Source organism: Pseudomonas sp. NFACC13-1, from assembly GCF_900104425.1.
GTDB lineage: Bacteria > Pseudomonadota > Gammaproteobacteria > Pseudomonadales > Pseudomonadaceae > Aquipseudomonas > Aquipseudomonas fluorescens_AA.
The window spans coordinates 280558-325422 of record NZ_FMXV01000006.1 but is presented as its reverse complement, the minus strand read 5'-3'; the positions used below and the strand labels follow the sequence as shown (position 1 = coordinate 325422).

Genomic DNA, 44865 nt, shown 5'->3' with positions numbered 1-44865 from the left:
CCAGTTTTATGCGAGGTGATTTTACCGACAGCGATGCGTTTATCGCTTTTTTAGGGATGGACTTGCGGGTCGATGATTCTGGAAAAAAGAATGGCGCCCGATACCTGTCCAAGAAGGGGGATCCAGAAATACGCCGACTAGCTCATATCGCCGCAATGACGGCGTGCCGCTCGCCTAGATGGAAACCATTTTACGAGTCGTACCTAGCGAGAGGCTTTTCAAAAACCCAGGCCTTGGTGGTGCTAGCCCGCAAGCTCTGCCGAGTGGCATTTGCCTTGATGAAAAATCAGAGCGAATACCAGCCAACGCCTATGTTGCAGGGTTGCCCTGCAACATAGAATCTCCCACAGGGATCTTGGGTGGTCGCAAGCTTTGTGAACACCAGGGATCCATTTGTGGGAGCGAGCTTGCTCGCGATAGCGGTGGACCTGTCACCACAAATGCTGGATATGCTCCGAAACATCTGGCTAAAGTCGCCGCTTCGTCATCAAGGAAGTGCCGGATGAATCTTCTGTCGTGGTTGGGCCAGTGGGCATTTGCGCCCCTGGAATGGCTGGTGATCGGCCTGGCCATCGCACTGGCCTACATCGTGTTCGGCATCGCCGGGTTCGGCACGGCGCTGGTGGCCGCGCCCATCTTGCTGCTGTTCATGCCCTTGTCGAAGATCATCCCGCTGCTGGTCCTGCTGGATTTTGTCGCGGCCTTCGGCAACCTGTTGCCATCGCGTCGGGATGTGTCCCGGCCGGAGCTGCTGCGGTTGCTGCCGTGCATGGCACTGGGCTGCACCCTGGGGGTGGTTTTCCTGCTCAACCTCAAGTCCGACCTGTTGTTGCTGTTGATGGGACTGTTCATCAGCAGCTATGCCGTTTATAGCCTGTCGATAAAAACCCGGCCGACGCAGCTGTCATCGCGGTGGGCGTTTCCGCTGGGCACGGTGGGCGGGATGTTCGGGGCGTTGTTTGGCAGTGGCGGCTTTTTATATGCCATTTACTTGAATAGCCGTCTGCCCAAGGACCCGGCCCGGGCCACGCAAAGTGCCTTGATCAGTTGCAGCACCGTGGTGCGCTTGAGCCTGTTTATCGTCGCGGGTGTGTATGCCGAGCTACCCTTGCTGGTACTGGCGCTGTGTTTGTTGCCGGCCATGGCGCTGGGGCTGTGGGTGGGGCGTCGCCTGACCATGAGGTTATCGCGCGAGGCGTTCGTGCGCTTGGTGACCTGGCTGGTGCTCGCCAGCGGCATTGCCTTGATCGGGCGTTACCTGAGTGCTTGACCTGGCTCGGCCAGGGATTAAGCTGCCGGCCTTTATTCGCCCCCATGGGAACCTCCAGGCCTCGTCATGAATTCGCAAAGCATCATCGTCCCGAAAATTTCCACCCTGCCGGTCCACGAGCCCCGGGCCCGGGCGATCGTGCGCTGGCTGGTGCGCAAAAATATTGTCGAAGAACAACTGACCACCTGCGGGCGCACCGGCAATCGCATGGCCCACGCCATCGCCCCTGGCGCACGGGCGGTGGTCCTGCATCCCGAAGCCTTGCCGTTCGGCGAAGCGATCAATGGCCTGGAGATCATCACCACGCGCTGCATCTATACACCGGCCAAGGGCTTTCTCGAAGAAGCCGGCTGTGCCGAGTGCCGCAAGGAAATCGGTGAAGCGTTGTTCGAAAGCCTGGAAGACTGGATGCCAGCGCGCACCGACAACTTCACCTGCCCCGAATGCGGCCATGAAGATGACATCAATGGTTTTTTGTTCCTGCAGCCGTGCGGCTTTTCCAACCTGGGGTTCATTTTCAACAACTGGCTGGAGGCGGGGTTCAAGCAGGACTTTCTCGATGAGTTCGCCGATTGGCTCGATCAGCCGGTGAGTTGGGTGCGGGTGGAGTTGTAAGGGCGCCGATGAGCCAATGTGGGAGCGAGCTTGCTCGCGATGGCGTCGGGGCAGTTGATACGGTGTTGACTGATACGCCGCTATCGCGAGCAAGCTCGCTCCCACAGGGAATATGGGTTGGCATGCAGTCAGTGATTTAGCCCGTCAATCAGCCCGCCAATAATAGACAGAGTTTTACATTGAGCCAGACAGGGTCCATGAGTATAATGGCGCGCTTCCATTTTCCCGCTCGGGAGCCCCCGCGATGCTGCGTATCAGCCAAGAAGCTCTGACCTTCGACGACATTCTCCTAGTGCCCGGTTATTCCGAAGTACTGCCTAACGAAGTCAGTCTCAAAACCCGTCTCACCCGTGGCATCGAACTGAATATCCCCCTGGTTTCCGCCGCCATGGACACCGTGACCGAAGCCCGTCTGGCCATTGCCATGGCCCAGGAAGGCGGTATCGGTATCATCCACAAGAACATGACCATCGAACAGCAGGCCGCCGAAGTGCGCAAGGTCAAGCGGTTCGAGGCTGGCGTGGTCAAGGATCCGATCACCATCGAGGCTGACGCCACGGTCCGGGATCTGTTCGAACTGACCCGCATGCACAACATCTCCGGCGTTCCGGTACTGCATGATGGCGACCTGGTCGGCATCGTCACCTCCCGCGACGTACGTTTCGAGAACCGTCTCGATGCTTCCGTCCGCCAAGTGATGACGCCTAAAGAGCGCCTGGTCACGGTCAAGGAAGGCACCAACAAGGACGAAGTCCGCGAGTTGCTGCACAAGCACCGTATCGAGCGCGTGCTGATCGTCGACGACAAATTCGCCCTCAAGGGCATGATGACCGTCAACGACATCGAAAAAGCCAAGGCCTACCCGCTGGCGAGCAAGGACGACCAGGGTCGTCTGCGCGTCGGCGCTGCGGTCGGCACTGGCAAGGACACCGGCGACCGCGTCGCCGCCCTGGTCAATGCCGGCGTTGACGTGGTGGTGGTCGACACCGCCCACGGTCACTCCAAAGGCGTGATCGACCGCGTTCGCTGGGTCAAGCAGAACTTCCCTGACGTGCAGGTGATCGGCGGCAACATCGCCACCGGCGAAGCCGCCAAGGCCCTGGCCGAAGCCGGCGCCGACGCGGTCAAGGTCGGTATCGGCCCAGGCTCGATCTGCACCACCCGCATCGTCGCCGGTGTCGGCGTGCCGCAGATCAGCGCCATCGCCAACGTCGCCGCCGCCCTTGAAGGCACGGGCGTGCCGTTGATCGCCGACGGCGGTATCCGCTTCTCCGGTGACCTGTCCAAGGCCATCGTCGCCGGTGCCTACTGCGTGATGATGGGTTCGATGTTCGCCGGCACCGAAGAAGCGCCGGGCGAGATCGAGCTGTTCCAGGGCCGTAGCTACAAGGCTTATCGCGGCATGGGTTCGCTGGGCGCCATGTCCCAGGCCCAGGGCTCTTCCGACCGTTACTTCCAGGACTCCTCCGCGGGTGCCGAGAAGCTGGTGCCGGAAGGCATTGAAGGTCGCGTGCCGTACAAAGGCACCCTGAGCGCCATCATCCATCAACTGATGGGCGGCCTGCGTTCCTCCATGGGCTACACCGGCAGCGCCGACATCGAAGAGATGCGTACCAAGCCGGAATTCGTGCGCATCACCGGCGCTGGCATGGCCGAGTCCCATGTCCACGACGTGCAGATCACCAAGGAAGCGCCGAACTACCGCGTAGGTTAAGGCTTCCAGCAAAACGTTAATCACCGGGGCTGTTCATTCAGCCCCGAGTTGTTTCTGATTCACTACATGAGAATGAGTCATGGCCCTCGACATTCACGCTCACCGCATCCTGATCCTCGACTTCGGTTCCCAGTACACCCAGCTGATCGCCCGCCGCGTGCGTGAAATCGGCGTGTACTGCGAACTGCATCCGTTCGACATGGATGACGAAGCGATTCGCGAATTCGCTCCGAAAGGCGTCATCCTCGCCGGCGGCCCCGAGTCCGTGCACGAAGCCGACAGCCCGCGCTGCCCGCAGGCGGTGTTCGACCTGGGCGTGCCGGTCTTCGGTATCTGCTACGGCATGCAGACCATGGCGGAACAGCTGGGCGGCAAGGTCGAAGGTTCGGACCTGCGTGAGTTCGGTTATGCCCGCGTCGACGTGGTCGGCAAGAGCCGCCTGCTGGATGGCATCGAAGACCACATCGACGCCGACGGCCTGTTCGGCCTGGACGTGTGGATGAGCCACGGCGACAAGGTCACCAAGATGCCGGAAGACTTCCACATCCTGGCCAGTACCCCGAGCTGCCCGATTGCCGGCATGTTCAACGATGATCGCCGTTACTACGGCGTGCAGTTCCACCCTGAAGTGACCCACACCAAGCAGGGCGGCCGCATCCTGTCACGTTTCATCCTCGACATCTGCGGGTGCGAAGCCCTGTGGACCCCGTCGAAAATCGCTGAAGACGCCATCGCCCAGGTCCGTGCCCAGGTCGGCACCGACAACGTGCTGCTGGGCCTGTCCGGCGGCGTCGACTCCTCGGTGGTTGCCGCATTGCTGCACAAGGCCATCGGCGACCAGCTGACCTGCGTCTTCGTCGACAACGGCCTGCTGCGTCTTCACGAAGGCGAGCAAGTGATGGCCATGTTCGCCGAGAACATGGGCGTCAAGGTGATCCGCGCCAACGCCGAAGAGCAGTTCCTGAACAACCTGGCCGGCGAGTCCGACCCGGAGAAGAAACGCAAGATCATCGGCCGCACCTTCATCGACGTGTTCGATGCTGAATCCTGCAAGCTGGACAACATCAAGTACCTGGCCCAGGGCACCATCTACCCCGACGTGATCGAGTCGGCCGGCGCCAAGAGCGGCAAGGCCCACGTGATCAAGTCCCACCACAACGTCGGTGGCCTGCCAGAGGAAATGAACCTCAAGCTGGTCGAGCCGCTGCGCGAACTGTTCAAGGACGAAGTGCGTCGCCTCGGTCTCGAACTGGGCCTGCCCTACGACATGGTCTACCGCCACCCCTTCCCGGGCCCGGGCCTGGGCGTGCGGATCCTCGGTGAAGTGAAGAAGGAATACGCCGACCTGCTGCGTCGCGCCGACCACATCTTCATCGAAGAACTGCGCAAGGCCGACTGGTACCACAAGGTCAGCCAGGCGTTCGTGGTGTTCCAGCCGGTGAAATCGGTGGGCGTGGTTGGCGATGGCCGTCGTTACGCCTGGGTCGTGGCCCTGCGTGCAGTGGAGACCATCGACTTCATGACCGCTCGCTGGGCACACCTGCCCTATGAGCTGCTGGAGACTGTTTCCGGTCGGATCATCAATGAGATCGAAGGTATTTCCCGCGTCACTTATGACGTGTCGAGCAAGCCGCCAGCGACGATTGAGTGGGAATGATGGGGCGTCCGGCATTGTCCGGCACCCTCTAGCAAGAAATGTCCTGAAGCCCGCGTAATTGCGGGCTTTTGGCTTTTTTGGCCTGGCAAGTTCTGGCCGCTTTGTGCATCGCTGAGACCGTGTTTATGCGGTGTGGTACGGGGCATTGGCTGAGCCAAATGCCCTGCTGGGTGCTCGATGGTGTTATTTTTCGTGCGCGGCGATGAACATGGCGACGGCCGCCCGGCAATAGGATTCGATTTCGTTGTCGTCCTCTGCTCTGGCCTCATCGAAGCGCGCGATTATCAGGAGATCGGATCCTTTGAAAAGCGCGGCAAACAAACGGGCGGACCGCAGAGGATCGGGCACGTTCAGAACCGCCTTCGCGTGCAACTGACGCAACAGGGCCTCGATCTGGGCAATGACATAGGCGGGACCGGCTTCGTATTGGCGCTTGCTTAACGACTTTTGATTCGTCTTGTCGGCCATGATCATGGCTTCGACACTGCGCACGTCCGGACTCAATAGCGTGCGAAGCAAGGTTGTTCCCACCGCCATGAGCTGATCTTCGGCTGAACCGTCGACGCCTGCAAAAAGGGCCTTTGGTGCAAACTGCTGGCAGTGGGCCGCAATGGCCGCACTGAACAGCGCCTCCTTGTTCTCGAAGTGCCGATAGATGCTGAGCTTGGATATCTTCGCCCGCTGGGCGACCTTGTCCATTGTCGTCGCTTGAAAACCCAATTCCACAAAAAGTTCGCCCGCGGCGTCGACTATCGTTTGGCCAAGTGCCTCGTTGGCGGGCCGGCCGCGACGGGCCTGGCTGTTTTCGGTCATAAAAATTCCAGTACTTGACAGTATTCTAATTCTTGAATTATGGTACTTCAAAGTATCTTAAAGTACAAACCAATCTCCCTCCATCCATAAACGGAGCCCATCACCATGAATGATGTCATCATCATCGGCGGCAGTTTTGCCGGTCTTGCCGCCGCCTTGCAGCTCGGCCGTGCCCGCCGCAAGGTCACCGTCCTCGATACCGGCCTGCCGCGCAATCGCTTCGCCGACCACTCCCATGGCCTGCTCGGCCACGACCACAAGCCACCGCTGGAGATCCTGGCCGAGGCGCGGCAGCAGCTGGCGCGTTATCCCATGATCCAGCTGGTCACTGCCCGGGCCGAGAGCGTCTCCGGCGCCATCGACGATTTCTCCGTCCTCACGAGCGAGGGCGAAACCCTCAGGGCGCGCCGCCTGATTCTGAGCTATGGCGTCGCCGACCAGATGCCTGAACTTCCCGGCTTTGCCGAAGGTTGGGGCACCTCCATCGTGCCTTGCCCCTATTGCGACGGCTTTGAAGTTGCCGGCCGGCATTGGGGCCTCGTCTGGTCCGGCCCAATGTCGCACAACTACGTCAGGCTGTACCACGATTGGACCGACACATTGACGGTCTTCGCCAATGGTCACGACATTCCACCCGACATCCGGGCCGATCTGGCTCGCCGTGGCATCCCTGTCGTCGATGGCCGGGTCACCGAAATCGACCATGACGAGAGCCATAACGCCACCGTCAGGCTCGACGCCGGCCCCTCTGTCGCGGTCGACATCCTGTTCGCGCATCCGCGCAACAAACCGTCCGCACGCCTGCATGAATCGCTGGGTCTCGCCACGGTCGATACGCCCCAGGGCATCGTCCTCAAGGTCGACGAGCGCCGCGAAACCAGCGTGCCCGGCATCTACGCCGCTGGCGACCTCGCCAACCCCGCAATGCCCTCGGTCACCACGGCATCATGGCAAGGCGCGACGGCGGGCATCTCCGCCCAGCAGTCGATGCTGGTTTGATGGCACAGATTCCAACGATCAGGACTGAGATAACATGACAGAGCAAAAAGCCTATCAGGTCGCCGACTGGAATGGCCAAAGCGGTGAGTACTGGGCTGCCAACCAGGCCCGGCTCGACGCCATGTTTGCGGTGTTTGGCCAGGCCGCGATCGAAGCCGCCGCGCCCGCCATGGGCGAACGCGTGCTGGACGTCGGCTGCGGCGCGGGCGCGTCGAGTCTGGAGCTGGCTGGCCGCGTCGGCGCGGGCGGCCATGTGCTGGGCGTGGATATCTCCGAACCGCTGATCGGCCGAGCGCGCGCACTGGCGCCACAGGATACGCCGGCCCTGTTCCGGGTAGCCGACGCCAGCCGCGCCGAGCTGCCCGAGGGCGCGTTCGACATCCTGTTCTCGCGCTTCGGAGTCATGTTCTTCGACGATCCGACAGGAGCCTTCACCCATATGCGACGCGCGCTCCGGCCGGGCGGGCGGGTCGCTTTCGTCTGCTGGCGCGGCGTGGCCGAGAACGATTGGGTGCGCCTGCCGATGGGCGCGCTCAAGGGCATTGTCCCAATGTCCGCGCCGCCCGGTCCCGAAGCGCCCGGCCCATTCTCGTTCGGCGACCGGGGGCGGGTGACACGCATCCTGACGGCGGCCGGCTTCACCGATATCGCTATCGCGCCCTTCGATGCTTCTATCCCGTTCGGTGAGGGCGGGACGCGGGACGAGGCGATCGACGACGCGGTGAAGATGGCGTTCGAGGGCGGCCCGCTGTCGCTTGTGCTCGCTGACCAGCCCGACGACATCCGCGCCCGCGCCTGGGCCGCGGTTCGTGCCGCCTTCGCGGGCCTTCCCGGCGAGCGGTCGGTGATGATCGACGGCGCGGCGTGGATCGTCACGGCACGCAATCCGGCAAGCTGACAGGGATTCCTGGCGGTGAAAGCCGTCATGAATCGGAGGAAAAACCTCGATGCTTACCGACACCGCACGGCACAACTTCAAACCGGGTCCAAGACGCTTGCCCTAGAACCGATCGAACGGTTTGCGATCCAGGAGACAGTCGATGAACGCCCCGAGGAGGGCTGGTCGATACTGGCGGCTCGGCCGGAACGGATTACGAGGGCGGCAAGAAAATCGTCATGGGTTGGCTGGGAGGAATTCCAGTGGGCCGATTTGAGCGCTTTCCTGGCGTCTCCTCGGTCCGGTATCAATGTCCACCCGCAAACGCCCCGTCGCTACAGTCAAAGCTCTGTTTTCAAACTGTCAAAGGCGTCCTGCAGGAATTTGGCCACCGGCTTTCGCTGGCCGGTCTGATCCCGCCACGCCTGGAGCGCGAGCCTCATCGCACCGACGGACACCACAGCCACCATCCGAAGGGCCAACCGTCGCTCAGGCTGCCGCCAGACCTCACACAGCGTGTTGAACAGCGCTTGTTCCTGTTCCGCGTAGTACGCCTGCTTGCGCGCAAGAAGCGATTCGCTCGAACGCATGAGATTGTCCACGGCTGTCATCTGCTCGGTCGTATAGCGCGCGATGTGCTTGACCATCACATCGCGAACAGCATCGAGTGGCGGTACATCGGGCGATGTCTTCAGCAGATCGGCAATCAGCCTGGCCGAATCGGCGTCCTGCCAGAACAAGATGATGTCGTCCTTCGATTTGAAGTACGAGAAAAACGTGCGGCGCGAGATGCCAGCCGCTGCCGCGATGGTGTCCAGCGTTGTGCCTTCGTAACCGTTGGCGAGGAACAAGCGCTGGCCGGCCTCGGCGATGCGCTGGCGTGTTTCGCGGCGCTTGCTTTCCCGCAAGCCTTCTGTGGGTGCTGCATCTGCGGGAGGGAAGGATTCTGACATTCCGATGGCCTATTGCATTTCTGCACTAAGTGCAGCAGAGTTAGCACTTAGTGCATATTTATATGCACCTAGTGTATATTCCTACTTCTCGGCAGGCAAGGATCATGACCCACTGGACAGTTTCCGACATCCCTTCCCAACGCGGCCGTACGGCGGTCGTCACCGGTACTGGCGGCCTTGGCTTGCAAGATGCACTGGCGCTGGCCCGTGCCGGTGCGAATGTCATCATCGCCGGTCGAAATCCGTCGAAAGGCGCCGCAGCAGTCGATCAGATTCGCCAAAGGGTTCCCGGCGCGAATGTGACTTTCGGGGCACTGGACCTTGCCAGCCTCGAATCCATCGAGTCGTTCGGCGAGCGTCTGCGGAGTTCGCGCGACAGCCTGGACTTGCTGATCAACAACGCGGCAGTGATGGCGCCGCCCAAGCGTCAGGTAACTTGCGACGGATTCGAGTTGCAGTTCGGCACGAACTATCTGGGGCACTTCGCCTTGACCGCCCAGCTGCTGCCGCTGCTGCGCAAAGGCAACAAGCCACGGGTGGTCAGTCTTTCAAGCGTCGCCGCCCGAAGCGGCACGATCAACTTCGATGATCTGCAAGCTCAGCGCAGCTACAAGCCGATGCCGGTTTACAGCCAATCGAAACTCGCTTGCCTGATGTTCGCCCTTGAATTGCAACGCCGCAGCGATGCTGCGGACTGGGGCATCCAGAGCATCGCTGCCCATCCTGGCATTTCGCGCACCGATCTGTTGCCCAATGGCGCCGGCGCACGGAGCATTCCGGGTATGGCTCGCCGTTACATGTGGTTCCTGTTCCAGCCGGCAGAGCAGGGGGCGTTGCCGACCCTCTTCGCCGCGACGTCACCGCAGGCTCAAGGCGGTGCCTATTACGGCCCGGACAGGCTCGGCGAAACACGCGGCTATCCGGCCATTGCCAAGGTTCCTGCGCAAGCACTGGACACGAGCGTCGCTGCGAGGCTGTGGATTGAGTCGCAAGGGCTTACGGAAGCGGTCTTTCGGTAAACCAGCCATGTACAAATACGTTGTCGTCGAACGGCCTGTACTGGGTCGGTGAGGCTAGATGCGTTCTATACTCTTGGCACCCATTGCGACGATGAGAGGTCGCAATAAGGAGCCTGCCATGAATGACACTCAGAAACTGGCCGCCTTGCGCATCGTTTTGATCGTCGTCGGTCTGATCGCCATATTCGCGATCTGGCCGCTGATGATCCTGTGGCCGTCCGGCTGGGCGTGGCACAGCGGCCATTCCCAGTACCCGCTGATGATCGTCGGCATCTACGCGACGCTCGGTGTGTTCTTGCTGATGGCGTCGCGCGATCCGATGAAGCATCTGAGCCTGATCTGGTTCACCGTGTGGTCGAGCGTCGTGCACGGTGCAATCATGGCCGTGCAGTCCTTCGGCGAGATGGACGGGGCAAGCCACATCGGCCATCTGGTGGGCGACGTGCCCGCGTTGTTCGTCGTCGCGGCGGCGTTAGCCTTCTTCACGCCGCGGCGCAGCCATGCATAACCAGCGAATGGATTGATCCTGTCGAAAAGGCTTGCTTCGATGTGCACGAAAAAATGCCCTGTGGATAACTTCCCCAGGGCATTTTCATTTTGTTTTTTTCATTTTCGCTGGCCTTACTGTTTCTCATCTGCGGGTGTATCGTATTCGCCTTTTGCGGGCCCAACGGTTCGCGCGGATTCAATAGGTGGTTGCGTTCATGTCCTTTACCCGTCGCCAAATACTCGGTGGCCTGGCCGGTCTTGTTGTCGTTGGTGTGGGTGCAGGCGGCGCGTCGCGGTATTGGCTGGGCAAGCGAGCCGACGCCGAAGCCGGCCACGACTATGAATTGATCGCCGCGCCCCTGGACGTGGAACTGGTGGCCGGGCACAAGACCCAGGCCTGGGCGTTCGGCCCTTCGGCGCCGGGCACCGAGCTGCGGGTGCGCCAGGGCGAGTGGTTGCGGGTGCGCTTCATCAATCACCTGCCGGTCGCCACCACCATCCACTGGCACGGTATCCGTTTGCCGCTGGAGATGGACGGCGTGCCGTATGTCTCGCAACTGCCGGTGCTGCCGGGCGAGTATTTCGACTACAAATTCCGTGTGCCGGACGCCGGCAGTTACTGGTACCACCCCCACGTCAACAGCAGCGAAGAGCTCGGGCGTGGGCTGGTAGGGCCGCTGATCGTCGAGGAACGTGAGCCGACTGGCTTCAAGTACGAACAGACCCTGAGCCTCAAAAGCTGGCATGTGGACGAGCAAGGCCAGTTCGTGGAGTTCAGCATTCCCCGTGAAGCGGCCCGTGGCGGCACGGCCGGGCGGCTGGCGACCATCAACGGTGTGCCGCAGGCGGTGATCGACCTGCCGGCCGGGCAGATCACCCGGGTGCGTTTGCTCAACCTCGACAACACCCTGACTTACCGTATCAACATCCCTGGCGTTGAAGCGCAGATCTATGCGCTGGACGGCAACCCCATCGAACCGCGCCCGCTGGGCAAGGAATACTGGCTGGGCCCGGGCATGCGCATTTGCCTGGCGATCAAGGCGCCGCCGGCCGGCGAGGAATTGTCGTTGCGCAATGGCCCGGTGCGCCTGGGCACCTTGCGTTCGGTGCCCAACAGTAACGCCCCGACCCAGTGGCCGCCGGCACTGCCAGCCAACCCGGTGTCCGAGCCGGACCTGGCCAATGCCGAGAAGCTCAACTTCAATTTCGAATGGGTCGGCTCGGTGTCGGTCAATGTCGACAATGGCAAGCCGCCGAGCCTGTGGCAGATCAACGGCAAGGCCTGGGACATCACCGACAAGACCTGCGCCGACCGGCCGATCGCCACGCTGAAGAAAGGCCAGAGCTACATTTTCGAATTGAAGAACATGACCCAGTACCAGCATCCGATCCATTTGCACGGCATGAGCTTCAAGGTGATCGCGTCGAACCGGCACAAGGTCGTGCCGTATTTCACTGACACTTACTTGCTGGGCAAGAACGAACGGGCGCAGGTGGCGCTGGTGGCGGATAATCCAGGGGTGTGGATGTTCCACTGCCATGTGATCGACCACATGGAAACCGGCCTGATGGCCGCCATCGAGGTGGCGTGATGCGCCAGATTCGCCCCGCCAGAATCATCGACCGTAGCCGCGACCAGGACTTCATGCGCGAAGCCCTGGCCCTTGCCGCCCAAGGCGCCGCCCTGGGCGAAGTGCCGGTGGGCGCGGTGCTGGTGCAGGACGGCGAGATCATCGGGCGCGGCTTCAACTGCCCGATCAGCGGCCACGATCCCAGCGCCCATGCGGAAATGGTCGCCATCCGCGCCGCTGCCCAGGCAGTGAGCAATTATCGTCTGCCCGGCAGCACCCTGTATGTGACGCTGGAGCCATGCAGCATGTGCGCCGGCCTCATCGTCCACTCGCGCATCGCCCGGGTCGTCTACGGCGCCCTGGAGCCCAAGGCTGGCATCGTGCAGAGCCAGGGGCAGTTTTTCAGCCAGGATTTCCTGAACCATCGGGTGATGTTCGAGGGCGGGGTGTTGGCCGAGGAGTGCAGTACGGTGCTGAGTGAGTTCTTCAAGGCCCGAAGAGCCAAAGCCCCGGACTGAACACCGAGCCCTTGTGGGAGCGAGCTTGCTCGCGATAGCGGTGGGTGAGTCAACATCTGTCTTAACTGATGACCGTCCGTCATCGCGAGCAAGCTCGCTCCCACAGGGGTTGTGGTGTGTGGGCTAATTATTTACGCGCCACAATCACCGCCCGCATCGGTGCCGGCAGCCCTTCGATGGTCTTGCTGTGGTCGGCAGGGTCGAGGAAATCACTCAATGACTGATACTTCATCCACTCGGTGCTGCGCTGTTCTTCCACGGTCGTCAGGCTCACGTCCACGCAACGCACGTCCCTGAACCCCGCGCGGCGCAGCCAGCGTTCCAGGGCCGGGACCGATGGCAGGAACCACACGTTGCGCATCTGCGCGTAGCGGTCCTCGGGCACCAGCACCTGGTGTTCGTCGCCTTCGATCACCAGGGTTTCCAGCACCAGTTCGCCGCCCTTGACCAGGCAATCCTTCAGGGCGAGCAAGTGTTCGATCGGCGAGCGGCGATGGTAGAACACGCCCATGGAAAACACCGTGTCGAAGCCTTCCAGTTCCGCTGGCAGGGCCTCGAAGGGGAATGGCAGATGCCAGGCGTTGGGCTGCGACAGGTAGCGTTGTACCGCCTGGAACTGGCAGAAGAACAGCCAGTTGGGGTCGACGCCGATCACCGTGTCCGCCCCGGCGCCGAGCATGCGCCACATGTAGTAGCCGTTGCCGCAGCCCACATCGAGGATGCGCTTGCCCGCAAGATCCAGGTGCGGAGCCACCCGCGACCACTTCCAGTCCGAGCGCCATTCGGTGTCCACGTGCACGCCGAACAGGTCGAAAGGCCCTTTGCGCCAGGGTGACAGGCCCATCAACGCGGTACGCATTTGCCCACGGGCTTCATCGGAACAATCGGTGTCGAGCGTCAGGCCGTTCAGCAGGTCGACGGTGGTGGGTTGCAAAACCGGCAGTGCATCGAGGGCGCTTTGCCAACGTTCCAGGTCGCCGTGGCCCTTTTCCATTTTGCTGTCGAGTTGCGTCTGCAGCGTCGCGGCCCAATCGGCCAGGGGCGTGCCGGCCAGATGGCGGGCGAGGGGGGACAAATCGATCATGGCAGGGCAATCAACGAGGCGAAGTTAAGACACTGGAACCATGGCACGACTTTCGAGAAGCCGGCCGCCAAGAGGCGCTCGCGGTGCTCTTCGAGGCTGTCGGGCTTCATGACGTTTTCGATGGCGCTGCGTTTCTGGGCAATCTCCAGCTCGCTGTAGCCGTTGGCGCGCTTGAACGCCACGTGCAGGTCGGTGAGCAGGGCGTGTTCCTCTGCATCGTTGAAACGCAGTTTTTCCGACAGGATCAGGGCGCCACCCGGCAGCAGGGACTGGCGGATGCGGCTCAACAGGGCGGTGCGCTGGTCCGGCGCGATGAATTGCAGGGTGAAATTCAGTGCCACTACTGAGGCTGGCTGGAACGTCAGGGCGAGGATGTCGCCTTCGATCACTTCCACCGGCAGCAGCTCCTGGAACATCGAGTCCTGGCCGTTGAGGTATTCACGGCAGCGCTCGACCATGGCCGTCGAGTTATCCACCGCGATCACCCGGCAACCGTCGGTGCGCACATGGCGGCGCAGGGCCTGGGTCACCGCGCCCAGGGACGAGCCGAGATCGTAGAGCACGCTGCCCGGCTGGGCGAATTGCGCGGCGAGCACGCCGAGGTTTTCGACGATGGTCGGGTAACCCGGCACCGAACGCTTGATCATGTCCGGAAACACCCGCACCACGTCCTCGTTGAAGGCGAAGTCCGGCACTTGGGCCAGGGGTTGGGCGAATAGGCGATCAGGGTCTTTGCTCACGGCGGTTCCAGCGGCATGGGTGGTGAAAAGGCCGGCATTTTAACCAAAAAACCAGTGGGAGCGAGCTTGCTCGCGATGGCGATGGTTCAGCCGGCCATAATGTTGACTGACAGACCGCTATCGCGAGCAAGCTCGCTCCCACATTATTTGGCTCAGTGTGGCTTTTGGGCGAACGCCGACGCGGTAATGCCCCATTGGCCCAGCCAATAACTGACGATGATCAGGTAAGGCGCGGCATGGAAGGGTTGCACGAACCGGTTGATGCCGATGAGGCTGTCGGAAAACACAAACGCCAGCGCCCCGGCAGCGGCCAGCCACGCCGAACGCTTGGGCACGTCGGTGCCCAGTCGTGCCAGCGCTCGCCAGAGCATGGCGCTGATGACCAGGCCGTAGATCACCACCGGCACCAGCAACGGCCCGAGACCGCTCGACACCAGGATTGCCAGGAGCGCCGCGCCGATGCCCAAGGCCAGGGCCAAGGGCAGCAGCGCTGGTCGGCGGCAGTCGCTGAGGTAGGCTTTCAGGTAGGCCAGGTGCGCCAGCAGAAACGCACCAAGGCCGAACACGAACAGGTCTCCCGGCCAAGCCAGCACCACATCGCCCACCAGTGAGAAAATCAGCCCGAGGCTGATCCAGCGCCGATATTCGCTGGGCGGCGCATCGTGCAGCCAGCCGAGCAGGGCCAGCACCGGCATGGGCTTGACCAGCAGGCACAGCAGCGTGGCATGCATGGCCAGGCCGTACAGGTAGGTGGCCGCACCCATCAGTGCGAGGATCAGCCAACCCACGGTCAGTTCACCGCGATAGCGCAGTCAAAGGTTTCCACGGGCGGCACTTCCGGCGCCCAAGGCTGTTGATAAGTCAGGCGCAAGCGCCCGGTGCCGGCGCTGAACGCCTGGAAGCGCCAGGTCGAGACCCCCGCGGCGCCAACGATGCCGGCGTCTTCTGGATTGCGATAAACCTCCGGCCCCAAGCCCTTCAACACGCCACCGGCCGAATCCTGGATCGCCCAGCGATAACCGGTGCTGGGGTTGCTGGGCAGGCTCAGGATCAGGTTCTGTCCGTTATTGAGCCTTATGGGGCACTGGCTCAGTTTTTCCACGGTCACGTTGTTGCTGGTTTGCGTGGCGCAGGCGCTCAGCAGGGCAAGGCTGAGGGGGGCGAGCAGGCGAGTGAGGGACATATGGGCAAAGGCTCCGGCATTCACGACGAACGGCGAGCATAACCGAAGATGCTACTGGGTGTGTCAGGTGGGGATGTGTTGTTGCTGATGGCGCCATCGCGAGCAAGCTCGCTCCCACAGGGGATTTGTGGTGTTCACAGCATTTGTGATCCACACCAAACCCTGTGGGAGCGAGCTTGCTCGCGATCAGGCCGGCACAGCCGCTACAAAACCCTCAGAACAACACCTTCGCCACATCCGCAAACCGCTTGGCAAAGTGCACCGTCACCCCTTCCTTGAGGTAGTCCGGCAATTCTTCGAAGTTGCCCCGGTTGGCTTCCGGCAGGATCAGTTCGTTGATTTTCTGCCGGCGCGCCGCGATGACCTTCTCGCGTACGCCGCCAATCGGCAAGACGTGCCCGGTGAGGGTCAGTTCGCCGGTCATGGCCACGCCTTTTTTCGGCGGCTGGTTGCGGGCCAGGGACAGCAAGGCACTGGCCATGGTCACGCCGGCGCTCGGGCCGTCCTTGGGTGTGGCGCCTTCCGGTACGTGCAGGTGAACGAAGGCCTCGTCAAAGAACTTCGGATCGCCGCCGAATTGCTTCAGGTGCGAACTGACGTAGCTGTGGGCGATCTCCGCCGACTCCTTCATCACCTCTCCCAGTTGCCCGGTCAGCTTGAAGCCGCGATTGAGGGTGTGGATGCGCGTCGCTTCGATCGGCAAGGTCGCGCCGCCCATGCTGGTCCAGGCCAGGCCGGTAATCACGCCGATGCCGGACAACACCTGCTCGTTGCGGAACACCGGTTTGCCCAGGGAGGCCTCAAGGTCCTTCGGCCCGAGCTTGATCACCGCTTTCGGGTCGTCGATCAGCTTCATCACCGCCTTGCGCACCAGTTTGCCCAGCTGTTTCTCCAGCTGTCGCACCCCGGCCTCACGGGCGTAACCGTCGATCAGGGCCTTGAGGGCGCTGTCGTTGATGCTCAGGCTACCCTTGGACACACCGGCCTTGGCCAGTTGCTTGGGCCACAGGTGGCGCTTGGCGATGGCGACTTTTTCTTCGGTGATGTAGCCCGACAGGCGGATCACTTCCATCCGGTCCAGCAGCGGGCCAGGAATCGAGTCCAGGGTGTTGGCGGTGCACACGAAGAGCACTTTCGACAGGTCCAGGCGCAGGTCCAGGTAGTGGTCGAGGAATTCGACGTTCTGTTCCGGGTCGAGGGTCTCCAGCAAGGCCGAGGCCGGGTCGCCCTGGTAGCTCTGGCCCATCTTGTCGATTTCGTCGAGCATGATCACCGGGTTCATCACTTCGACATCCTTGAGCGCCTGCACCAGCTTGCCCGGCTGGGCACCGATGTAGGTGCGTCGATGGCCCTTGATCTCGGCTTCATCGCGCATGCCGCCGACGCTGAAGCGGTAGAAAGGCCGGCCCAGGGATTCGGCGATGGACTTGCCGACGCTGGTCTTGCCCACGCCCGGCGGGCCCACCAGCAGCACGATGGAGCCGCTGATCTCACCTTTGTAGGCGCCGACGGCGAGGAATTCGAGGATGCGGTCCTTGATGTCGTCCAGGCCGGCGTGGTGCTGGTCGAGCACCTTGCGTGCATGCTTGAGGTCGAGTTTGTCCTGGCCATACACGCCCCACGGCACCGAGGTCGCCCAATCCAGGTAATTGCGCGTGACGGCGTATTCCGGCGAGCCGGTTTCCAGGATCGAGAGTTTGTTCATCTCCTCTTCGATACGCTTCTGCGCCTGGGCCGACAGCACTTTGCCTTCCAGCCGCTGCTCGAATTGTTCGATGTCGGCGCTGCGGTCATCCTTGGTCAGCCCCAGTTCCTGCTGGATGACCTTGAGCTGCTCCTTGAGGAAGAACTGGCGCTGGTGTTCGCCGATCTTGTTGTTGACCTCGGCGGAAATCTCTTTCTGCAACCGCGCCACTTCGACTTCCTTGCGCAGCATCGGCAGCACTTTTTCCATGCGCTTGAGCATGGGCACGCAGTCGAGCACTTCCTGCAGCTCATTGCCGGTGGCGGAGGTGAGCGCGGCGGCGAAGTCGGTCAGCGGCGAAGGGTCGTTGGGGCTGAAGCGGTTGAGGTAGTTCTTCAGCTCTTCGCTGTACAGCGGATTGAGGGGCAGTAGTTCCTTGATCGCGTTGATCAGCGCCATGCCGTAAGCCTTGACCTCGTCGGTTGGCTCGCTCGGCTGGTGCGGGTATTCGACTTCCACCAGGTACGGTGGGCGATGGTGCTTGAGCCAGGTGCGGATGCGCACGCGGGTCAGGCCTTGGGCGACGAATTGCAGCTTGCCGCCTTCCCGGCTGGCGTGATGGACCTTCACCAGCGTGCCGTACAGCGGCAGTTTCGAAGTATCGAAATGGCGCGGGTCTTCCTGGGGCGTGTCCATGAAGAACAGGGCCAGGGAGTGGTGATCGGACTTGGCCACCAGTTCCAGGGTCTCGGCCCACGGTTCTTCGTTGACGATGACCGGCAACACCTGGGCCGGGAAGAAGGGGCGATTGTGAATGGGGATGATGTAGACCTTGTCCGGCAGGTTCTGGCCGGGCAGCGCCAGGCCGGTGCCGGAGGACGTGTGTTCGATGTGTTCGGAATCAGCGTAGTCGTTAGTGGCTTCAGTAGAGTGCTGGTCGCTCATGGGGCACCTGCGCAATGGGGTATGGGTCTTAGATGGGGCAGGTGGGGGGTGGTTTCAATGGTGGGCGATTGTTAACGGTTATTTCATTGGCCGGTTTTACCCCGTAGGAACTGCCGAGCGAAGCGAGGCTGCGATCTTTCCTCTGACGCTTGCTTGAGTCTCAAGTGAAAGACCAAAAGATCGCAGCCTGCGGCAGCTCCTACGGGAGGCGCGTCAGGCGACCCGGTTCAAGTCGTTGTGGCGCGTTTCCTTCAGGCACAGCACGGCGATGACGCTGAGCAGCGCGGCCGCTGAAACATAGCCTCCGACATAACTCAGGCCGCCCATCGCCACCAGTTTCTGGGCGAAGAACGGTGCGGCCGAGGCACCGACGATACCGCCCAGGTTGTAGGCCGCCGAGGCGCCGGTATAGCGCACGTGGGTCGGGAACAGTTCCGGCAGCAAGGCGCCCATGGGGGCGAAGGTCACGCCCATCAGGAACAGCTCGATGCACAGGAACAGCGCCACGCCGCCGGTCGAGCCGTGGGTCAGCAACGGTTCCATGAGGAAACCCGAGGCAATCGCCAGCAGGCCACCGATGATCAAGATCGGTTTGCGCCCGTAGCGGTCGCTGGCCCAGGCGGACAACGGCGTAGCGGCGGCCATGAACAGTACGGCAAAGCACAGCAGGCCCAGGAATGTCTCGCGGCTGTAGCCCAGGGTGGACACGCCGTAGCTCAGGGAAAACACCGTCGAGATGTAGAACAGCGCGTAACACACCACCATCGCCGCGGCGCCCAGCAAGGTCGGTGCCCAGTATTGGCTGAACAGCTCGACCAATGGCACCTTGACCCGCTCCTGGCGGGCCATGGCATTGGCGAACACCGGGGTTTCATGGAGCTTGAGCCGCACATAGAGGCCGACGATCACCAGCACGGCACTGAGCAGGAACGGAATCCGCCAGCCCCAGGCGCGGAACTGCTCGTCATCCAGGCTCATGGCCAGGGTCAGGAACAGCCCGTTGGCCGCCAGGAAGCCGATGGAGGGCCCCAGTTGGGGAAACATGCCGAACCAGGCGCGCTTGCCCTTGGGGGCGTTCTCGGTGGCCAGCAGTGCCGCTCCGCCCCATTCACCCCCCAACCCCAGGCCCTGGCCGAAACGCAGCAGGCACAGCAGGATCGGCGCCCAGGCGCCAATGCTGGCGTAGCCGGGCAGCACGCCAATGAGCGTGGTGCACACGCCCATCAGCAGCAGGGAGGCCACCAGCGTCGACTTGCGCCCGATCCGGTCGCCGAAATGGCCGAACAGCGCAGAACCCAGCGGACGGGCGAGGAAGGCGATGCCGAACGTCAGGAAGGACGACAGCATCTGTGCCGTGCCTGAGGTTTGTGGGAAGAACACCGGCCCGATCACCAGGGCAGCCGCCGTGGCATAGACGTAGAAGTCGTAGAACTCGATGGCGGTGCCGATGAAACTCGCGGTCGCCACGCGAGTGGCCGAGTTGGTCGGCTGGGCAGGCACAGCCTCGTTGCAGGTAGCAGTCGTCATGCGGTTATCCCTGACAGTCATGTGCTCCGTTGGAGCGAATTATTATGGTTGAACACCCAGGGATGTGGGCGGGTATCCCGTCGCTGTTTCGGGTAGGAACAGTCCCAGGGCTGATGCGGATTTTGCCGATGGTCTGGCCGGAACCGGTCGGGTGCGGGGTAGGCACGGGGTTCGGGCGGGGCTGGGTAAGCGGGTTGAGTATAGGAAGGGGGCTAACGAATCAACAAGAGAGTTCGCACACATTAGTGGCGCTTGCGCGGAACCCGTGGCGAGGGAGCTGGCGCACGTAGGAGCTATGTAGGAGCTGTCGAGTGCAACGAGGCTGCGATCTTTCCCCAAACACTTGAGTCTCAAGTGAAAGATCAAAAGATCGCAGCCTTCGGCAGCTCCTACACGCAACCTAGCGGGAGCAAGCTCCCTCGCCACAAAGGGGTTTAGAGCGCCGTGGGCACCGAACTGTTATGCCACGCCAGCACCTGGCTGACGCGGTTGTCCACGGTCTCGATGATTTCCAACCGATAACGCCCGATTTTCAGACAGACCGGGCTTTCGGGGATGGTTTCCAGGGCTTCGGTCACCAGCCCGTTGAGGGTCTTGGGACCGTCGCAAGGCAGATGCCAGCCCAGGGTCCTGTTCAATTCGCGGATCGACGCCGCGCCATCGATCATCAGGCGGCCATCGGGCTGGGGATGGACGTGGGGGTTGTCGAGGCTGTGCTGGCTCTCGAATTCGCCGACGATTTCTTCGAGGATGTCTTCCAGGGTGACGATGCCCAGTACTTCGCCGTATTCGTCCACCACCATGCCCAGGCGCCGCTGCTGCTTGTGGAAATTCAGCAGTTGCAGCTGCAAGGGGGTGCTTTCGGGCACGAAGTAGGGTTCATGGGAGGCGGCCAGCAGCGCTTCCTTGGTCAGGCTCGCGTCCGCCAGCAGGTGGCGGATCTGTCGGGTGTTGAGCACCGCTTCGACCTGGTTGATATCGCTGTGGAACACCGGCAGGCGTGTCCGTCGGTTCAGGCGCAACTGTTCGATGATCTCGCCGATGGGGTCGTCGAGGTTGATCCCATCGACCTCGCTGCGGGGCACGAGGATATCGTTGACGGTGATGTTGTCCAGGGCGTGGATGCCGGAAATCGGATGCAGCCGGCCGCTGCCCTGCTCTGACTCCTGCTCGCTGCGCGGTGGCGCGGGCATTTCGTCGTCGCTCTGCTGCACCATGCCGGGCTTGCGGGCAAATGGACGCAGCAACAACTGGCTGGCGCCATTCAACAGCCAGGCAAATGGATAGAGGATCTTCAACGGTATGCCCAGCAGGGTATTACCCAGTGCCAGCACCGCGTCGGGCTGGCGGCTGGCCAGGGTGCGCGGCAGGTAATCGGCGAACACCAGCAGGGCGGCGCTGGTGCCGAGCCAGGCGACCCAGGGGCCGTTTTCCAGCCAGATAAAAATCGCCAGCAAGGTGCCGATGACCACGGCCAGGGCGCGGCAGAGGGTGTTGCACAGGATCAGGCTGGGCAGCGGGAAGGTCAGTGTCGCCAGTGGTTTGTCACTGGCGCGCGAAGCCGTGCGCTGGGCCAGCAGATATTGCTGGGCGGCTTCGATGGCGGTGAACAGGGCCGACCAGAGGATCAGCACCACCAGCACGGCGAACAACGGCGCTACGGGCAACGTATCCATCAGGGCCGTCCGTCAGATATGCAGGATGTATTCACGGACCAGCTTGCTGCCGAAGTACGCCAGCATCAGCAGGCAGAAACCGGCCAGGGTCCAGCGAATCGCTTTGTGCCCACGCCAGCCGAGGCGGTTGCGGCCCCACAGCAGCACGCTGAAGACCACCCACGCCAGGCAGGCCAGCAGGGTCTTGTGCACCAGGTGCTGGGCGAACAGGTTCTCGACGAACAACCAGCCGGAGATCAATGACAGCGACAGCAGGCTCCAGCCGGCCCAGAGGAAACCGAACAACAGGCTTTCCATGGTTTGCAGCGGCGGGAAGTTGCGGATCAGCCCGGAGGGGTGCTTGTTCTTGAGCTGGTGATCCTGCACCAGCAGCAACAGGGCCTGGAACACGGCGATGGTGAACAGGCCGTAGGCGAGGATCGACAACAGGATGTGGGCGAGGATGCCCGGCTCTTCGTCGATGATCTGCACGGTGCCCGACGGCGCGAACTGCGCCAGCAACACCGTGGCCAGCCCCAGTGGGAACAGCAGCACCAGCAGGTTTTCCACCGGGATGCGCGAGCAGGCCAGCAACGTCAGGGCGATCACGGCGACGGCGATCAGGCTGGCGGCGTTGAAGAAATCCAGGCCCAGGCCGATCGGCGTCATCAGGTGGGTATAAAGGCTGGCCGCGTGGCCGAGCACCGCCAGCACGCCAAGCGTGACCAGCAGGCGTTTGTTCGCCTTGGCACCGGTGGCCAGGCGGGTGCCTTGATAGAAGGTCGCAGCGGCATAAAGGCAAGCGGCGGCGAGGGTGGCAAGCAAGCTGGGTGACAAGGGGAGCATAAATCCTGTTAGGCAAGCCCGAAAGGCGCTGAGTTTGGCATAGAACCCCCTTCACACGAAAGACCACAGCAGGTGTACGCCGCACGCTTCTTCGCTATAATCCGCGACCTGCCCACGCCGCAGGCTCGCCGAGCACATTTTTCACGGTCTGGGCCGCCATTATCCCGGTCTCATCTGGGCCTGAAAGGATCGCGCATGTTTGAAAACCTAACCGACCGTCTCTCGCAGACGCTGCGCCATGTCACCGGCAAGGCGAAGCTGACCGAAGACAACATCAAAGACACCCTGCGCGAAGTGCGCATGGCGTTGCTCGAAGCCGACGTCGCCCTGCCGGTGGTCAAGGACTTCGTCAATTCGGTCAAGGAACGCGCCGTCGGCACCGAAGTGTCGCGCAGCCTGACGCCGGGCCAGGCGTTCGTGAAGATCGTCCAGGCCGAGCTCGAAAGCCTGATGGGCGCCGCCAACGAAGACCTGAACCTCGCCGCCGTACCGCCAGCGGTGGTGCTGATGGCCGGTCTGCAGGGCGCGGGCAAGACCACGACAGCCGGCAAGCTGGCGCGTTTCCTTAAAGAGCGCAAGAAGAAGTCGGTGATGGTGGTGTCGGCGGACATCTACCGTCCGGCGGCGATCAAGCAGCTGGAAACCCTGGCCAACGACATCGGCGTGACGTTTTTCCCGTCCGACCTGAGCCAGAAGCCGGTGGACATCGCCCAGGCGGCTATTAAGGAAGCGAAGCTCAAGTTCATCGACGTGGTCATCGTCGATACCGCCGGTCGCCTGCATATCGATGAAGAGATGATGGGTGAGATCAAGGCGCTGCATGCCGCGATCAACCCGGTGGAAACCCTGTTCGTGGTCGACGCCATGACCGGCCAGGACGCGGCCAACACCGCCAAGGCGTTCGGTGATGCGCTGCCGCTGACCGGCGTGATCCTGACCAAGGTCGACGGTGACGCCCGTGGCGGTGCCGCGCTGTCGGTACGGGCCATCACGGGCAAACCGATCAAGTTCATCGGCATGGGCGAGAAGAGCGAAGCGCTCGAGCCGTTCCACCCCGAGCGTATCGCCTCGCGCATCCTGGGCATGGGCGACGTGCTCAGCCTGATCGAGCAGGCCGAGCAGACCCTCGACAAGGACAAGGCCGACAAACTGGCCAAGAAGCTGAAGAAGGGCAAGGGCTTCGACCTCGAAGACTTCCGCGACCAGCTGCAACAAATGAAGAACATGGGCGGCCTTGGCGGGCTCATGGACAAACTGCCGAACATCGGTGGCGTGAACCTGGCGCAGATGGGCAATGCCCAGGGCGCGGCTGAAAAGCAGTTCAAGCAGATGGAAGCCATCATCAACTCCATGACCCCGGCCGAGCGCCGCGACCCTGAGCTGATCAGCGGTTCGCGCAAGCGCCGCATCGCCATGGGTTCCGGCACCCAGGTGCAGGACATCGGTCGCTTGATCAAGCAACACAAGCAGATGCAGAAGATGATGAAGAAATTCTCCGCCAAGGGCGGGATGGCCAAGATGATGCGCGGCATGGGCGGTATGTTGCCCGGCGGCGGCATGCCGAAAATGTAAAGAATCTGCGCCGGCTGTCATGCCGACGTTGCCCCGCACGGATGCGGGGATCTCCAGCAAACCCGTGCTATGCGGGAGCTGACCTGCCGTTTTTCATGACGGCTCTATGGCAAATCTTGATCGCATGGCGCATGGCGCCGGAAAAAGACATTTGCAAAAGTCCGGATATTCCTTAGAATATGCGGCCTTTCGGGCACCTATGCCCGCTGTGCATTTAGATTTGCAGCACCGACTACAGGAACGATGTTCACATGCTAACAATCCGTCTTGCCCTTGGCGGCTCCAAAAAGCGCCCGTTTTACCACCTGACCGTAACCGACAGCCGCAACCCGCGTGACGGTTCCCACAAGGAGCAGGTTGGTTTCTTCAACCCTGTTGCCCGTGGTCAGGAAGTTCGTCTGTCCGTGAACCAAGAGCGCGTAGCCTACTGGCTGAGCGTTGGTGCACAACCTTCTGAGCGCGTTGCTCAGTTGTTGAAGGAATCGGCTAAGGCTGCGGCCTGAGCAATATGAACGCGACGCCAAAAGATGCTGATGATTTGATCGTTGTCGGCAAGATCTATTCAGTACATGGCGTTCGCGGCGAAGTGAAGGTGTATTCCTTTACTGATCCGATCAAGAACCTGTTGGACTACAAAACCTGGACGCTCAAGCGCGAAGGTAGCGTGAAACAGGTGGAGCTGGTCAGCGGACGCGGGAACGACAAGTTCCTGGTCGCGAAGCTCAAGGGTCTCGATGATCGTGAAGAAGCTCGTCTTCTGGCCGGTTATGAGATCTGCGTGCCGCGCAACCTGTTCCCTGAACTGACCGACGGCGAGTACTACTGGTACCAGCTGGTGGGTCTGAAGGTCATCGACCACCTCGGGCAATTGCTCGGGAAAATCGATCACCTGCTCGAGACCGGTTCGAACGATGTCATGGTGGTCAAGCCTTGCGTCGGCAGCCTGGATGATCGCGAACGCCTGTTGCCCTATACCGAGCAATGCGTGTTGGCCGTCGACCTTGCCGCAGGCGAGATGAGGGTGGAATGGGATGCGGATTTCTAAACGTGGCTAATTTGCGCGTTGAAGTCATTACATTGTTTCCCGAGATGTTTTCCGCCATCAGCGAGTACGGCATAACCAGCCGCGCGGTGAAACAGGAGCTGTTGCAGCTCACCTGTTGGAATCCGCGGGACTACACCACGGATCGGCATCACACTGTGGACGATCGCCCGTTTGGCGGTGGTCCGGGCATGGTGATGAAGATCAAGCCCCTGGAAGATGCGCTGGTTCAGGCCAGGACGGCAGCCGGGGAGGGTGCGAAGGTGATCTACCTGTCGCCCCAAGGCCGCCAGCTGACTCAGTCGGCGGTACGCGAGTTGGCGAATTCGGATGCATTGATCCTGATTGCCGGCCGTTATGAAGGCATTGACGAGCGTTTCATTGAAGCTCATGTCGATGAAGAGTGGTCGATTGGCGACTATGTACTGTCTGGCGGCGAGCTGCCGGCGATGGTCCTGATCGATGCGGTTACACGACTGCTGCCTGGAGCTTTAGGGCATGCGGATTCCGCTGAGGAAGATTCCTTTACGGATGGTCTGCTGGATTGCCCGCACTACACCCGACCGGAGGTGTATGCGGATCAGCGTGTTCCCGACGTGTTGCTAAGTGGCAACCACGCGCACATCCGGCGTTGGCGTTTGCAGCAGTCCCTTGGTCGGACCTACGAACGACGCGCCGATCTTCTGGAAAGCCGCTCGCTTTCTGGAGAAGAGAAGAAGCTGCTCGAGGAATACATCCGCGAGCGGGACGATAGTTAACAACGTATCGATGGTGAGTCCGACGACTCGCCTTAGGAGCACAGCATGACTAACAAAATCATCCTTGCACTCGAAGCAGAGCAGATGACCAAAGAAATCCCTACCTTTGCCCCAGGCGACACCATTGTCGTTCAGGTGAAAGTGAAGGAAGGCGACCGTTCCCGTCTGCAAGCGTTCGAAGGCGTCGTTATCGCCAAGCGTAACCGTGGCGTGAACAGTGCATTCACCGTTCGTAAAATCTCCAACGGTGTTGGCGTAGAGCGTACTTTCCAGACCTACAGCCCGCAAATCGACAGCATGGCTGTCAAGCGTCGCGGTGACGTACGTAAAGCCAAGCTGTACTACCTGCGTGACCTGTCGGGTAAAGCAGCTCGCATCAAGGAAAAACTGGCTTAAGTCCAGCTTCCGATGCAAAAAAAGCAGCCTGCGGGCTGCTTTTTTGTTGCCTGCGATTTGCGCTTTGAGCACCCTGCATAGCTTCATTTTCCATTTCGATGCCGTGTGTGCCCACATCCTTCAAGAGTTCTTATGCCAGCCATCGATCATCCGCTGATAGACCAGTTTCTCGACGCCCTGTGGCTGGAGAAGGGCCTGTCCGATAACACCCGCGATGCCTACCGCAGCGACCTGGCGTTGTTCAACGGCTGGTTGCAGGAAAATCACCTGGAACTGGTCAATGCCGGCCGGGAGTTGATCCTCGATCACTTGGCGTGGCGCCTGGAGCAGAACTACAAACCCCGCTCGACCGCGCGGTTTCTCTCCGGTCTGCGTGGGTTTTATCGCTATTTGCTGCGGGAAAAGCTGATCGCGGTAGACCCGACCTTGCGTGTGGAAATGCCGCAACTGGGGCGTCCGCTGCCCAAGTCCCTGTCGGAAGCCGATGTGGAAGCGCTGCTGGCGGCACCCGATCTCAGCGAGGCCATCGGTCAGCGCGACCGGGCCATGCTGGAAGTCCTGTATGCCTGTGGCTTGCGCGTCACCGAGTTGATCAGCTTGACGCTGGAGCAGGTCAACCTGCGCCAGGGCGTGCTGCGGGTGATGGGCAAGGGCAGCAAGGAGCGCCTGGTGCCGATGGGCGAGGAAGCGATTGTCTGGGTCGAGCGTTACATGCGCGATGCCCGTCATGAATTGCTGGGAGGGCGCCCCAGCGATGTGCTGTTCCCCAGCCTGCGCGGCGAGCAGATGACTCGCCAGACGTTCTGGCACCGCATCAAGCACCAGGCCAAGGTGGCCGGGATCAATAAATCCCTTTCGCCCCACACCTTGCGCCATGCCTTCGCCACACACCTGCTCAATCACGGTGCCGACTTGCGGGTGGTGCAGATGCTGCTCGGCCATAGCGACCTGTCCACCACCCAGATCTACACCCACGTCGCCCGGGCGCGGTTGCAGGACTTGCATGCCAAACACCACCCTCGTGGCTGACATCTGCCGCGATGTTGTCAATGCTGACGCCATCGCGAGCAAGCTCGCTCCCACATTTTGGAGCGGTGCCGGACCGCAATGGCGTGTCCACCACAAATCCCTGTGGGAGCGAGCTCGCTCGCGATGACGGCGTGTCAGCCGATGTCAATCCTGTGTGTGCTTACAAAACGTCGTGCGTCAGCGGCATTCGGCCACGCCAGCCTTATGTGGTAGGCTTTGCCGGTTTGCACAGTGGGCGGTTGGAACCCGAATCTGCGGGTCGGCGTTTCCCGTCTCATTTGTTCGCCTCAGGAGTCCCCATGCGTTTGATCCAGATGTTCACCGCCGCCGCCATTGCGTTGGCCAGTACTTTCGCCGTCGCCGACGACGCGGCTGACAAGGCTATCCGCAAAAGCCTGGAAAACCTCCAGCTCGAAGTGCCGATCGAAGCCATCTCGGCCAGCCCCATGGCCGGCCTGTATGAGGTCAAGCTCAAGGGCAGCCGCGTGCTGTACGCCAGCGCCGACGGCCAGTACATCGTCCAGGGCAACCTGTTCGAGCTCAAGGACGGCAAACCGGTCAATCTCACCGAGATGACCGAGCGCCAGGGCATTTCCAAATTGATCAACGGCATTCCGGTCGCTGAAACCGTGGTTTACCCGGCGATCGGCGAAACCAAGTCCCACATCACCGTGTTCACCGACACCACCTGTCCGTATTGCCACAAGCTGCACGCCGAAGTGCCGGAGCTGAACAAGCGCGGTATCGAAGTGCGCTATGTGGCGTTCCCGCGCCAGGGCCTGGGCTCGCCGGGCGATGAGCAGTTGCAGGCGGTCTGGTGCTCCAAGGACAAGAAAGCGGCCATGGACAAGATGGTCGACGGCAAGGAAATCAAGGCCGCCAAGTGCGAGAATCCTGTTTCCAAGCAGTTTGCGCTTGGACAGTCAATAGGCGTGAACGGTACGCCGGCGATTGTTTTGGCCGATGGTCAGGTAATTCCGGGCTACCAGCCGGCGCCACAAGTGGCCAAACTGGCCTTGGGCGCGAAATGAACATGGGCGGTCCGCTTTTGAAGATCACGGCTCGGCGAACACATTCGTCGGGCCGTTAAACACAGAGCCGCGTTGCTGCGCGGCTGTATTTCACGGCCGACCTTGCGTCGGCCGTTTCATGGGGAGTCAAGAGTGAATCCGGTCAAAGTAGGCATCTGTGGGTTAGGTACCGTCGGTGGCGGCACCTTCAACGTACTTCAGCGCAACGCCGAGGAAATTTCTCGTCGTGCCGGGCGTGGGATCGAAGTGGCACAAATTGCCATGCGCACGCCAAAGCCTCAGTTCCAGACGACCGGTATTGCGATTACCAACGATGTCTTCGAAGTGGCCACGAACCCTGAGATCGACATCGTCATAGAGCTGTTGGGCGGCTATACCGTTGCCCGCGAGCTGGTACTCAAGGCCATCGAGAATGGCAAGCATGTGGTCACCGCGAACAAGGCGCTTATCGCTGTTCACGGTAATGAGATTTTCGCCAAGGCCCGCGAGAAAGGCGTGATCGTGGCATTCGAAGCCGCCGTGGCCGGTGGTATCCCGGTGATCAAGGCGATCCGCGAAGGCCTGTCGGCCAACCGCATCAACTGGGTCGCGGGGATCATCAACGGCACCGGTAACTTCATCCTCACCGAGATGCGCGAGAAAGGGCGCACCTTCGAAGACGTGCTCGCCGAAGCCCAGGCCCTGGGTTACGCCGAGGCCGATCCGACGTTCGACGTGGAAGGCATCGATGCGGCGCACAAGCTGACGATCCTGGCGTCCATTGCGTTCGGCATTCCATTGCAGTTCGACAAGGCCTACACCGAAGGCATCACCAAGCTGACCACCGCTGACGTGAACTACGCCGAAGCCTTGGGCTACCGCATCAAGCACCTGGGCGTGGCGCGCAGCACCGCCAGCGGCATCGAGCTGCGCGTGCACCCGACCCTGATCCCGGCCGACCGCCTGATCGCCAACGTCAACGGCGTGATGAACGCGGTGATGGTCAACGGCGATGCTTCTGGCTCGACGTTGTTCTACGGCGCTGGCGCGGGCATGGAACCGACCGCTTCGTCGGTGGTGGCCGATCTGGTGGACGTGGTTCGCGCCATGACCTCGGACCCGGAAAACCGTGTGCCGCACCTGGCCTTCCAGCCGGATTCGCTGTCGGCGCACCCGATTCTTCCGATCGAAGCGTGCGAAAGCTCCTACTACCTGCGCATCCAGGCCAAGGACCATCCGGGCGTGCTGGCCCAAGTGGCGAGTATCCTCTCGGAGCGCGGCATCAACATTGAGTCGATCATGCAGAAGGAAGTCGAGGAACACGACGGCCTGGTGCCGATGATCCTGCTGACCCACCGGGTGGTCGAGCAGAACATCAACGACGCGATTGCGGCGCTGGAAGCGCTCCAGGGGGTCGTTGGGCCGGTGGTCCGTATCCGCGTCGAACATTTGAATTAATTTAGCGGCAAGTTATAAGCTGCAAGCCGCAAGTGGAAGCCGAGCCGCTTTGACTTGACGCTTGCAGCTTGATCTTGAAGCTCAAACCGAAGGTTTGCCAAAAAATGCGCTATATCAGCACCCGCGGCCAGGCACCGGCCCTGAATTTCGAAGATGTCCTCCTGGCCGGCCTGGCCACGGATGGCGGTCTCTACGTGCCGGAAAACCTGCCGCGCTTCACCCAGGAGGAAATCGCTTCCTGGGCCGGCCTGGCGTACCACGAGCTGGCGTTCCGGGTCATGCGCCCGTTCGTCACCGGCAGCATCCCGGACGCCGATTTCAAAAAGATCCTGGAAGAGACCTATGGGGTCTTTTCCCACAATGCCATCGCACCGCTGCGCCAGCTCAACGGTAACGAATGGGTCATGGAGCTGTTCCACGGCCCGACCCTGGCGTTCAAGGACTTCGCCCTGCAACTGCTCGGTCGCCTGCTGGACTACGTGCTGCAAAAGCGTGGCGAGCGCGTGGTGATCGTCGGAGCCACCTCTGGCGACACCGGTTCGGCGGCCATCGAAGGCTGCAAGCATTGCGAGAACGTCGACATTTTCATCCTGCACCCGCACAACCGGGTCTCGGAAGTGCAGCGTCGCCAGATGACGACGATTTTCGGCGACAACATCCACAACATCGCCATCGAAGGCAACTTCGATGACTGCCAGGAAATGGTCAAGGCCAGCTTCGCCGATCAGAGCTTCCTCAAGGGCACGCGGCTGGTGGCGGTGAACTCGATCAACTGGGCGCGGATCATGGCCCAGATCGTCTATTACTTCCACGCGGCCCTGCAATTGGGCGGCCCGGCCCGTTCCGTATCGTTCTCGGTGCCGACCGGCAACTTCGGCGATATCTTCGCCGGTTACCTGGCGCGCAACATGGGGCTGCCGATCAACCAATTGATCGTCGCCACCAACCGCAACGACATCCTGCACCGCTTCATGAGCGGCAACCAGTACGTCAAGGAAACCCTGCACGCCACGCTGTCGCCTTCGATGGACATCATGGTGTCGTCGAACTTCGAGCGCCTGCTGTTCGACCTGCACGGTCGCAACGGTGCGGCGATTGCCGGGCTGATGGACAGCTTTCGCCAGGGCGGCGGTTTCAGCGTCGAGCCTGAGCGCTGGACCGAAGCCCGCAAGTTGTTCGACTCCCTGGCCGTGGACGATGAGCAGACCTGCGAAACCATCGCCGAGGTGTTCGCGCAGAGCGGCGAACTGCTCGACCCGCATACGGCCATCGGCGTCAGGGCGGCTCGTGAATGCCGTCGCAGCCTGGACATCCCGATGGTGATCCTGGGCACGGCTCACCCGGTCAAGTTCCCGGAAGCGGTGGAGAAAGCCGGTGTAGGAAAAGCGCTCGAACTGCCTGCGCATCTTTCTGATTTGTTTGAGCGAGATGAGCGTTGCACCGTGTTGCCCAACGACTTGAAAGCCGTGCAGGCCTTTGTCAGCCAGCATGGCAATCGCGGCAAGCCTCTCTGACCGGGTAAACCTGTCACATTTTGAAGCCCGTCTCCTGACGGGCTTTCTTGTTTCTGCATGCCAAACTGGCCGGGTTTTCGCCCTTGGAGGGATGGGCGAGTCATCTCGAAGGAAATGCAGATGTCGTTTTTTATCAAAGGCAAACCAGCACTGGGCTGGGTAATGGGCCTGGCCCTGATGTACTGGACGCAGGGAGGCAACGCGGCGCCGCTGGCGGCTTTCGAAACGCCACCGCCCAACCCTGGCGAACGGCTGGTGCTGGACGCGCAGGAGTTGAAATGGATCAAGGAGAACCCCCGGGTCATCGTGGCCACGATGCAGTTTCCGTTGTACCTGTTCAAGAACGAACAGGGGCAGTGGAATGGGCTGAACCACGACGTTCTCCAGCGCATCGCGCACATGACCGGCCTTGAGTTCGTGCATCGGGAATCGTTCTCCCCCGGCGAGTTGCTGACAATGCTGGAGAATGGCGAAGCCGACATGACGACCCTGCTGGCGATGAATGAAGAACGTCGGGACTTCCTGAGTTTCAGCCATGCATTCGGTGGTTCCGGTTGGGTATTCGTCGGCCGTGACGGGGAATCGTCCCTGCATTCGCTCGAGCAGCTCGAAGGCAAGGTCCTGGCACTGCCGGCACGGCATGCATTGGAGGCGGAAATCAGGCGCGATTACCCGGCGATCGAATTGCGCACGACCAAGACCTTTGGCGAGGCGCGGGCGCTGGTGGAGAGCCGGGAAGCCTATGCCACCATCGAAAATGAAACCGGGGTGCATCTCTATCCCGCCGGGCAGTTGCAGGTCGGCAGCGGCCTCGAGGGCAAGTGGGAGCCGGACTACCTGGCTGTGCGCCAGGACCTGACCGTGCTGTTGAATATCTTGAATAAAGCGCTGGAAGCCTTCCCCGCCGAGGACATGCGTGCACTGCGTTCGAAATGGATGGCTGGTGCGACGCCCGTCCAGGTGCCATCGATCTGGGAGCGGATGTCCCGCTGGGGCTACTGGTGTGTGACCGTGGTCGTGGTGTTTGGCCTCTTGTCCCTGCTGTGGAACCGCCGCCTGCAGATACAGATCGACCAACGCCTCAAGGCTGAAGCGGTCCTCAAGGACCAGTTGATGCTCCAGCGGGCCTTGATGGATGCCATTCCCGACCCGATTTTCATCTGTGATCTGGAAGGGCGCCTGATCATGTGCAACAAAAGCTATGAAGACCAGTTTGCGACCCGCTTCGAAAAACTGCGGGGCACGCGGCTTACCGACTCGGCGTCATTCCCGCCGGCCACCGCCGAGCTGCTGCATGGGGAAGTGATGGAGCAATTGCGCACCGGCCAGTCTCGATTCGTCGACCGGCAATTGATGTTCAGCGGCGGATTGCGGGAAATCTATCATTGGTCGGTGCCGTTCTATGGGGCTGATGGACAGCTGCGCGGCATTCTGGGCGGCTGGACCGATGTCGGGCGGCGGTGGCGCCGTTGCGACAGGGGCCTGGCTGAGCCGGCCGTCACCCCGTAACGGTTGTCGCAGAACGCTGTTGTTTGCCTGTCATATTGGACGCGCATGCTCGGTTGAACAGGTTGAAGGCATGCCGGTTCGGTGCGCTGACGAACTTTCTGCTGCGGCCCACGGTCATTTACTGTGCACATGCAGTTGTTTCGGACTATTGAAGGGTGAGCGAATGGAAAGTATCAGCCTATTGCTGAATGAAGCCTTGAGCCCGTATCAGGTCTCGCTGACTCCCTCCGGCGCCAAGGGCGAATGCCGGGTGACGCTGAAGAATGCCAGCGGGGTCATCATGGTCGAGCGAGCGTTCAATCAGGCCCAATTGACCGACAAGCGTCAGTTGACGGACGTAGTCGATGGCCTGCATCGCGATGTGCTGATTGCCGAGGGGCGCCTGGAGCCCTGTGTGATTGCGGCGCTGCGCAATCTGGCGCGCGACAAGGTCATGATCGCGGCGAATTGACTGGGCTTTTGTGGGAACCTTCCTACGTCTTGACGAGTCAGACCCTTTACCAGCAAGAGCGAGCATTGTGCTCCGGTGCTTGTCGCTTGTTGTACGGACCTTGAATGGTCACGTTTAACCCCGAGTCGTCTCCCCACTTCTCGGGGTTTCTTTTTGCCCGGTGTTTATGTTTTTGGTGTGTTCTGTCGGGCGCTGGAAGCTTTTGTGGGAGCGAGCCTGCTCGCGATAGCGGAGTGCCAGTCGAGATCGATGCGGCTAATCTGACGCCATCGCGAGCAAGCTCGCTCCCACGGTTTGATCTCCAGTGACTGCCTCCCTGCAGTGCCTCAAATGGCACCGTCGGCGCGCAGTTTGGCGATCTGCTGTGGGTCGTAGCCCAGCTCACCGAGCACTTGTGCGTTGTGTTCACCCAGTGCCGGCCCGACCCATTCGCAGGTGCCCGGGCTGTCGGAGAGCTTCGGTACGATCCCTGGCATCTTGAACGCCTTGCCGTCCGGCAGCTTGGCCTGCAGGAACATTTCACGGGCGAGGAACTGCGGGTCGCTGAACATATCCTCGGCGCTGAAAATCCGACTGGCCGGCACCCCGGCCTGGTTCAACTGGTCGATAACGCTATCGAGCGGCAGCGCGTTGACCCAGCGATCGATGACCCCGTACAGCTCGTCGCGCCGGCTGTCACGGCCATCATTGCTGGCCAGTTGCGGGTCATTGGCCAGGTCGTCACGGCCGATGATCTGCATGAAACGCTTGAAGATCGCATCGCCGTTGGCGCCAATCTGCACGTGCTTGCCATCGGCGCTGGTGTGGATGGACGAGGGGGTGATGCCGGGCATGATATTGCCGGTGCGCTCGCGGATGAAACCGAACACGTCGAACTCCGGCACCATGCTTTCCATCATGGCGAAAATCGCCTCGTACAGCGCCACGTCCACCACTTGTCCGGTTCCGCCATTGATCTCCCGGTGACGCAGGGCCATCAATGCGCCGATCACGCCCCAGAGGGCGGCGATGGAGTCGCCGATGGAAATCCCGGTACGCACTGGCGGACGGTCCTCGAAGCCGGTGATGTAGCGCAGGCCGCCCATGGATTCGCCCACCGCGCCAAACCCCGGCTGATCTTTCATCGGCCCGGTCTGGCCGAAGCCCGAAAGCCGCACCATCACCAGTTTCGGGTTCAGTGCATGCAGCACATCCCAGCCCAGGCCGAGCTTTTCCAACACGCCGGGGCGAAAATTTTCGATCAGGATGTCGGCTTCGCCGAGCAGTTTTTTCAGGATCGCCAGGCCTTCGGGGTGTTTGAGGTTCAAGGTCAGGGACTGCTTGTTGCGTGCCTGGACGAACCACCACAACGAGGTGCCTTCGTACAGCTTGCGCCACTTGCGCAGCGGATCACCGCCGTCGGGCGATTCGACCTTGATGACTTCGGCACCGAATTCGCCGCAGATGCGCGAGGCGAAGGGTCCGGCGATCAAGGTGCCCAGTTCGATGACTTTGACGCCGGCAAGGGGTTTGGCAGTAAGCGACATGAACGGATCCTGTAGGACAAAGGCAGAACGAATAGAGCGTTTTATCATAGGCCAGGGCCGGTCGCCGCAGGTCGATGGTCGGCAATTCGTGGATTGCCTGTGTCATCGGTTAGACTTGCCGCCTTTCCTCGTATCAAGAAGCCCGTTCATGGCCCAGCCGTCCACGACCTACAAGTTTGAACTGAACCTCACCGACCTCGACCGCAATGTGTACGAGAATGTGAAGCAGACCATCGCCCGCCACCCTTCGGAAACCGAAGAGCGCATGACCGTGCGCCTGCTGGCCTACGCGTTCTGGTACAACGAGTTGCTGGCGTTTGGTCGTGGTCTGTCAGACGTCGATGAGCCTGCGCTGTGGGAAAAAAGCCTGGATGACCGTGTGCTGCACTGGATCGAAGTCGGCCAGCCGGATGCCGATCGTCTGACCTGGTGCTCGCGCCGGACCGAGCGCACCAGCCTGCTGGCCTATGGCAGCCTGAGGGTCTGGGAAGGCAAGGTGATCCCGGCGGTCAAGAACCTGAAGAACGTCAACATCGCCGCCGTGCCCCAGGAAGTGCTCGAAACCCTGGCCCAGGACATGCCCCGGGTGATCAAGTGGGATGTGATGATCAGCGAGGGCACGATTTTCGTGACCGATGACCGTGGCCAGCATGAAGTCCAGCTGCAATGGTTGCTGGGTGAGCGTGGTTGATCCCGCCGGGCCATGTAGGAGCTGCCGAGCGAAGCGAGGCTGCGATCTTTCCCCTGACGCTTGAGTCTCAAGCGAAAGATCAAAAGATCGCAGTCTTCGGCAGCTCCTACAGAGGCCAGCGGGAGCAAGCGCCCTCGCCACAAAAAATCAAAACTCCACCGTTTTAAAGAGAAATGTCGTCACCCCATGCGCATAGAACCCCGCCAACTGCCCGACACCCTGCCATTTCTCGGTGACCTGCCGCCCCTGTTGACGCGCCTGTACGCGGCACGCGGCGTACAGTCCGAGGCTGAACTGGACAAGAGCCTGGCGCGCCTGATTCCCTTTCAGCAACTCAAGGGGATCGACGCCGCGGTGGATCTGCTGGTGACCGCGTTGGAGCAGCGCCAGCGCATCCTGATCGTGGGTGACTTCGATGCCGATGGCGCGACCGCCAGCACCGTGGGGATGCTGGGGTTGCGCCTGCTCGGTGCAGCCCATGTCGATTACCTGGTGCCCAATCGCTTCGAATATGGCTACGGGCTGACCCCGGAAATCGTCGAAGTCGCCCTGGCCCGCGCACCGCAGTTGCTGATCACCGTGGATAACGGCATCTCCAGCGTGGAAGGCGTGGCGGCGGCGAAAGCGGCGGGGCTCCAGGTACTGGTCACCGACCACCACTTGCCTGGCCTCGAATTGCCGGCGGCCGATGCCATCGTCAATCCGAACCAGCCGGGCTGCGAATTCCCGAGCAAGGCCCTGGCCGGTGTCGGGGTGATTTTTTACGTACTGATGGCCCTGCGGGCGCGTCTGCGCAGCCTCGGGTGGTATGCCAGCATCCCCCAGCCGAACATCGGCGAATTGCTCGACCTGGTGGCCCTGGGCAGCGTGGCCGACGTGGTGCCCCTGGACGCGAATAACCGGATCCTGGTGCACCAGGGCCTGGAACGGATTCGCGCCGGACGCGCCCGGCCCGGCATCAAGGCGATCCTGGAAGTGGCCAAGCGCGACGCTTCACGGATTACTTCCACCGACCTCGGATTTATCCTCGGGCCGCGTCTGAATGCGGCGGGGCGCCTGGACGACATGAGCCTGGGCATCGAATGCCTGCTCACCGACGACCCGGCCCTGGCGCGGGAGATGGCGGCGCAACTGGACGGTATGAACCAGGACCGCAAGTCCATCGAGCAGGGCATGCAGCGTGAAGCCCTGGCTCAGCTCAAGGACCTGCCCGTGGAGTCGATGCCATTCGGTTTGTGCCTGTTCGACCCGCAGTGGCACCAAGGGGTCATCGGCATTCTCGCCTCGCGGATGAAAGAGCGCTATTTCCGCCCGACCATTGCCTTTGCCGATGCCGGGGACGGTTTGCTCAAGGGCTCGGGGCGCTCGGTACCGGGCTTTCACATTCGCGATGCGCTGAGCGTGGTGGCGGCGCAGCATCCGACCCTGATCAGCAAGTACGGCGGTCACGCCATGGCGGCGGGGCTGACGTTGCCGGAAGCGAATTTTCCGCTGTTCGCCGAAGCGTTCGACGCGGAAGTGCGCCGGCAATTGCGCGAAGAAGACCTGACCGGCCGGTTGTTGTCGGATGGCACCCTGGCGGTGGAGGAGTTCCACCTCGAACTGGCCCGGGCGTTGCGCCATGCCGGTCCCTGGGGCCAGCATTTCCCGGAACCGATGTTCCATGGTGTGTTCCAGTTGGTCGAACAACGTGTGGTGGGCGAACGACACCTGAAGGTCATTCTCAAGAGCGAGTGCGGCTCGGTGAAACTCGACGGCATCGCCTTCGGCATCGACCGCGAGATCTGGCCAAACCCAACCGTGCGCTGGGTGGAACTGGCCTACAAGCTCGACCTCAACGAGTTCCGCGGCCAGGAAACGGTGCAGTTGATGATTGCCCATATCGAACCGCGCTAGCCTCTAGCTGTTAGTTCCTGTGGCGAGGGGATTTATCCCCGCTGGGCTGCGCAGCAGACCCCAAAATATCCCAGCACCGAATTTCTTCAGCCAAACGGCATTGGTCGGGTTCACGGCTGCTTCGCAGCCGAACGGGGATAAATCCCCTCGCCACAAAGTCACAGGCCTGATCGAGAGTAATCTGGCCACACCGTCGGTTTTTAAGTTCTGAACCCTCCCGCCCCCCGGGTTGTCGACTAGGCTCTAAGCACTGCTTGATAGCCCTTGTGACGTCTTGTCGAATTTATTGCCCGCGGGGGCGGGTGTTGCACCTTCTTGTCACTCGTCGACTTTTCAAACAGAACCCTGGAGCCTGCCCACTGATTCGAGAGGTGCCCCATGAGTCTGCTGCTGGAACCCTATACCCTTCGTCAATTGACCCTGCCCAATCGCATCGCGGTATCGCCGATGTGCCAGTATTCGAGCAGCGATGGCCTGGCCAACGATTGGCACCTGGTGCATTTGGGCAGTCGCGCCGTGGGCGGTGCCGGCCTGGTGTTCACCGAAGCCACCGCCGTGACCGCCGACGGTCGTATCACCGCTCAGGACCTGGGGCTGTGGAACGATGAACAGATCGAACCCTTGCAACGCATCACCCGGTTCATCACCGCCCAAGGGGCCGTGCCGGGCATACAGCTGGCCCATGCCGGGCGCAAGGCCAGCACCTGGCGACCTTGGCTGGGCAAGCATGGCAGCGTCAAACCGGAGGATGGCGGTTGGGTGCCGGTCGGTCCGTCGCCGATTGCCTTCGACCCGCAACACACCCCGCCGGTGCAGTTGGACGAAGGGCAGATCGCCGGGGTGATCCAGGCCTTCGTGGATTCGGCCAAGCGCGCCCTCACGGCCGGCTTCAAGGTGGTCGAAGTCCACGCGGCCCATGGTTATCTGCTGCATCAGTTCCTGTCGCCCTTGAGCAATCAGCGGCGCGATCAATACGGCGGCTCGTTCGAGAACCGCATCCGCCTGGTCCTGCAAGTCACCGAAGCGATCCGGGCCGTATGGCCGCAAGAGCTGCCGGTGTTCGTTCGCGTCTCCGCCACCGATTGGGTCGAGGACGGTTGGAACCCGGATGAAACCGTGGAGCTGGCGCGGCGTTTCAGGGCGCTGGGGGTGGACCTGATCGATGTGTCATCGGGCGGCACGGCCGCCAATGCGGAAATCCCCACCGGCCCGGGTTACCAGACACGCTTCGCCGAGCGGGTGCGCAAGGAGTCGGAAATCGCCACCGGCACCGTCGGCATGATCACCGAGCCGGCCCAGGCCGAACACATCCTGCGCACCTGCCAGGCCGACATCATTTTCCTGGCCCGCGAATTGTTGCGCGATCCGTATTGGGCCCTGCATGCCGATGATGACCTGGGCGGCCGCAAGGCCACGTGGCCGGCGCAGTACCAGCGGGCCACGCATCGGGACCAGCCGATTCATGAGTCGGATTTGCGCGATTGAGTGCCCAGTAAAAAAAAGCCCCGGTCGTGTTGGCCGGGGTTTTTTTATCTGGCTGAAATGTTCGGTGCCTGTACTTGCCTCATCGCGAGCAAGCTCGCTCCCACAGGGATTTCTGTAACCCCAGATCCCGTGTGGGAGCGAGCTTGCTCGCGATAGGGCCAGCCCAGGCACCCGATCCCTATCAGGGATACTTGCGCTTATCCGGTGCCGGCGGGAAGTACTGGTACAACCAGGTCTCGCTCAAGGTGCGGTCCTTGGTGCGAATGAACAGGCGCATCTGCACCGGGTCCACCCGGTCGTCGGTCGGGTACCAGTCGAAGGTAATGCGGTAGCCCTTGATCGCATCCAGCACTAACACGTTGAAGTCCTTCACTTCGCCGTGGGAGCAGGTCACCACCGGTTCGATGCCGGTGCCCGGCGGCAGTTGGTCGAGGCCGCCGCCGCTGAAGTCCACGGCGAAACGACGTGCCCAGACGGTCGGGTAATGCTCGCCCGGTGCCCAGCCTTCGATGAAACCGCCCATGCCTGAACGGGTCGCGTCGACGTGGGCCAGGTCGGTGCTGACCGGCGGCAGCGCGCTCCAGTAGAGCTTGTAGCCATAGTTCAGCGAATCACCGGCGGCCACCGGTTTTTTCGGCGTCCAGAACGCGACGATGTTGTCCAGGGTCTCTCCGGTGGTAGGAATTTCCAGCAGGTCCACCGAGCCTTCGCCCCACGCCGTCGTCGGTTCGACCCACAGGCTTGGGCGCTTGCTGTACCAGTCCACGGTGTCCTGGTAACTGGCGAAGTCGTGGTCGGTCTGCACCAGGCCGAAACCTTTCGGATTGTTGTCGGCGTAGGCATTGAATTGCAGGGTGGCAGGGTTGTTCAACGGACGACAGACCCACTCGCCGTTGCCGCGCCACATGGCCAGCCGGTCGGAGTCGTGGATTTGCGGGTGAATGGTGTCGCACATGCGCCGTTCGACGGTGCCGCAGCTGAACATGCTGGTCATGGGGGCGATACCCAGTTGCTCGATGGCGGTACGGGCATTGATGTGCGCATCGATTTCCATCACCACCCGGGTCGGCTGGCAATCGATGTCGAACCGATAGGCGCCGGTGGCGCTGGGGGAGTCGAGCAGGGCGTAGACCACGAAACGGGTGCTGTTCTTGTCCGGGGTTTCGAACCAGAACTTGGTGAAGTCCGGGAATTCCTCACGCTTCTTGGCATAGGTGTCGATGGCCAGGCCGCGGGCCGACAGCCCGTACTGGCCGCTGGCATCCACGGCGCGGAAATAGCTGGCCCCCAGGAACGAAACGATGTCGTGCCGATCCAGCTCCGGCGCCTTGAAGACACGAAAGCCGGCGAAGCCCAGGTCACCCGTCAGTTGCGAGGTGTTGACCGTGGTTTTCTCATAGTTGAACAGTTCCGTACGGAAGTGCACCTCGCGGGCCATACGCGTCTTCGGGTCGACGCTGTACATGCGTACCGGCTGCTTGAAGCCCATGCCGACATGGAAGAACTGTGCATCCAGTTGTCGCCCTTCCAGGTCATTCCATAACGAGTGATTGACGTCGTATTGGATGGCGTTGAACTGCAGCGGCGACATTTGCGCCAGGGTGGGTGGCAGGACTTGCTTGGTGTCGACGTAGCGGCTCTCGGCCAGCCGCCGGGCCTGATCCTTCAAACCGTTGAAATCGAAGGGACGGGCTTCGCCGTCGGCAGTCTGATCGGCGGCCCAGGCGCGTGCGGCCATGAGCCCGGAGGCCGACAGCCCGGTGTAGGCGGCGAAGGCCATGGAGGCCTTGAGCAGATTCCTGCGGTGCATAAATACAACCTTTCTCGAAACAATCCCGCGCCGATCCTGGCGACAGAGATTGGTAAATGAGTTCGGACATGCCTTTGGCCAAACGCGACGAACGTTAGAACAGATGCCTGAGAGCTGGATCGGTTCACCGAGGCGCAAAATCATAGGGGAAATGCGGGTTTTGAGAGAAAGGAAAGCGTGGCTTGGTCAAATTTTCTTACAGTTATTTCTTTTTTTATAAGGATTGCGGCATTTTTTGACTAATTACTCTAAAACTCCCTTCTCACGCTTCGAATCCTCCCTATTCTTTAGCGTGATAGACGATCTAACCCGGGTTCAGACGGCGCTATCAGGTCAACCTCGACGTAAAGAAGGACAACTCATGACAAAAATACAGGGCATTACCGAAATGCTGGGGATCTTTCCAGGCCTGACCAACCCGCGCAGGACACGCCGGCTCAGCCTTGAAGAATTGAGACTGGTGGAGCGCTATCGGGAGTTGTCGGAAAACGACCGTATCGCCATGCGCTACCTGGTGGATGCGATGAGGAGTGTTTCGCGGTTTTGAAGCGTGGCGCAGGTGAGCGGTCGGGGCAGGCGCGCCGACCGACATCACTCCACCGACCAGTCCTGGGGACGTTCGGTGCGCTGGTGCAGTATCCGCAGGACTTGCAGTTGCCCCTGCTGGAGCCGATAGGGGGCAACGAACGGGTAGCGTGTCAACACCAGCTCTCGAACATCGGGAATGACCGAAGGACGGCCCGAGCCGGGAAAGCGTTGCAGTTGGCGCAGTGTCTCCAGGATGGCGAGGATGACCTCATCGGCGCCTTCTGCGCCGATAGCGCTTTGGTAATGTTCGTGGATCGAGTCGAGGTCACTCTGTGCTTTGTCGGTCAGTACGATGCTCGGCACGCTTTGCCCACTTAGCCTTCACGGCGTCCAGATCGGTCAGGTTTCCAGCGTCGGCATCGGCCATGCCTTCGCTGATGGCTTGCAGATGCCAGGATTCGGCTTCCACATATCGGACCAGTGCACGCTTGAGGTGATATTGGCGGTCGCGGTCGGTGGCGGCAGCCAGCAAGTCCAGCTGTTGGGCCAGACCTTCTTCCACACGAAAGGACAAAACGGGCGAGGCCATGGCTGATCTCCAAGGTGTATACGTTGTAGACACCCTAGGTGCTGCCAGGATTTCCGTCAACCGGCGGGCGTGCACCGATCGACGAAAACCTTAGCAGGACGAACGCCGGGCAGGCGCGAGCATGTGTTGCCAACGTTGTCTTGTCGTCAATGCTTGAACATCACATGCCGCACCACCGTGTAGTCCTCCAGCCCATACATGGACATGTCCTTGCCATAGCCAGAACGTTTCTGACCGCCATGGGGCATTTCACTGACGAGCATGAAGTGGGTGTTGACCCAGGTGCAGCCGTATTGCAGGCGTGCCGACAGGCGATGGGCGCGGCCGATGTCGGCGGTCCAGACCGATGAAGCCAGGCCGTAGTCCGAGTCGTTGGCCCAGGCCAGCACTTGCGCTTCGTCGAGGAACGGGGTGACGGACACCACCGGCCCGAAGACTTCCCTCCGGACGATTTCATCATCCTGTTGGGCGTCGGCCAGCACCGTCGGCTCGAAAAAGAACCCGTTGCCGTCCACGGCCTTGCCACCGGTGACCAGGCGGATATGCGGCTGGGCGATGGCCCGCTCGACGAAAGCGGCCACGCGGTCGCGGTGCTGGGCGGTGATCAGCGGGCCCATCTCGGTGTCGGATGCGGTTTGCAGGCCGTACTTGATGCTGCCCACTGCGGCGCCGAGTTTCTCGACGAATTGTTCGTAGATGCCTTGCTGGGCATAGATGCGGCAGGCGGCGGTGCAGTCCTGGCCGGCGTTGTAGAAACCGAAGGTGCGGATGCCTTCCACGGCCGCGTCGATGTCGGCATCGTCGAAGATGATCACCGGGGCTTTGCCGCCCAGTTCCATGTGCATGCGCTTGACGCTGTCGGACGTGCTGGAAATGATGTTCGAGCCGGTGGCGATGGAGCCGGTCAGCGACACCATGCGCACTTTCGGGTGGGTGACCAGCGGGTTGCCGACTGTCTGCCCACGGCCGAAGATCACGTTGAGCACGCCGGCCGGGAAAATCTCCGACGCCAGTTCCGCCAGGCGCAGCGCCGTCAGCGGGGTTTGCTCCGACGGCTTGAGCACCACGGTATTGCCGGCGGCCAGGGCCGGAGCGATTTTCCAGGCGACCATCATCAGCGGGTAATTCCACGGCGCGATGGAGGCGATGACGCCCACCGGGTCGCGACGGATCATCGAAGTGTGCCCCGGCAGGTACTCGCCGCCCGCCGAACCGCTCATGCAGCGGCTGGCACCGGCGAAGAAGCGGAACACGTCGGCAATCGCCGGGATCTCGTCGTTCAGTGCGGCGCCAAGGGGTTTGCCGCAGTTGTCCGACTCCAGCTTCGCCAGTTCCTCGCCGTGGGCTTCGATGGCGTCGGCCAGTTTGAGCAGCAACAGGGACCGGTCCTTGGGCGCAACCTGCGACCAGCTGTCGAAGGCGTTGTCGGCCGCGCGGACGGCGGCATCGACCTGGGCTTCGCTGGCCTCGTTGATTTCCACCAGCACTCGCCCCAGCGAGGGGTTAAACACGGCCTGGCCGGGGCCTTCGCCGTCTACCAGATGCCCGTTGATCAGCAGTTTGGTTTGCATGTCCAAGTCCTCTTTTGAATGTTTTCCCAAGTCCCCTGTGGGAGCGGTTCCCCAGTGAGCGATTACTGTTGATTACTTCCCGCCGCTACCGGCCACGCTCTCACCTCCACGGGTCAGGTAATACGCGCCCAATATCGGCAACATCGTGACCATCATCACCAGCATCGCCACCACGTTGGTCACCGGCACGTCACGCGGGCGGCTGAGCTGGTTGAGCAGCCACAGCGGCAGGGTGCGTTCGTGGCCTGCGGTGAAGGTGGTGACGATGATTTCGTCGAACGACAGCGCGAAGGCCAGCATCCCACCGGCCAGCAGTGCCGACCCCAGGTTAGGCAGGATGATGTAGCGAAAGGTCTGCCAGCCGTCGGCGCCCAGGTCCATCGAGGCCTCGATCAGGCTGTGGGAGGTGCGGCGCAGGCGGGCGATCACGTTGTTGTAGACGATCACCACGCAGAAGGTGGCGTGGCCGACGACGATGGTGAACATCCCCGGTTCGATGCCCAGGGTCTTGAAGGTCGCCAGCAGGGCAATGCCGGTGATGATCCCCGGCAAGGCAATCGGCAGGATCAGCATCAGCGAAATGCCCTGTTTGCCGAAAAACTCGCGACGGTACAGCGCCGCCGAAGCCAGGGTGCCGAGCACCATGGCGATCAGCGTGGCGATGGCCGCGACCTGCAACGACAGCTTGATCGCCTCCAGCACATCCGGGCGCGAGAAGGCGACGCTGAACCACTTCAGGGTCAGGCCCTTGGGTGGGAAACTGAAGGCCGCGTCCTCGGTGTTGAAGGCGTAGAGGAAGATGATCAGGATCGGGAAATGCAGGAACACCAGCCCGCCCCACGCCGCGATCCGCAAGCCCCACGAGGCTCGGTCTTGAGAGTCAGAGCGCATCGAAAGCTCCCAGTCGCTTGACGATGGATAGATAGACTGCGATCAGCACGATAGGCACCAGCGTGAACGCCGCGGCCATGGGCATGTTGCCGATGGCGCCTTGCTGGGCGTAGACCATGCTGCCGACGAAATAACCCGGCGGGCCCACCAACTGGGGCACGATGAAATCCCCCAGGGTCAGCGAGAAGGTGAAGATCGAGCCGGCGGCAATGCCCGGGATCGACAGCGGCAGGATCACCTGCGTGAACGTCTGGCGTGGCCTGGCGCCCAGGTCCGCCGAGGCTTGCAGCAGCGAGGGCGGCAGGCGCTCCAGGGACGCCTGGATCGGCAGGATCATGAACGGCAGCCAGATGTAGACGAACACCAGGAAACGCCCCAGGTGCGAGGTGGACAAGGTGCTGCCACCCACGCCCGGGATTCCCAGTACGAACTGCAATACCGGCCCCAGGCCCAGGTGCTGGACGAACCACTGCGCCACGCCGCCCTTGGCCAGCAGCAGCGTCCAGGCATAGGCCTTGACGATATAGCTGGCCCACATCGGCAGCATCACCGCGATGTAGAAAAACGCCTTGGTCTTGCCGCGGGTGTAGCGCGCCATGTAGTAGGCGATCGGGAACGCGACGATGGCGCTGGCGATGGACACGGCAATCGCCATGCTCAGGGTGCGCAAAATGATGTCGAAGTTCGAGGGTTGGAACAGCGCCGCGAAGTTCGCCAGGGTCAGGTCCGGCGTGATCGCCATGGTGAAGTCATCGAAGGTGTAAAAACCTTGCCACAGCAACGTCAGCAGCGAGCCGAGGTAGATCGCGCCGAACCAGAGCAGCGGCGGCACCAGCAACATCGACAGGTACAGGTTGGGCCGTCGGTACAGCAGGTTGGCAAAGCGCCGCAGCGGCGAACCGGGCGCAGGCGCTTGGGTGATGGCCAGGGTGTTCATCTCACACCTCGCCACTGACGGTGTCGTGCAGCGCCACCATCGC

The 44865-nt window shown here is 61.6% G+C and carries 44 protein-coding genes (1 of these 44 only partly in view); 26 read left to right on the top strand and 18 right to left on the bottom strand.

Annotation, left to right across the window (positions count from 1 at the left end):
• From BLQ55_RS11365 to guaA, 5 genes are all read left to right on the top strand, one after another.
• Positions 1-338 (top strand): transposase (locus BLQ55_RS11365; RefSeq protein WP_143011719.1); only part of this gene is annotated, 338 nt, incomplete at its 5' end.
• Positions 339-502: 164 nt separating this feature from the next.
• Entirely contained in the window at positions 503-1270 is a 768-nt protein-coding gene (locus BLQ55_RS11360) for a sulfite exporter TauE/SafE family protein (protein WP_092253868.1), read from the top strand.
• 66 nt (positions 1271-1336) lie between these two features.
• Positions 1337-1885: a sugar ABC transporter ATPase gene (locus BLQ55_RS11355; protein ID WP_092202343.1), complete on the top strand. Its 549-nt coding sequence runs from the start codon at positions 1337-1339 to the stop codon at positions 1883-1885.
• Positions 1886-2129: 244 nt separating this feature from the next.
• The gene (guaB, locus tag BLQ55_RS11350) at positions 2130-3599 is read left to right on the top strand and encodes an IMP dehydrogenase (RefSeq protein WP_060739079.1); all 1470 of its coding nucleotides are present in this window, start codon (positions 2130-2132) and stop codon (positions 3597-3599) included.
• Positions 3600-3678: 79 nt separating this feature from the next.
• Positions 3679-5256: a glutamine-hydrolyzing GMP synthase gene (guaA, locus tag BLQ55_RS11345; protein WP_072408106.1), complete on the top strand. Its 1578-nt coding sequence runs from the start codon at positions 3679-3681 to the stop codon at positions 5254-5256.
• A 183-nt stretch (positions 5257-5439) separates the two neighbouring features.
• Here guaA and BLQ55_RS11340 read toward each other — a convergent pair whose 3' ends face one another.
• A complete protein-coding gene (locus BLQ55_RS11340; RefSeq protein ID WP_092253866.1) occupies positions 5440-6069 on the bottom strand; it encodes a TetR/AcrR family transcriptional regulator in 630 nt (209 codons plus the stop codon).
• Positions 6070-6174: 105 nt separating this feature from the next.
• Between BLQ55_RS11340 and BLQ55_RS11335 the strand changes: the two genes are divergently transcribed.
• Both BLQ55_RS11335 and BLQ55_RS11330 read left to right on the top strand, forming a co-directional pair.
• Positions 6175-7068 carry an NAD(P)/FAD-dependent oxidoreductase gene (locus BLQ55_RS11335; RefSeq protein ID WP_092253864.1) on the top strand — a complete coding sequence of 298 codons (894 nt, stop codon included), beginning with the start codon at positions 6175-6177 and terminating at the stop codon, positions 7066-7068.
• 34 nt (positions 7069-7102) lie between these two features.
• On the top strand, positions 7103-7966 hold the full coding sequence (locus tag BLQ55_RS11330) for a class I SAM-dependent methyltransferase (RefSeq protein ID WP_092253862.1): 864 nt from the start codon (positions 7103-7105) through the stop codon (positions 7964-7966).
• A gap of 320 nt (positions 7967-8286) precedes the next feature.
• Here BLQ55_RS11330 and BLQ55_RS11320 read toward each other — a convergent pair whose 3' ends face one another.
• Positions 8287-8898 (bottom strand): TetR/AcrR family transcriptional regulator, encoded by a 612-nt coding sequence (locus tag BLQ55_RS11320; protein WP_092253860.1) that lies wholly within the window; start codon positions 8896-8898, stop codon positions 8287-8289.
• A 104-nt stretch (positions 8899-9002) separates the two neighbouring features.
• On the opposite strand from BLQ55_RS11320, the gene BLQ55_RS11315 reads away from it, so the two are divergent.
• From BLQ55_RS11315 to tadA, 4 genes are all read left to right on the top strand, one after another.
• Positions 9003-9917 (top strand): SDR family oxidoreductase, encoded by a 915-nt coding sequence (locus BLQ55_RS11315; protein ID WP_092253858.1) that lies wholly within the window; start codon positions 9003-9005, stop codon positions 9915-9917.
• A 118-nt stretch (positions 9918-10035) separates the two neighbouring features.
• Positions 10036-10425 carry a DUF6632 domain-containing protein gene (locus BLQ55_RS11310; RefSeq protein ID WP_092253856.1) on the top strand — a complete coding sequence of 130 codons (390 nt, stop codon included), beginning with the start codon at positions 10036-10038 and terminating at the stop codon, positions 10423-10425.
• A gap of 196 nt (positions 10426-10621) precedes the next feature.
• A complete protein-coding gene (locus BLQ55_RS11305) occupies positions 10622-11998 on the top strand; it encodes a multicopper oxidase family protein (protein WP_092253854.1) in 1377 nt (458 codons plus the stop codon).
• Positions 11998-12495 carry a tRNA adenosine(34) deaminase TadA gene (gene tadA, locus BLQ55_RS11300; RefSeq protein WP_092202329.1) on the top strand — a complete coding sequence of 166 codons (498 nt, stop codon included), beginning with the start codon at positions 11998-12000 and terminating at the stop codon, positions 12493-12495. Before BLQ55_RS11305 ends, tadA begins: the two co-directional genes overlap by 1 nt.
• Positions 12496-12622: 127 nt before the next feature.
• Here tadA and cmoB read toward each other — a convergent pair whose 3' ends face one another.
• From cmoB to BLQ55_RS11255, 8 genes are all read right to left on the bottom strand, one after another.
• The gene (cmoB, locus tag BLQ55_RS11295; RefSeq protein ID WP_092202327.1) at positions 12623-13579 is read right to left on the bottom strand and encodes a tRNA 5-methoxyuridine(34)/uridine 5-oxyacetic acid(34) synthase CmoB; all 957 of its coding nucleotides are present in this window, start codon (positions 13577-13579) and stop codon (positions 12623-12625) included.
• Entirely contained in the window at positions 13576-14319 is a 744-nt protein-coding gene (cmoA, locus tag BLQ55_RS11290; RefSeq protein WP_092253852.1) for a carboxy-S-adenosyl-L-methionine synthase CmoA, read from the bottom strand. Before cmoA ends, cmoB begins: the two co-directional genes overlap by 4 nt.
• Positions 14320-14471: 152 nt before the next feature.
• Positions 14472-15107, bottom strand: a complete 636-nt coding sequence (locus tag BLQ55_RS11285) for a lysoplasmalogenase (RefSeq protein ID WP_092253850.1) — start codon at positions 15105-15107, stop codon at positions 14472-14474.
• Positions 15108-15109: 2 nt separating this feature from the next.
• Entirely contained in the window at positions 15110-15502 is a 393-nt protein-coding gene (locus BLQ55_RS11280) for a protease inhibitor I42 family protein (RefSeq protein ID WP_092253848.1), read from the bottom strand.
• A gap of 214 nt (positions 15503-15716) precedes the next feature.
• Positions 15717-18131, bottom strand: a complete 2415-nt coding sequence (gene lon / locus BLQ55_RS11275) for an endopeptidase La (protein WP_092165735.1) — start codon at positions 18129-18131, stop codon at positions 15717-15719.
• Between the two features lie 213 nt (positions 18132-18344).
• Entirely contained in the window at positions 18345-19658 is a 1314-nt protein-coding gene (locus BLQ55_RS11270) for an MFS transporter (RefSeq protein WP_092202319.1), read from the bottom strand.
• 434 nt (positions 19659-20092) lie between these two features.
• Entirely contained in the window at positions 20093-21334 is a 1242-nt protein-coding gene (locus tag BLQ55_RS11260) for an HlyC/CorC family transporter (RefSeq protein ID WP_092253844.1), read from the bottom strand.
• Positions 21335-21346: 12 nt separating this feature from the next.
• Complete coding sequence (locus BLQ55_RS11255) at positions 21347-22159, bottom strand: cytochrome C assembly family protein (protein ID WP_092202315.1); 813 nt, start codon at positions 22157-22159, stop codon at positions 21347-21349.
• A gap of 195 nt (positions 22160-22354) precedes the next feature.
• Between BLQ55_RS11255 and ffh the strand changes: the two genes are divergently transcribed.
• The 11 genes from ffh to BLQ55_RS11200 all read left to right on the top strand — a co-directional run bounded on the left by ffh (position 22355) and on the right by BLQ55_RS11200 (position 32898).
• The gene (gene ffh / locus BLQ55_RS11250; RefSeq protein WP_060739058.1) at positions 22355-23731 is read left to right on the top strand and encodes a signal recognition particle protein; all 1377 of its coding nucleotides are present in this window, start codon (positions 22355-22357) and stop codon (positions 23729-23731) included.
• Positions 23732-23982: 251 nt separating this feature from the next.
• Positions 23983-24234: a 30S ribosomal protein S16 gene (gene rpsP, locus BLQ55_RS11245; protein ID WP_003198088.1), complete on the top strand. Its 252-nt coding sequence runs from the start codon at positions 23983-23985 to the stop codon at positions 24232-24234.
• Between the two features lie 5 nt (positions 24235-24239).
• Positions 24240-24776 (top strand): ribosome maturation factor RimM, encoded by a 537-nt coding sequence (gene rimM / locus BLQ55_RS11240; RefSeq protein WP_092202313.1) that lies wholly within the window; start codon positions 24240-24242, stop codon positions 24774-24776.
• Positions 24758-25531, top strand: coding sequence for a tRNA (guanosine(37)-N1)-methyltransferase TrmD (gene trmD, locus BLQ55_RS11235; protein WP_170845966.1), 774 nt, complete (start codon positions 24758-24760; stop codon positions 25529-25531). The genes rimM and trmD overlap by 19 nt, the downstream gene beginning before the upstream one ends.
• 45 nt (positions 25532-25576) lie before the next feature.
• Positions 25577-25927 carry a 50S ribosomal protein L19 gene (gene rplS / locus BLQ55_RS11230; RefSeq protein WP_003175895.1) on the top strand — a complete coding sequence of 117 codons (351 nt, stop codon included), beginning with the start codon at positions 25577-25579 and terminating at the stop codon, positions 25925-25927.
• A gap of 132 nt (positions 25928-26059) precedes the next feature.
• On the top strand, positions 26060-26956 hold the full coding sequence (xerD, locus tag BLQ55_RS11225; RefSeq protein ID WP_092202311.1) for a site-specific tyrosine recombinase XerD: 897 nt from the start codon (positions 26060-26062) through the stop codon (positions 26954-26956).
• Positions 26957-27255: 299 nt separating this feature from the next.
• Positions 27256-27987, top strand: a complete 732-nt coding sequence (locus BLQ55_RS11220) for a DsbC family protein (RefSeq protein ID WP_092202309.1) — start codon at positions 27256-27258, stop codon at positions 27985-27987.
• 132 nt (positions 27988-28119) lie between these two features.
• Complete coding sequence (locus tag BLQ55_RS11215; protein ID WP_092202307.1) at positions 28120-29424, top strand: homoserine dehydrogenase; 1305 nt, start codon at positions 28120-28122, stop codon at positions 29422-29424.
• 104 nt (positions 29425-29528) lie between these two features.
• Positions 29529-30938, top strand: a complete 1410-nt coding sequence (gene thrC, locus BLQ55_RS11210) for a threonine synthase (RefSeq protein WP_092202305.1) — start codon at positions 29529-29531, stop codon at positions 30936-30938.
• Positions 30939-31058: 120 nt separating this feature from the next.
• Positions 31059-32447 carry a transporter substrate-binding domain-containing protein gene (locus tag BLQ55_RS11205; protein ID WP_092202303.1) on the top strand — a complete coding sequence of 463 codons (1389 nt, stop codon included), beginning with the start codon at positions 31059-31061 and terminating at the stop codon, positions 32445-32447.
• Between the two features lie 163 nt (positions 32448-32610).
• Positions 32611-32898, top strand: coding sequence for a DUF3509 domain-containing protein (locus BLQ55_RS11200; RefSeq protein WP_092202301.1), 288 nt, complete (start codon positions 32611-32613; stop codon positions 32896-32898).
• A 326-nt stretch (positions 32899-33224) separates the two neighbouring features.
• On the opposite strand, the gene BLQ55_RS11195 is transcribed toward BLQ55_RS11200, so the two are convergent.
• The gene (locus BLQ55_RS11195; RefSeq protein WP_092202299.1) at positions 33225-34424 is read right to left on the bottom strand and encodes a CaiB/BaiF CoA transferase family protein; all 1200 of its coding nucleotides are present in this window, start codon (positions 34422-34424) and stop codon (positions 33225-33227) included.
• 148 nt (positions 34425-34572) lie between these two features.
• Between BLQ55_RS11195 and BLQ55_RS11190 the strand changes: the two genes are divergently transcribed.
• The 3 genes from BLQ55_RS11190 (at position 34573) to BLQ55_RS11180 (ending at position 38496) form a co-directional block, all read left to right on the top strand.
• Positions 34573-35115: a YaeQ family protein gene (locus BLQ55_RS11190; protein ID WP_003198109.1), complete on the top strand. Its 543-nt coding sequence runs from the start codon at positions 34573-34575 to the stop codon at positions 35113-35115.
• A 186-nt stretch (positions 35116-35301) separates the two neighbouring features.
• A complete protein-coding gene (recJ, locus tag BLQ55_RS11185) occupies positions 35302-37011 on the top strand; it encodes a single-stranded-DNA-specific exonuclease RecJ (RefSeq protein WP_092202297.1) in 1710 nt (569 codons plus the stop codon).
• Positions 37012-37389: 378 nt separating this feature from the next.
• Positions 37390-38496: an NADH:flavin oxidoreductase/NADH oxidase gene (locus BLQ55_RS11180; protein WP_092253842.1), complete on the top strand. Its 1107-nt coding sequence runs from the start codon at positions 37390-37392 to the stop codon at positions 38494-38496.
• A 181-nt stretch (positions 38497-38677) separates the two neighbouring features.
• Here BLQ55_RS11180 and BLQ55_RS11175 read toward each other — a convergent pair whose 3' ends face one another.
• Positions 38678-40306: a glucan biosynthesis protein D gene (locus BLQ55_RS11175; RefSeq protein WP_092202293.1), complete on the bottom strand. Its 1629-nt coding sequence runs from the start codon at positions 40304-40306 to the stop codon at positions 38678-38680.
• Positions 40307-40667: 361 nt separating this feature from the next.
• Between BLQ55_RS11175 and BLQ55_RS11170 the strand changes: the two genes are divergently transcribed.
• The gene (locus BLQ55_RS11170) at positions 40668-40853 is read left to right on the top strand and encodes a hypothetical protein (protein WP_003198116.1); all 186 of its coding nucleotides are present in this window, start codon (positions 40668-40670) and stop codon (positions 40851-40853) included.
• A 44-nt stretch (positions 40854-40897) separates the two neighbouring features.
• Here BLQ55_RS11170 and BLQ55_RS11165 read toward each other — a convergent pair whose 3' ends face one another.
• The 6 genes from BLQ55_RS11165 to BLQ55_RS11140 form a co-directional block, all read right to left on the bottom strand.
• The gene (locus BLQ55_RS11165) at positions 40898-41197 is read right to left on the bottom strand and encodes a type II toxin-antitoxin system RelE/ParE family toxin (protein WP_092202291.1); all 300 of its coding nucleotides are present in this window, start codon (positions 41195-41197) and stop codon (positions 40898-40900) included.
• A complete protein-coding gene (locus BLQ55_RS11160; RefSeq protein ID WP_063322816.1) occupies positions 41160-41423 on the bottom strand; it encodes a CopG family ribbon-helix-helix protein in 264 nt (87 codons plus the stop codon). Before BLQ55_RS11160 ends, BLQ55_RS11165 begins: the two co-directional genes overlap by 38 nt.
• Before the next feature lie 146 nt (positions 41424-41569).
• Entirely contained in the window at positions 41570-42994 is a 1425-nt protein-coding gene (locus tag BLQ55_RS11155) for a gamma-aminobutyraldehyde dehydrogenase (protein WP_092253840.1), read from the bottom strand.
• A gap of 72 nt (positions 42995-43066) precedes the next feature.
• A complete protein-coding gene (locus BLQ55_RS11150; RefSeq protein ID WP_092202287.1) occupies positions 43067-43885 on the bottom strand; it encodes an ABC transporter permease in 819 nt (272 codons plus the stop codon).
• Positions 43875-44822 (bottom strand): ABC transporter permease, encoded by a 948-nt coding sequence (locus BLQ55_RS11145; RefSeq protein WP_092253838.1) that lies wholly within the window; start codon positions 44820-44822, stop codon positions 43875-43877. The genes BLQ55_RS11150 and BLQ55_RS11145 overlap by 11 nt, the downstream gene beginning before the upstream one ends.
• Before the next feature lies 1 nt (position 44823).
• A protein-coding gene (locus BLQ55_RS11140; protein ID WP_092202285.1) for an ABC transporter ATP-binding protein crosses the window boundary here: on the bottom strand, positions 44824-44865 show its 3' portion. Its footprint extends 996 nt past the window's final position; the window shows 42 of its 1038 coding nt (coding positions 997-1038); its start codon lies off the right edge, out of view; its stop codon occupies positions 44824-44826.

Bases quoted from the DNA above. Each gene is read 5' to 3' on its own strand.
- BLQ55_RS11145 (WP_092253838.1), bottom strand. From the start codon at position 44,822: ATGAACACCCTGGCCATCACCCAAGCGCCTGCGCCCGGTTCGCCGCTG.
- trmD (WP_170845966.1), top strand. From the start codon at position 24,758: ATGGGATGCGGATTTCTAAACGTGGCTAATTTGCGCGTTGAAGTCATT.
- thrC (WP_092202305.1), top strand. From the start codon at position 29,529: ATGCGCTATATCAGCACCCGCGGCCAGGCACCGGCCCTGAATTTCGAA.
- guaA (WP_072408106.1), top strand. From the start codon at position 3,679: ATGGCCCTCGACATTCACGCTCACCGCATCCTGATCCTCGACTTCGGT.
- tadA (WP_092202329.1), top strand. From the start codon at position 11,998: ATGCGCCAGATTCGCCCCGCCAGAATCATCGACCGTAGCCGCGACCAG.
- rplS (WP_003175895.1), top strand. From the start codon at position 25,577: ATGACTAACAAAATCATCCTTGCACTCGAAGCAGAGCAGATGACCAAA.
- cmoB (WP_092202327.1), bottom strand. From the start codon at position 13,579: ATGATCGATTTGTCCCCCCTCGCCCGCCATCTGGCCGGCACGCCCCTG.
- BLQ55_RS11310 (WP_092253856.1), top strand. From the start codon at position 10,036: ATGAATGACACTCAGAAACTGGCCGCCTTGCGCATCGTTTTGATCGTC.
- BLQ55_RS11205 (WP_092202303.1), top strand. From the start codon at position 31,059: ATGTCGTTTTTTATCAAAGGCAAACCAGCACTGGGCTGGGTAATGGGC.
- BLQ55_RS11340 (WP_092253866.1), bottom strand. From the start codon at position 6,069: ATGACCGAAAACAGCCAGGCCCGTCGCGGCCGGCCCGCCAACGAGGCA.
- BLQ55_RS11260 (WP_092253844.1), bottom strand. From the start codon at position 21,334: ATGGATACGTTGCCCGTAGCGCCGTTGTTCGCCGTGCTGGTGGTGCTG.
- ffh (WP_060739058.1), top strand. From the start codon at position 22,355: ATGTTTGAAAACCTAACCGACCGTCTCTCGCAGACGCTGCGCCATGTC.
- BLQ55_RS11170 (WP_003198116.1), top strand. From the start codon at position 40,668: ATGACAAAAATACAGGGCATTACCGAAATGCTGGGGATCTTTCCAGGC.
- BLQ55_RS11360 (WP_092253868.1), top strand. From the start codon at position 503: ATGAATCTTCTGTCGTGGTTGGGCCAGTGGGCATTTGCGCCCCTGGAA.
- BLQ55_RS11335 (WP_092253864.1), top strand. From the start codon at position 6,175: ATGAATGATGTCATCATCATCGGCGGCAGTTTTGCCGGTCTTGCCGCC.
- rimM (WP_092202313.1), top strand. From the start codon at position 24,240: ATGAACGCGACGCCAAAAGATGCTGATGATTTGATCGTTGTCGGCAAG.
- lon (WP_092165735.1), bottom strand. From the start codon at position 18,131: ATGAGCGACCAGCACTCTACTGAAGCCACTAACGACTACGCTGATTCC.
- BLQ55_RS11175 (WP_092202293.1), bottom strand. From the start codon at position 40,306: ATGCACCGCAGGAATCTGCTCAAGGCCTCCATGGCCTTCGCCGCCTAC.
- BLQ55_RS11255 (WP_092202315.1), bottom strand. From the start codon at position 22,159: ATGCTCCCCTTGTCACCCAGCTTGCTTGCCACCCTCGCCGCCGCTTGC.
- BLQ55_RS11195 (WP_092202299.1), bottom strand. From the start codon at position 34,424: ATGTCGCTTACTGCCAAACCCCTTGCCGGCGTCAAAGTCATCGAACTG.
- BLQ55_RS11330 (WP_092253862.1), top strand. From the start codon at position 7,103: ATGACAGAGCAAAAAGCCTATCAGGTCGCCGACTGGAATGGCCAAAGC.
- BLQ55_RS11190 (WP_003198109.1), top strand. From the start codon at position 34,573: ATGGCCCAGCCGTCCACGACCTACAAGTTTGAACTGAACCTCACCGAC.
- BLQ55_RS11155 (WP_092253840.1), bottom strand. From the start codon at position 42,994: ATGCAAACCAAACTGCTGATCAACGGGCATCTGGTAGACGGCGAAGGC.
- BLQ55_RS11150 (WP_092202287.1), bottom strand. From the start codon at position 43,885: ATGCGCTCTGACTCTCAAGACCGAGCCTCGTGGGGCTTGCGGATCGCG.
- xerD (WP_092202311.1), top strand. From the start codon at position 26,060: ATGCCAGCCATCGATCATCCGCTGATAGACCAGTTTCTCGACGCCCTG.
- BLQ55_RS11200 (WP_092202301.1), top strand. From the start codon at position 32,611: ATGGAAAGTATCAGCCTATTGCTGAATGAAGCCTTGAGCCCGTATCAG.
- BLQ55_RS11220 (WP_092202309.1), top strand. From the start codon at position 27,256: ATGCGTTTGATCCAGATGTTCACCGCCGCCGCCATTGCGTTGGCCAGT.
- BLQ55_RS11305 (WP_092253854.1), top strand. From the start codon at position 10,622: ATGTCCTTTACCCGTCGCCAAATACTCGGTGGCCTGGCCGGTCTTGTT.
- BLQ55_RS11320 (WP_092253860.1), bottom strand. From the start codon at position 8,898: ATGTCAGAATCCTTCCCTCCCGCAGATGCAGCACCCACAGAAGGCTTG.
- BLQ55_RS11270 (WP_092202319.1), bottom strand. From the start codon at position 19,658: ATGACGACTGCTACCTGCAACGAGGCTGTGCCTGCCCAGCCGACCAAC.
- BLQ55_RS11315 (WP_092253858.1), top strand. From the start codon at position 9,003: ATGACCCACTGGACAGTTTCCGACATCCCTTCCCAACGCGGCCGTACG.
- BLQ55_RS11355 (WP_092202343.1), top strand. From the start codon at position 1,337: ATGAATTCGCAAAGCATCATCGTCCCGAAAATTTCCACCCTGCCGGTC.
- BLQ55_RS11180 (WP_092253842.1), top strand. From the start codon at position 37,390: ATGAGTCTGCTGCTGGAACCCTATACCCTTCGTCAATTGACCCTGCCC.
- BLQ55_RS11280 (WP_092253848.1), bottom strand. From the start codon at position 15,502: ATGTCCCTCACTCGCCTGCTCGCCCCCCTCAGCCTTGCCCTGCTGAGC.
- BLQ55_RS11160 (WP_063322816.1), bottom strand. From the start codon at position 41,423: ATGGCCTCGCCCGTTTTGTCCTTTCGTGTGGAAGAAGGTCTGGCCCAA.
- guaB (WP_060739079.1), top strand. From the start codon at position 2,130: ATGCTGCGTATCAGCCAAGAAGCTCTGACCTTCGACGACATTCTCCTA.
- recJ (WP_092202297.1), top strand. From the start codon at position 35,302: ATGCGCATAGAACCCCGCCAACTGCCCGACACCCTGCCATTTCTCGGT.
- rpsP (WP_003198088.1), top strand. From the start codon at position 23,983: ATGCTAACAATCCGTCTTGCCCTTGGCGGCTCCAAAAAGCGCCCGTTT.